Consider the following 57,671-nt stretch of genomic DNA (forward strand, 5'->3'; position numbering starts at 1 on the left):
GGGGCCGAGCCAGTTGATGACCCAGGATTACATGGTGTTCAAGAATACGGCCGATATCGAACGCCTTTTGGCCGGGCTGACCAAGGCAGGTGTGCCAGAGCTGCCGGCATTGGCAAAGGCAGGCATGAATCCGAAGGACCGGCTCACAGGGGCGGAAATAAGGTCTCTAATGTTCGGCCACGAAACGCGCGGAAAATTGGTAATGCCCACGTTCCTGCCGATGCAGCGCACAACCTCGGTCGACGGCGCCGTCAGCGAGACCGTTGGCCAGAGGAGCCGCTCAGGAACCTCCTGGGTGCAAGGCAATTTCCTGTGCAATGCCTTTCCCAGAGAGCTGACAAGCTGTGGAGCAATTTATCGCAATGTGTTCAGGACGCCAGGGCGCGACGACGAATACAAGGCCGTTTACCGCGGGCACCAGTTCGAGTTTTCGGTCGTCAAGTGAGTTCCCAAATGCCGCAAGGCCGTAAGTCTGCTTGCCGCGTAGACGCGACGTTGTTGGCATAACTGCAAACGGCGACAATTGGCGCACCCTCGACCTCCAGCGTATCGCCGACAATGTCTGCTTTCAGGAAGCGGCAAAGCTGACCCCTACGGCAGACATGCGGCGCACACCAGGCATTCAGTAGCTGACCGAAACCGCGCCTCGGTCGCCTCATCCCCTCCACATTGTAGAGTGGAGAACGGCCCGCATATGGTCTGCCAGGTCGAGCTCACCGCGCGCCTCGATCTCTAAAAGGTACCGAGCCTTCGCTAGGCGGTCCGCTTCCCCCACCGCAGGGTAGCCGCAGATGGCGAGCAGCGCCCTCTCCTCCTCCCGGCTGGCTCTATCGGACTCGCTGCTGCCACCGCCCATGTCATGCAAGGCTTCACCGAACGCAGCATAACCTACCTTGTGCGCCTCAATCAGCGCTCGCAGACTATCGGACGGTCCTCGGTCTCCACCTGCCGGCTCAGCACCGAGCGCCGTTGCCGCAACTGTCGAGGCGACTGCGCTGCCAGAGTGGAGGAGCAAGGCGCGGCGGTTGATCCGAGACGTGGCGAACTCTCCCATTTGCTTTGATGGCGATCAGGCCAGTGACGTAAAACCATCAGACCGTAACAAGACACTTTGCGCATTCGTGTCAGCATGGAGCGATCCCTGGCGGCGGCGCTAGCACGGCTGGACCGCCCGCAGCGCCGGCGGATGCCGGGCCCGACGAGCCCTCCGGTGGACGCGCCAGCCGACAAGCCTGCGCTCGGGCGCCATCCTACGGCCGACGCTGGCGACGTCGGCACTCGGGCAGCGGCGAAAGATCGCTGCGGCAGCCGTGCCGACGGCCCAGCGAGTCACCGCAAGGCAGGTCGACGAGGTGCTGACGTCGACTATGCGCCAGTTCGTTATCTGCCGACGACAGGCTATCTCAGCGGGTCGTCTCTGACCACGCCCCCCTTCCCGGCCCCACCCTCCTCAAGCGCTGACAGAGCCCTCGCACATTGCACTAAGCCACGGAAACAGCTGACAATTCGCGATTCTGGCAATGTGCAGTAGACATGCACACATTGCGAAACCACTATCTAACCCACTGGAAAACAACGGCCGAACCGAAGCACAATGTGCTCCCTTTTATCTTGCCATCGTCCGGTTGCTTGTACGTGTCCGGTCCCTCGCATAGATTGAGTAGTGCATTCGAGCGACATGTCGTGCTCCCTCGGAGCATGGAGGATCTCCGGCAGATTTGAGACACTTCAAGAACGCGGCGCGACAATCCTGGCGGGGTGTTCACGTCGAGGCGTGGCACCAGAGCTGCCTTCGGCGCACAAAATGTTGCCATCAGCATCGCATGACGAAGCACACATTCGACCGCTGGCTGAAGTACTTCGCGTGCAAAAATGTTGCCGTAAGCGCGCAGAATATCAGGCGGAATTGCGCCGCCAGAAGCGCCTGGAAGCCCTAGCCAAGCGGCAGAAAAAGCGCGCTCGACTGCGCTTTTCGGCGGCACGGATGTGCGCAACTGCGCGTCCAGGCGATCTGGGCGATGCATGCCGAAGCGATGAACTGCAGCGGCATGGGCGTTCGTAAATATGCCGCGGCGTTGCATCTTTCGCCGACAAGCTTGCGCAAATGGCGCGACCGTTGGATGACGCCGAGGTCGAAATCGACCCGCGAGCGATCTTCCCTGCGCCCGTTCCGTTAGCACTAGTGCTAACGGAACGGCGCCAGAATAGAGCTTGAAGGCCTCATCGAAGGATGATCCTGGCGCGCCCCGGCAGCCTGTGCGGTCACGGGCATGCTGTTCCGATGGCGCGCGCTGTTCAGCGGCGCAGAAGAACCGTGCGTAGCTTGCTTGTGTCTAGCTGAACGAGGGCACGCCAGCGGTACGTTTGCAAAGTGACGTCGTGCAGCCGCTGGACGGAAGGACGGCAGGGAAATCGCCTATCTTTCGGCTTTTTGCCCAGCGTAGAGGGCATGCGCGATCTATGAGGAACAACCGAGGCCATACACGCACGCGCAAGCCGTGTAACCTAGCGGCTCATCGCCATTAAAGTCTCGTCCATGCGATCAAACAGCAAATTCTCGGGCGGGTCGCCGGCGTCTGCGCCTTCCAGCATGGCGCATAAATCGTCTCTGCTGATCACCATGATGAACTTGCGATCCTCGCGCAAATGTCCAGCGCTGGCCTTGATCGCCTGCTCGGATGCGCCTGCCCGGGCGACGACGATCGCGACTGTTCGGAGCCCGGCTCGAAATAGATACTTGGAAGTGATCTCGATCGCATCTTGGCCGATCGGCGAGGCATAGTTCTTGGCTTCGAAAACCACATACCGTGTACCGAAATCCGACGCAAGAATAGCCCAGAAGGAATTATGGTCCGGTCGGATCCGTCCAACCAAATCCATCCGGTGGAGCCCGTCATCCGTACGCTGCTGCGAAACCAGTTTGTGCAGCTCCCGGCTGAAGAGGAAGCGGATTGCTTCGTGGCAGGCCCCCTCAAAAGCTTGCCATCCTGCATGTCCGGCAGCGGTTGCGCGAAGCTTCGCAGCGATGGACGCGCCTCTAAGCGAGTCTACTTGGCGCCTAAGAGAAACCGGGCCAGCACTTTCAATGACCGTTTCGCTGACGAGTTCTTCCAAACGATCAAGAAGCTCAGTATCGCGGGCAGCAAAGCGACGGAGGTCGCTCAGGTCCCAGAGATCGATGTTCGAACCAGCCGCCTGACGAAAGTCTTCGCGATCGCTCGCATGGATCTCGAGCGAGAGGATCAGCGCTCCGCGAGCATAATCGGTTTGCTCAAGCAGCGTCTTCATAAACGCGATAGCATCGCCGACCCGTGAACGCCAATCGCTGCGCCAGCGGAACATCTTGAACTCGACAGCGACCGGTCCGGCTGCATCCGAAGGGGTGAACGCGATGTCCGGGACGAAGCGCATCGCCTCCCATTCTTCCTGGTCGGCAGGCCCTTCGTCTGGCTTCATTATGTGCGCCCGCCCCGCACTTTGTTGCCCCAAGATTTTCGCCAATAGGTGTTGCCATTCCACTTCGAGATTCATCGTCTCGATGTGCAGCTCTTTCATTGCGCCCATGGAGTTCCTTTTTTCTGTCGCAGTGACCTCAAAACCACTCCATAACGTACTGGGACCACGCGCTGAATGATCCAACCTAGCGCAGGGTGCCCCAACACACTATGACCGGCAAAGGGCGAGCGTGTCGAAGTCGAGATGGACGCCGGCATCGCCCAGGGCAACCGCAATTGCATGCAGAACGGTCATCCGATCAAAGTCGCAATGCTTGGAAGTCTGTGGCATTCCTAGGCAATTGCAATCGCCCGCACCTCAGCAAGCAAGAGGGGCGAAAGGCCCAGCGCTTCAAGCGGCCGAGTTCGCAGCCACTTCAGCGCGCCAGCCTTATCAAGGTCTTTCCGAGCAGACATTTCGTTCAGCTTCATCGCGGTAACCCGTGATAATCCCAAAGAGATGAAGCTGATCATCGTTTTGTCAGATGCGCCGATCTCAAGATAGAGTGGTAAAGAGGGAATGCTGGATACCATGTCCACCAAGCCCGCGCTGTCGAGTGCGTAAACAAGAAGTGCGCTGTAGCATCCAAACAGACGGACAGCTTGGAAACGGATATCACCTTCGATTAAATCCAAAGTGCTTCTGATCGTTGTTCGAACCGGTTTCGAGGCATTTCGCGATATTTGCCCGTCAATGATCTGTGGGAGTGGGAAGCCAAGCATCCATCGTCGCGCAATCAGGGCATGGAACCGATGCAGGTTTTTCGAAGTGTCGATGCCGAGAATGATCTCGTGGCACAATTCCAGAATATCCGCGTAGGATTGGAACGTCTCACTCTCCCGAGGATGCGAAGGAATCAGGGTCCGTGCGACATCGGCACCTTGAGCTATTTTTGCGTTCAGCCGGTCGTAAAGTCGCTGCTGTTTGTGGGCGGAGATGTTCGGAGTCCGGCGGAGAACCGCTGCCGGTAAAGTGAGTTTCTTGCTAGCCGCTGCAAGCGCGGCTTCAACTAGGCCTGACTGGATGTCGTCTGGCAGAACGCCAGCCCGTTCAAATGTTTGACTAAGATGACCGCCTTTGAAATCGGTGTAGAGACGGACGAAGGTTGTCTCGAGATCCGTTTCATCGCTGCGGCTCGTTGTCGGTGCGCCAGAAATCACGGTCATTAACTGGTCGTGATGTTCGTTGAGGCTGCTTTCAATCGCCGGGGTAACAACCGAATCTTTGGGGCCGTCGAGCGGCTTCTTCTTCCATTTGTCATAGTCGATGAGGAAGATGTTGCCCTGAAACTCACGCTTGAGCCTGCCAGCGCGACCGGCAAGGTTCCAGAAATCAGTCGACTCCAACGCTCTGGTCCGACCTTTCTCCGGAGCGAACATGAAGATGTTCTTGGCAGGCAAATTAACACCCTGAAGCAGGGTGCTCGTGCAGACGAGATAGTCGACCTCGCCCGACGACACTGCCGCTTCAATTGCTCGTCGGAGCTGGGTCGGAATATTGGAATAGTGAAATGCTACGCCGTGTTTGACGCATTCGACCAAGGCATAGCTGGCGTGCACAGCTTCTTTCGCCAAGTCGGATAGAGCGAGGCGTGCTTCGGTCGGCTCGCGGTCGGACATCAGCTCAGCGAGTTGGAGCGCAACGCTTTCCGCTTCAGCCGCACCATTCGCGTAGATGATATTTGAATGCCCACGTCCAAGCACTGCCGGGATATGGACGAGCTTCTCTGTACGGCTCGCGACCGTTCGCCCTAGCTGCAGCGTTGCGACTTGTCGCAGCGCTCTCGATCCATCACCAGCGGTGTGGATCACAAGCTTGCCCTTGGTGGCCGACTCGACGGTCGTAACCAAGAAGTTCTGGGCAACGGTAGGCTCTACGGATGAGAACTCGACCACGTCGGTCAAGCCGAACAACCGGCCAAAAATATCTAGATTGCGGATCGCTGGGCTGGCGAAAAGGATTTGTGATGCCGGATTGCGGATCAGTAGATCGTCGATGACCCATTGCAGCAGCACGCCGCGTGATCCATCTGCGATCGAATGCGCCTCATCTACGATGATGACGCTGGCGCTGAAGTCGGGATGGGCGCCGAGTGCGAGTTGCACCCTCTCTTGAGTCATTACGTAGATGGCGCGTACAGCGAGGCTGGTTTCAGCATCGACCGGGACCGTCACGATGTCGGGAATATCTTGTTCCATTCCTCGAAACTGGATCGTCAGATCCTCGGCCACTTGGGCGATCAAGGCGCGGGTCGGGACGATGTAGACGACCGACTTTGGCTGCTCATTGTTGAAGAGCGCCGACAGATACCCCTGCAAGACAAAGGATTTTCCGGCGGATGTAGGTGCCGCCAGCGCGATGCGGCGGCTTTGCATGAGATTCAGCCACAGCCTCTGCTGGAAGTCAGTCAGCAGCACCGTTTGTCCGTTGATCGTCACCTCATGGGCATCAGCTGATGCGATTTCCTCTGCCGCAAGTACCAGCGGTAGCCTCACCCGCGCGGACGCCACGTCCGCGCGAGTGCCGATGGAAGGGAAGTTGCCGAGGCGCGTGAGCACCATGCGCAGGGCTTGGTCCAGAGGCACTTGGCCGGTTCCGAACAAGTCGTAGGCACATGTCGCTACTCGGAACGCGGCGCGCCGATGATCTGCCGTTTCTGAGCAAGCCAAGATGGCCGCAGAACGCATCAACCGCGTAGCGTCAGTGATGTCGGCGTGGCCATCTTCGATGCCGCCGATCTCTTTGGTTAGCCACGCGAGCTCAATGCGATGCGCTGCATCGTGGAAGCCTCTGTTATCCCAAATCTTGTCGGCCAGCTCTTGTATCACGGCAGCCAACCAATCCTAGCCTGAAAGAGATCGCGAAATTCCTGAACGGCTGGGAGTGGAAAGAAGAACAGCTCCACGTCCTGGGAGCCCAGTCCAGCCGTCTTGAGCGCGGTTGAGACCTTCGGTGCCACCGCTGCGAGTTCCTCTTTCGCCAGTGCTCGAAAGGCATCTTCGGCACCCTGGTCACCGGCAGCGCGCGCCTTTTGAAAGCCATCAAAATCAAAACCGATCAGGCAGGTGATAACATCCTTACGTTCGTTGTATTCTTCCTCATGGGGATCCAAGTATCGCAGCAGCGCTGCCTTTGCTTCGGTTCCTAGTCCTGTGAAATCGATGTTTCGCTGAACAAGCTGGAGTTCGTGACCTTGCTCGTCGGGCTCTAAGGATTTTGCGATCGATGCTGCGGCAGCAATGATAGCCGCACCGACATCGCCATACATTTTCGACTCGCCCCAATAGAGGAAGAGCCGCGCGGTCTCCGGACAATAGCGAACATGGACACCGTCCGCACCGTGTACAGGCATCTGCGGATTTGTCTTCAAGGTCATCTTCGCGATGAATTGCGGTGCTCCTAAAATCCACTCGGTCAGCAGATAGAGCAGCAGCTCGCCAGCTTCGCCATTTCGATTTGTCGCTTTGTGCGCCTTGATGAAAAGCTTGGCGGCGGCGTCATTGAGCTGGGTCGTTTTGATCAGAAAGTCTTCAAACGGCAGGGTCGATTGAAGCGCCCTTACCGCGTCGATTTCCTTCCGCGTTAACGTGAATGGTGTCAGGTGAAGCCAAGCCAACTCCACCAGTTCATGCACAGTGGCCTTGCCTTGTCGGAAGGCGGGGAAATGCAGGCGGAGGGTAACGCCTGCGCACTCGCACGCCACCTCGTGCTGTAGCTCCCTTATTCTCGGTCCTAGTTTCGAATAGTCACGGCAAAGCGCTGCTAGGACCGTGTCCAAGCCATGGCTTTCGGGTTGATCTATGCCCTGCTGGCCCAAATTTCCCCCAGTCGATCCCGTCCCACCGACAGGCTTAGCATTGGGAACTTCTAATATGAGTAGAAATCTGCCCCGATGTGCCAACTTGAATGGGAAAGAATACGAACCTTCCAAAACCGTGCGGATGCTTGCTACGAAAAACCGATTTCGACGAATTTCAGTACCGCATTCCCCCGACCTAAATAGCGGTTTCACTGTACCAACAGAAAAGCTAGCCCTGAGACTGATTCCTGGCTGAGGGGCTTTGCGCGATTAGCTAATCAGACCAGTGACGCTCGCTCAACTGCAGTGAATGACGAACAGGCTGTCATCCACTGCATCCTCGCTATTGACCATCGATCGCCTTCAGCTCGAATTTTTAATCGCATCCTAGGACAGATGCACTGTAAGGACCGAAACACTGTTCGCCCTCCGAAGAGGAGATTCTTTCTGTTGAGATCAGCCGATTGATCGAATGCATTCTCGAGTGCCGTACTTCCCGGTGATTAGCTGGGCAAAGGTAATCGAGGCACTTTGGCAGCAGTTCCACGAAAACGAGTAGACAAATGCCCCTAGTCTGCCTCTCTATCTTTGAGGTCGCCAAAACGGGGGAAACGGGATGCTTCCTAAGCTTGCATATCATGACAGGCACACGACGTTCGATATCCCGTCTAGCGACACTTTCGACAAGGCAGGCTACGGAAAGGATATCACGGCGCTCGAGGCACTCCCGGTCTGGACGGGAAGCCCGACCGGCCTCTCTCTTTGGAGTAATCAGAAGCAGGCCATAGCATTTGGCGCAGCGTATGCCCGGCTTCGGCAGCCGGGTGGACGCGCCGAAGCAGGGCTCATCAAGATGCCAACAGGCAGTGGCAAGTCTGGCGTCATCGCTGTAATGACGCGCTGTCTTCCCAATGTCCGCCGCGCTCTCGTGCTGACGCCGCGTGAGGGCCTAGTCCAGCAAATGTATGGTGATATCCGCCGGCGCTTCTGGGCTAATATGGGCGTTGCCGACGCCGCAGGTGATGATTGGACGGGACCGGGCGTCGATCCGGCATTGATCCGGGTCCTCCTTCCCAATGCTGGCCGCACCCAGCGGATTTGCCATGAGGCCGAGACATCTGAGCGTCTCATTCTGGTGGGCACCCTACAGGCTCTCGACAAGATAAGGATCGATCGGGATCGGCTTGCGCGAAAGGCGACTATCGGTCCGCTGGAGAAGAAACAGTCGTCCGACCTCCTCCGGCTCGACCAAATTCTCGCCCTGCTCACAACGTTCGATCTCGTCCTCGTCGACGAAGGGCACTATGAGCCCGCAGCATCTTGGAGCCGAAGTGTACGCTCGCTTTCGCGACCCACACTTCTGTTGAGTGCTACGCCGTTCCGCAACGATTATAAGCTCTTCTCGGTGAGGGGCGCTTACGCCTACAATTTCCCCTTCCCGAAGGCCGCCGACGCTAGGATCGTGCGCGAGGTACAATTTGCCGATGTCGCAACGCGCGATGGCAGTTTGCCGGCAATCGATTCCGCCCTCTACGATACAGACCAGGACTTGACCGCAGCGGACAAGACCGCGATCAGAACGTTCGCCGAGCAGCTGCTTGCGATCATGCCGTCGCTGCTCGCGGAAAAGCCCGCCGGATCCAAGATCATTGTACGGGCCGCATCCTGGAGCGCGCTCGCAGCACTCCAGCCTCTCCTGGCTGGAGACGAACAGTCCAACGCCGTGCTGATCCACGATCAGGTGCGCATGGACGAGAACCGCCAAGCTCATCCGGGACGCTTCGTGACCGTCAAGCAGGCCCAGGCCGCATCTGGCGGTGCGACCTTCTGGCTGCACCAGACAAAATTGCTCGAAGGCATCGACGATGCAACCTTCGTGGCGGTAGCCCTTCTCGATGATTTCACCAATGACCGACAGCTCGTCCAGCAGATCGGCCGCGTACTTCGCTCGACCGACGCTAAGCGCCGAGAGATTCAGACCGCGACGGTAATTGCGCGCAACTCGGATCAGCTTTCGCGGCTCAAGACAAGCTGGGACCAATATCTCGCCTTCGAAGCCGCTGGCGAAACCAGCCTCGCCAGCATCATCCCGGGTGAGGCCTACCTGCCCGAGAAGATCGTCCCGCAGATGCCCGAGCAGCAATATGTCGATGGGCGTTTCCGCGAACGACTGCCAGTTTTGGGATCGCTTGATCGCGACGATCTCCTCGTACCGCGCCGCGCCGCCATCTTTTCAATTGGCGCCGGGTTTCACGACAAGCTCGTCGAGACGGAGGCCTATGAAGGCATCCTCGCGCGAAATCGGTTCGTTGTTCGTCCGATCGCGCGTCTGCCCGAGAATGTCTGGGGATGGACCTTCTTCACGGTCGATGAAAGCCCCTATCTGAGCCGCCATTTCGTCACCGAATGGCAGTTCGGACTGACCCTCATGGTGCGGGTAAATAATCGCTTGTTCGTCTTCGACACGGATGGCGTGCCGTTTGATGCCGGTAAGATCGGCGTTGCGCGGCTCGACCGGGGAGAACTGGTCCGGCTATTCGGTCCGAGCAGCACAGCACAAAAGGTCCGGATCACCAAGCTCGCGACCGCGTCCTTGGAAATGGCCGATCGCGCGATCCGAACGATGACGACCAGTACAGCATCGTTTGAAGACACCTTCACTGACCTACTAGATGCCGTTCTGCTACCGACCAATGTCGCCGGCTACGTCAACAACACCGCGCGCTATCTGGGTCTCAGCCGCTCCAAGCTCACCGATGCTAGCGTCCGGCGGGTTAGCATCGACGATTATGTGCGCTGGGCGACCGCCATCGACAGCGAACTCACCACTGCCACCACTAGCAATCGGGTTTTCGAGCGATTTGCCCAGCTTGCCATTCCGGATCCGGATAAGGCCAAGGAGCCGACGAACATCCTACTCGATCTTCAGCCACTCGACGATTTCGGCGTTTTCATCGCCGACAAGGAAGGACAACCGTCAATGCCGAGGACACCCGCGGTGCTCGACCTGTGTGCCGACATCGTCGACGGCAAGTTCCAGGTGACCATGATCGATGGCCGCAAACTCGATTGCGCGATCAGTTATAACAGCAAGTCCGATCGCTACATGCTCGCCAGCGACGCCCTAAATGCCGAATTCGGCCAGGGGCTTTCGGCATCGGGCACCGTCATGACTCTCACCGAGCGGATCAACACCGACCAGGCCTTTCGCATTCTCACCGCCGAGACCGATAAGGTCTACATGCATGGTAACTGGGTAAAAGCCCGCGATCTGGTGATCGATAATCGGGTACCCGCGCTTGATGTCGCAGAGGCGATCCCCGCCCTCGAAAAGACCTTTGTCGAAAAAGGGGAGATAGCATGGGCGGTAGGCGACACCGCGAAATGGGAGAAGGAATCCATATTCGGGCTTACCAGCCGCTATATCGGCCTGGCTGGGCCTGGACCTGACGCTTACGCCGACGCGCTTCGCGAATTTCCGCTCATCCTGCTCGATGATGATGGACAAGAGCTTGCCGATTTCATCCTTGTTTCCAAGACTAAGGTAGTGCTCCTTCACGCCAAAGCCTTGGGCAAAGATGGAAGCGATAATAAGGCCTCTGTCACAGCGATCCAGGAGGTTGGACGACAGGTAGCCGCCTCACTTGGCTTCTTCATCACCTCGTCGCCGCAGATCGAGGATGATCGCTGGCAACGCGGCTATACCGCGAACAGTACGGCTATTCCGGTGCCAAAAGGCGGCAATATTCGCATCTTCAAAAATGCAGACGGCATCGCGGAGAATAAGATTGCACCCACGGTCCGCGCGGCGCTTCGTGATCGGCGGATCAACAAAGAGGTCTGGCTGGTCGCGGGGAGATTGCTCGATGTGGAGCGTGCTCGCAACCTCGCGCTGGCGAGCACGCTCTCCAACCGAACCCGGCAGCTAATCATGTATATCGACAGCCTGACGACGGTGTGCAGCCGCGCAAACGCGAGGCTGCGCATCTTCGCGCATTAGCTATCCCTGAGACGCTCGTTGCGAACTGAGCATCGGAGCGACAACATCTCGCCACCTCATTTGGATTGAAAAAAGGCGGCTGAGCTGCTCCAGCCAGTCGGCAAACACCTGCAAGCGGCGCAAGAGATTCTGCCGATACGGATAAAGCCCGCAGGACGCCACAAACTCGTGACGGAATTCGTTCACATACCCCCGTGGCACATCACCTGTCCGACACCTGGCACTGTCGAGAAAAGAAGCGCCGTCAACCCCTCCTATGTGGCCTCCATGGTATCCGTTTCTACGACACCTGATTCTGGCGTCTTTCGCCGCGCTGAATTGCGCAGCATGTATGTCCGTGCGGAAGCGTGAGGCACCGGGTCCGAACGCGTGAAACAAAGACCCGAAGCGAACCTCGACACCTCGACAGACTACCGCAATGATCAACTCAAGACGCGGCGACACGGCCTTGGTCGTGCTGCCGAAGGAGGCGGTAGTGGCAGACAGCAAATTCTTACGCCCGACGAGGTTGCTGAACGCTACCGCGGCAGTATTTCGGTTGGGACTCTTCGAAATTGGCGCGCGATGCGTATCGGCCCATCCTTCGTCAAAATTGGCAAGGCCGTGCTTTACCGCCTTGATGAGCTTGATGCATGGGACGAAAAGAATAGGGTGCAGTGCCGTGCATCCAAGGGGCCCGGCGACAACAAGGGTGATCAGGCGTGATGGTCACGTTCAGGCATGATCAACCGACCCCAATCTCCGGCCCCATTACTCGTCGTCTCGCCAATTATTGCTTACAAATCAATTCTTTAGAAATCTGACAGTCATGGTGCAAACCACCCCACTCGATACCCCACCCGCCGTGGTTCGCGTTACACGAAAAGCTGCCCTAGAGTTTTCCAATTATTTTGCCGGCAAGTGAGAATGCATCCAATAAATAAATCAGGTAGCTTATCTCGCCATCCGACTCAAAAGTACTCATCCGGTGAAGACCGCAGACGTGCTTATCGGGCGGCCATGAGCCCTGAGCACCGCGGTGCTGGGGTCAAGCTTTCGATGGTGAGACGCGATGATATTCTTCGAGGAGGAGTTCGACCTCCTCGATGCCTTCATCGGTGAAGGCCAAGGTCCCGTCGTCATCGTTGGCCCCGTAGACCCAGATGACGCCATCCTCGGGCTCGAGACCGAGGGTCAGGTCCCGGATGAGCGCTTCGCTGACGCCGAGGTCCCTGGCGACACGGTCGACGGTGGAGACGTGATGCACCTTATTGCGCTGCATGTTCAGGCCGCCGCTGGTTGGGCCAGCAGTTTTGCGGATCTCCAATTCCACGGCAGCAAATCATCGATCCGCTGTGCTGGGTGTGCCGCGATGCGCGCCAGGATATCGGCGAGCCAGGCCTGCGGGTCAATGTCATTCATCTTGGCGCTGACGATCAGGCTGTAGAGAACGGCAGCGCGCTGTCCGCCGCGATCGGAACCGCAGAACAGCCAGGACTTTCTGCCGAGAGCGATGCCGCGCAGGGCTCGCTCGGCTGCATTGTTCGACAGGCAAATCCGCCCATCGTCGAGGAACCGGGTGAAGGATGCCCAGCGACGCAGCATGTAGTTGAAGGCCTTGCTCAGATCGTGTCCGCGCGAGAGCTTGTCGCGCGTCTCGATCATCCAGCGCTCGAGTTCGGTGACCAGCGGCATGCTCCGCTCCTGGCGCACGGCGTGGCGCTGGCCTGGCGACAGGCCATTGATCGCGCGCTCGATGTCGAATAGGGCATCGATGCGCTTCACGGCTTCAACCGCGAGCGGATAGACCAGGTTGGGCTTCTCGCCGCGCGCCTTCTTGCGCGCCGCCGCTTCGATATCGGCCAGCTCGAACACTTTGCGCCGGCTGTGGGCCCAGCAGCATGGCTTCCAGAACAGGCACCGGCTGACGATCCGTCGCATAGAGATCGCCGTAACCGCCAAAGGCATCGGCCTGCAGAATGCCGCTCCAGCCGGCAAGATGCGCCGCGGGATGTTCGCCTCGACGATCGCGGGAATAATAGAACACCGCCGCCGGCGGATCGGCGCCGCCGAACGGTCGATCGTCGCGCACATAGGTCCATAATCGGCCGATATCGGTCTTGCCCTTGGCCAGGACCGGAACCGTCGTGTCGTCGCCGTGCAGACGCGAAGCGGCCAGCACATGGGCTTCGAGCTGCTTGAACAGCGGCATCAGCGCCGCGGCGCCGGCGCCGACCTGGTCGGCGAGCGTCGACAGGCTGAGCGGCACGCCTTCGCGGGCATAGCGTTCGGCCTGGCGGTTGAGCGGCTGATGCTGGCCGAACTTCTCGAACAGGATCATCGCCAGCAGGCCGGGACCGGCCCAGCCGCGTGGGGTGGCGTGGAACGGCGCCGGAGCCTGGCTGATCGCCTCGCAGTCGCGGCAGGTGAACTTCTCCCGCACGTGCTGGATCACCTTCCATTGCCGCGGCACCACCTCCAGAGTCTCGGTGATATCCTCACCCAGCTTGCGCAGCCGATCACCGCCGCAGCAGTGGCAAGCGGCCGGCGCCGGCTCGACCACGCGTTCGCGCGGCAGGTGCTCGGGAAATGGCTGGCGCGCCGGTCGTTTGCGCACATAAGGCGCCACCTCGGTGGTCCGGGCCGCGGCCTGTTCGGCGGCGATCTCGTCTTCCGTCGCCGCGCTCTCGAGTTCTCGAGTTCCTCGAAGGTGAGCTCCATCTGGTCGTGCAGGCGGGCGGAACGTTCAGAACTCTGACCATGCAGCGCCCGCTGCAGCTTCCGGATCGTCAGATCCTGATGTGCGATCAGCGCCGCATCATCCGATGCCTTGGCCCTGGCGACCGCCAGTTCGGCCTCGACCAGCGCAGCGCGCGCGGCCTCGTCTTCGGCTCTGGCCAGCGCCGCGGTCAGCGCTGCTCTCAGCGCGCCGATATCGTCCGGAACAGCATCCTGGGCGGTGGCAACCATGCCCTGGAATGAATCATAAAACGCGTCCGCTGACTCGCGGAAAATGGCGCAAACTCAAAGAAAAACTCAGCCCGCGCGCTCAGGGCGGAACGTGTGACGCGGGTTGCGCCAATCGATCCCGTCGAGCATGTAGGCGAGCTGCGCCGGTGATATGGAAACCGTGCCATCCGCCGGCGACGGCCATAGAAACCGGCCCTTCTCGAGCCGTTTTGCATATAGCGACATGCCGAGCCCATCATGCCAGATAATCTTGATCAGATTGCCACTGCGGCCGCGGAAGACATAAAGATCGCCGGCATGCGGATCTCGGCCCAACGTCTCCTGAACCTGCAGAGCCAGGCCTTGCATCCCGCGACGCATATCGGTCCGGCCGACCGCCAACCAGATCCGCACCTGGCTCGGAACCGGGATCATCAAACGCCCAGCGCCTTCACCATCGCCGCCGCCAGCGTCGGCGGCGTGGCCAGCGGAACCCGCAGCCGCGCCTTGCCGGCGATCGCCAGCTCGATCACCGCTGGAGGGGCCGCCGGCCTCGAAGCGGCGACAGGCACATCGGGAACCACGACAACTTCGGCAAAGTCCGTCTCGCGGGCTCTCATCGTGCGGCGCCACTTATAGATCAGGCTGGTCGCGACATCATACTGACGCGCCACCGCCGCCACCCTGGACCCGGGCGCGAATGCCGCGGCCAGTATCCGGCACTGATCCTCTTCGCTCCAACGACGACGCCGCTCCGGCCCGGTCAATAACGTCACATGGCTCATGCTGTGCTGCTAACTGCGCTCGTAAGGACGACCTTAAGAGCGCAGCCTCGCTATCGTGCCATGTTCGCGCAAGGCGGTTCTCGCCGGAGGCGTACACTCAAAAAATCATATATTTTTTGGTCTAGCACAACAGTCGGTCCGTCCCCGTACTCTGTTCCTCTCGACTCTGCTTTCGAATTTGCGCGTCTCTGACTGAAAGCATTTGTTCCAAGTCGCTGTCACTCAAAAAAACGAACAGTTTTCCTCCCTCGCGCATAGCACCAAACGCTGTAGACTCCGCGTGCTCGTTGGCTCCTTTGCGGCTTACCATGATGCAGATAGGCCGGAGAGCTGAGGTATTGACATAGCGCTCGGTCGAATGAACCTGCGCAGGAGTTATCTTGTCAGTGTAGTTTTTGCATTCAAATGCGATCAACCGCGCTCGAAAATCTCTAGTTAGAGTGTCCCAAAACATATCTCCAGGCTTCACTCTATAAACGACATCAAGTATGCTAAGATCGTCCTCCAATCGGCTCTGCGGTCGTGCGTCTAAAAGAAAGTCTCCAAACAGATAATCGATAATGTCGCTGCAAGTTTTTTCATATTCAGAGGCCCCAGCCTTTCCAGGTTGAATTGCTTTTAGACGCTCCGCCAAATATGATCCCTGCACATCACCTAGAGGTTTTGTGTCTGCACTGGGAAGATCCTGCAGCAATGCTGAGAAATTCGAAGCCAGACCTAAAGGCGAGTCGACCGCGGCTTCCCCGGGATGTTCCTCAAAGAACTCCCTTATCGCCTTTTCTCTAGCGCCGTTGGAGGCTTCGTCGACCAACTCGTTCCGACCCCAAACGTCAATACCGAACTCCGCCTCTATATGCGAGAGTTCTCCTTCTCCAGCACTGAGCTGACGATGAGCAGCTTTCTAAGCGGAGCTACTCTGGGGACTGCGTGAGCCTTCAAGCGGGATGCATGGTTGCGCAATGCCGCTAACGTCATAGTTTTGCCGGGGGAATAAAGGGTCGCGACGAAAACATCCGCTGACACGCTGCTCTTTCCGGAGAAGGCGACCATATCATGCACTGGCGCTGCATTGAAGGAAACTACGTATCCCCTACTTCGCCACACCCCGGCGCAAAGCTCGGCAAACGAAGATACAATGCGCCTGGACTTAACCATCAGTACGAGATTCCAACCCACTCAAGTCAGTTGCAATTAGGTCAAAAGATCCACCAACGGCGGGCGAACGAGAGAAGATTGTTGCCTAGTAACCTATCGCATGCCCGAATGTCCGTCCCTGGATGACGTCCACCTTGAGCAGCCACCAAAGGTGAGTGGCAGCTGCACGCCGCTCGGCCAGATAGCATGATGGATTTCGAGCTTAAAGGCCGAGCCGTCATGCTTTCGAACTCAAGAATGGAACCAAGCGCGTCCACGTGCAGCCCTCACTTAGGATAGACGGAATTGGCAAACTCGTAGTCGAGTTCATCAATGTCGGTGCCGCCCGCGATCGGGTCGCCGGATTTCGTGATTTCACCAGGGATTTCATAGCACATGATCGAGTTGCTGTCGGCGCGGGGTGTGCCGAGCAGCGAACCGTCCTCGATCGGCGTCAATACCTGCTGCTCGACCTCCTCCTTGCTCCAGCCCTGCGTCTCCCCGAAATATTGAATAGCACGATCGCGGTCGATCAGCTCGACAAGCTGTCGACGCATGTGCTCATGCGGGAAGCCGAGCGTGTGCCCGGTCTCGTGACGCACGACGCGCTTAAACTCGGATTCGCTGGTGGTTATGGTGAACGCTTCAAGGTTCATCGTCGGCTGATCCTTCTCGATATGAAGGATATCGGTACCGAGATACGACCAGTAGCCGCCTTGATCGCCGCCAGAGATGCGCGCGATCCGGACCTGCGCCTGGTTTTTCGTCTCAACGAACGAGACGTTTGCGGTCTTGGCCCAAGCATTCATGTGCAGGACGATGCGCGCGCGCAAGTCCGCCGGCGCGTCGTCAAGGAAGCCGACCGTGAGCCGAACCCCACCAGCAGGCCAGCGTCGCGGAACGAGAACCGACAACGTCGCGCGGTTTGCCGCTATTCCCGTTCGTACCAGTTCGTCGATGACTTGGTCAGGTAACCGCCGTGGTGTGCAGGTCAGTCGGATAGACATTGTCAGCTCCCTTTCTTGATTCCCAAATCACTGGGCCGGCGGCACCAAGACCGCCGCGCGAGCATCCTATTGTTGGACGTTGTCGGGCCCGGCAGGCTTCTCCGGCTTTGCCGGAGGCGTAGATGTAGTCTTGGCGGGCGGCGTTAGCTTGGGTTCTGTGCCCGGTAACGCATGTGTCGCGAGCGCCGCAATCGTGGCGAAGAGAATGGCGTCCGATCAACGAGGTAACGGCTGGTCCGATCTTCCCAAGGCTGTCGGCAAGCGCTGCGGTAGCCTTCAGGAGCTCGGTCATTTCGGGGACCGACGCGGGCGTCAGTCCTTTTGCTTTCTCGGCCATATCTTTAGCTTGGGTAACTGGCTTCGGAGAGAAGAACCCAAAGCTCTGTAAGGCATACAAAATGAAGCAAATGACGCTCATGGCAAGCGTGATCCGAATGACCACCCAAGCTGCGCCGTCCATAATTCAATCCCGTAATCGATTTCTCTGCCCGTTACCCAGTCCACTCGATATAAAGCCCCGCCGACACCTTGAACGCCGCGCCGACTACGTTTTGTGCGTCGTCCGTCCGCGCGATTTTCGCATGACGTACCTTGAGAGCAGCCAGCAACTTCGCCCGCGGAATGTCCGGCCATTGCTTCACCGGCTTGGTCGAGAACAACGCCGTCAATGGCTTGAGGATGATTTCCTCGACCAATCCCCTGGGCGTCGCGTTATGGCTGCCGTGATGTCCAACTTTAAGCAGGTCAACCTTTTCAAGAACCGCGCAGGATTTTTGATCGGCCATGATCGCTTGCCACGAACCCCATTGCGCGTCGCCCGGGAACAGCATGAAGTATCCATCCGCCTCCACGACGATGACCAGGCTGGTGTTGTTGATGGCCCTATCCAGGGCCGCCGCTGCCAGCACGCCGGAGGGCTCAACAAGCGACTTCTTGATTGCTGCCCTGTCCTCGAAGCGAAACGTTTGCCGGGCGCCTAACGGCACGTAATCTGGCTCGCTGATCTGGTAGCGCTGGGAAAACGGAGGACCGACGCGCCGCTTTGGAATGCGTGTCGGCCACTTCAGATATCCCGCACCCTCGGGCGGATCCATGCTTGCCAACGCCTTCGCGTCGCGCGTCGGGCCAAGCACATGGAAGGTAACGCCAGCCAGGCCAGTGACTGTCCGAGCTTCGCAGGTTGTATCCACATTCGGCAAGAATGACCGCCGGGGCGCGCCGGCGAAGCCGCTATGGAGCGTGGCCATCGCCTTCTCATTGGTCAACGCGTTCAGCGCGATGGCCTGGAGGGTGCGTGCCCGCGCCTGAGCGATCGTTTCTCGTGCTGGCGTGATTTCGAGCGGATTTTGGTTGCTAGGTGCGCCGGCAAGTGCCAACGCCAAAGCCGAATGGCGTTCGCGGATTTGGGTGGCGCGCGGATCCTGCGGATCCTCCGTCCAAGGCATCCAAACTTCGCCGACCTCGACGTTGGCCCAGCGCGGATCATCGAAACCCCAAACATGATCCTTATGCCGATGCGTGGCGATCACCAGGGCAAGGCGCTCTCCGGAAGTCTTGATGATGTCGGAAACAATGTTGTCGAGCTGAGCTTTCTTTTCGGTGATCGTCCCGCAATCGATCAGCACATATTTCGATCCCGCATCATCGTGAAACCCGAGCAAAAAGCAGTCACCGAAGCCGACCTCATACATTCGGATCGTGCATCGCATCACAGCGCATCCTCATGCAGCGCTCGAAGGCTCATCCGTGCTGCCATGCGGTTTTTATACTCGGACTGGTTGAGATAATTGGTTCGTGGATCAGCCTCATCGAGATCTTCGACGAAAGCACGCTGCTTGGCCACCCGAGCATCCGCACGGGCCGAAATCGCAGGGTCGAGTGTGTGCGCTGGCAAGGGCTTCGCTATAACATAGCGCACGGTCCCATCGACCCCGATGATGGCAGTGGTGCCTCCCCTCACCGGAACGCCTCCCCATTCAGGGTCGGAGGCGGTCGTCTTGTCAGTTTCGACGAACTGCGCGACGAGCTCGATCTGGAGCGCACCGGAGGGGGCGACTCGGAATACGGCGTTAAATGCGGATACATACACATCCGGGCGCCCTGTGAGCTGCAGCGCCTTCCTGTTTTGCTGCGCATAAGCGACCAGGGCGTCTCGCATCGTCTTCGAGGCGTCGCTGGCGCTTTCTTCATTCATATCATCGCTTATTGACGTAGGCCGCTCATCCGACCGTTTCGCAATCTTGGGGTCACTCGAGATCTTTGTGAAGCGAGCCGCTTCACGCCGCAGCAGTTCCGGCAAGAGTGAACTGAGGCTGTCGACGACTGGTGCCGTTCCGGGCTCGGCGGCAGGCCAGCGCAACGATTCCTCTGCGAGCGACGTCGCCCCATCGGGATAGATGCCGCGTCGCCGAAATCCTTCGATTAGTGCTGCGCGCTGCCCCCAGGCGTCGTCTGGGTCGAGTTCGAAATCTGCTGTCACCAGCGCTCGCAGATAGTCCCCGAAAGTTATGTCTACCGGCGGGAGATAGTCGAACGCCCGGATGCACATATTGAGCTGACGCTGCGCCGTCTGTGCAGCCTCGCTCGCGATCCTGGTGATGAGATCGGGATGGAGTTCGCCCGGCGGAAGCTTCCCACTGCCCCCTGTGGCGATGCGAACAAGGTCCGCAATGCGTGACCGGAAGGTGGTCAAGAACCCATCGAACACCGCCGCGACCAGGATAGCGCCCCGCTCGTGCGGCTCAGTCACATTGCCGTATCGGCGGGGGTCTGGCGTTGCCGTGTCTATCGCCGAGCGGAGAGCTTTGCCGGTGCCGGTTGCTTCGCCGAACTGTCTTGCCAGGTTAACCAGCAGCGAACCATCGACGATATCGCCTCCCCCAAGCCGAATTTCATCGATCAGTAGATCGCGGTAAGAGAAGTGCTGGAGAAGCGCCACGATGTCAGAAAAGCCCTCGTGAAACGCCAGAACGTCGACATTTGACGGTTCCAGAAAATAGCGGCGGAGCCGATCGACTATCGCATGCGTCATCTCGTGAACGATGATGTCGTGGCTGAGGCAGGTGAAAATTGTCTGATTGGGGATGTTGGGTCCAGGCTTAGCTGGGTCGGCAGAGAAGTAGCCGAACAGCACCGCGTGTAGATCGCGATCGTAAAAGGCATTTTCACCTTCGAAAGCGTGCGGAAGCAGACGCAGCTTATTCCGTACGTCGCTCTTTTTCAGCGAAACTCGGCGACCGAGCGCCCGATCGAAGTTGGTCAGGGTTCGCGAGGCGACCGCATAGACCATTTGCTGATGGAAGTGCGGATCTGCTTCCGAAGGCGCGAGGCCAGACTGCATTAGGATAGACGCATGGTCGAGATTGACGGCATCGTAAAACAAGTCATTCCCAGCGTCGTAGTCGACGACCTCTAGGCGGGCGCCGATCGGCCCAGCATCGAGCGGTTCATTCTCAATGCTGATGGTGGTGGTTCGAGCGGCTTTGTAACCGCGCGCTGGATCAGTCGCATAGATCCGCAATGGGCGCAGTGATGGCCGTGGAATGTCGAGCATTGCAAAATCCACCCACCCACCCGAGCGGAATCAAGATGCGACGATTCTATGTAAGACAAGACCTCACTTGAAGAGTAACGTAAAGCACGCCTCGTGGCTAGACTGTAAGTAAAATCGCTCGGACGATTCGACTCCTCTCGATGGCATCGCCAGCATTGTCTTCACTCGAAATTCTCCGATTCCGCCTCGGCCTAGCCTTTATTGATCGAACGATTCCCGGCGATCGCACTCTGCACCTCGTAGATCGCGCCATCCGAGCATACCCTGCTGAGAGTATAGAGCGGCGCAGCCTTTGCTCTTTCTGCAAGAACGGGATGCGTTCCTGGATCTAGCGACTGCTTCCGATTCTTCTGCTCCGAGGGACAAGCGTCAACGTCTCACCTCGGGAGGCAGTCTAGCCTCCGAGGCTGCTTCGGACACCAAGGGCAGACAAAACAAGCGAACCGCAAGGGGTAATGATGAATCGCGGATCGACTTCGCTTCAGTCCACCGGAATCGGTTGGTCCGGATCGAGAAGGTCCCCTCTCCCCGAACAGAAGTGGGCGAACAATGATTTCGCGGACGTCTGTTTCATTCATCGCGTCAAAGTCGGCCGGCATAATTTTTGGCCTCTAGCCAAAAGAAGGAAAACTACTCGCGTTGTTTCTATAAAGTACAATCGAAGGGCTGAGTTTACCACTGTTTGTCCGCTCGTATCAGGCCTTGATGTCGACGCGGTGCCGATTCTCTATGACGGCGATCCTCAATGGTACGGCAATCTCGTTTGCTAGGAGGATGGCTCCTTTCTTAGGACCAGCATCCCGCTGCACTTGGAATTTGCAAAGAAACGCAAAACGGCGCAGCCAACGCATTTTGCCCAGGTGGTCCGGTTGGCAAAGTACTCATGAAGCGCGGGTGCGAAGGGTTCCGCTACAAGTCCTTTCTGTTTGAAATGGTTCTGTCGCATCTGCAGGACAGTAGCGCGGATTTTTCAGACTACCCGCGGGCTCTGCAGCACTTCCTCACCTATATCGCCCGCAGCGATTTCCGCGAACGCATTGTTTTCGCCGACTACTACCGTCGAGCGTCGGAAATTTCACAGGACCGGTGCAGATCATCGACCCAGTCAATGCGCTGAACAATGTCAGCCGTCTCTATACCGCTCAGGAGGCCGACGCGATCGTCGACAGCGCCCTCGATGCCGGTGCCGCCGTTGACGCGGCGCTGGCCGCGCCGACGAAGCAGGAGACCGTATATTACTGGCAAAAATTTTTGGCCCTCTCTTCAGGTGTGAGGGCGCCCGTGTCGCAGAGCTTTAGGATTTCAGAATCAACCAGTTTCACGATCCCGCATGCGCGGCATGGCGGCGAAAGTCGCCAAAGACCTCAAGCGGCTACAGCGCCTGTATGGCTTTGCCCGGCGAAAGCCCCTGCCTTCGGGGGGAAGCAGCGGGCCAATGCAGAGCCGGAAAGGGATCAACTTCAGCAAGTGGCGCGACGGCAAAATCTAGCTTCCTTGCCGCACCGGAAGCCGCCGCCTAGGTCTGGCGCTATTTGGCCGTTGGCTGCGATTTGGCCTGCGCATCTGGCAGCGGCCGGAATGCTTTCGGAGGAACCCTCCGTCGCGAATAGAGAAGCGCACCTGCTACACAAAGGATCAGGGTAGCTATTTCAATTAACCCCATTTGCAGCAGGACGAATACGAAGCTGCAGAGGCCAACTGCGAGGAAAACAATTGCCATATTGAAGAGTTTATTCCACGCCTCGCTCATTGAAGTATACAAAACCTCTGCGCTGTGTTTTTCTTCCCAGAATTCGCGCGGCATCAATAGTCTATCATAGGCGTACATCGTGCTAAAAAACAGAACAATTGAAATTGTTGTAGATAATATCGCCACCAGAAACATGTATTTATATATAATTCCGCCGACTAACGGTATATCTATACCAAGGCAAAAATGACATCTAGTAGATTCTAAAACATCTTTCAGTTTAGCGCTATCGCCGACAAATGCGATCAAGGCAGCAAGAAGCCCAGCGAAGAAAGCGCCGAGCGTTTTTGCTACATCCATTTTTGCCTTAATCTTTTCTTTCAATTCGTTGACCGACTCTTGTTGGTTTTGGTCTAGTTTTCTGTGGATGAGCATCGGTTCCTCCGCTCAACTTGACAAACAAATCCATCTATCAATCTGCCGACATCCGCCCCGATGTCTGGGCTTGTTGAGCCGAGATTGTTACAAAAGGACGGGGCCGGCAAGAGCAAACCGTCGCGGTGAGCGTCGCCTGTCTTCGTACTCAAGGGGGAAGTCGCGCTGGATTTTGCGGAGGTGCTGACCGACCGGCCTTTCAAGTTGTTGGCACCTGCTTCCGCCGCAGATCGTCAAGCTCCCACTTCATATCCCGGCTGACATCGAGAGTGCCATAGACGGAGCCAAAGTCCTGCCCCAGCTCGGCGCACGCCGCCCATGCCGGCCATCAGCAATCAAGCCACTTTGCCGACCATGTCGCGCCTGTAGCGCTAGGCGTATAGGGCGCAAGCGTATCGCTCATGTCCCGAGGCTTTGGCCAGGACGCTTGGCATTTTGTGATTGATGCTCCGGGCAATCATGTAGGCATGGTTTTTGAGACTGGCCAGTTCGAACAGAAGCTGGCCCGAGACTCTGGAAAAGGATCAAAGTCCGTAAGCGAGCTTTGAGGTCGCGATCCGATTCTAGTAATCTGACCGAAGGCGGTAACGACTACTTGCCATAAGATAGTCAAACATCACGTCATCAGCAAAACAAGGCCACCGTCAGGCTCTAGCTGATCCCCCAGGTCGAAATCCCGCGCGAAATCAATTCCCCAACCCAAAGCCAATGTCAAAGCGAGTCCAGCGATCGCGATAGCAGCAAGCATCACGATTGCTACACAAGAGGCAACAGTTTCCGCAACTCGCAGTCCCAGCATGCGAAGAATGGAACGGCCATGTTTCGGTGGTAATATCTCCAACTGAGGTAGCGGCCATACCATCCGCCACCGGATGCATCCAACCTCGCCTTGCGACGGTCCCTAATTACCTTGTCGTTAACTGTCTCTGGCCAGCGCCCGCTCGCCCATTGAGTTGCAAAATTGTCGATGCCAATGCGGTTCACACCATAGCTGTAGCCGAAAAGGCTCACAAAATTGGCCAAATAGCTCTGCAGCTGGGTGGCCGTCCACGTTCCCCGCGGCAGAACCAGCTTGGCTTTGAAGTAGTGGTCGAGGAGTGACCGCTCATCGAGGACGCCGCGTGGCTCAGGTTGCTTCGGCCCATCCGGCCCGAATGCGGAGATTGCGGCAAAGCGGTTGAGACCGGTCCTGCGCGAGGTGACGTCAAACGCGCGCAAAGACCTGAAGGAGGCGACTACTTCCGAATTGACGCCGCCCTCGCGGCGTTATTCATTCGCCCAAGGCGCTGTCATCGACTTCTGGAGGGATGTGGAGTGAACGTGTCGGTGATCTGACTGGGTTTCGATTTCGGTTGTGTCTGGGACCACAGGCAAGTGTCGTGCTAACACGAGAGGGAGGTGAGAATGTCTGGAAATCTGGACGGCGCATCGGACGGAGTATCGGACGTGAGGAAGACGCCGATCGACGGCGAAAAGCTGGAAAATGTCGTAGGCTTTTGCATGTCGGGGGGCGGCTACCGCGCCATGCTGTTTCATGCCGGAGCAGTGTTCCGCCTGAACGAACTTGGGCTCTTGCCCAAGCTCAATCGCATCTCCAGCGTCTCAGGCGGCTCCATGACCGCCGCGGCCTTGGCTCTCGCCTATCCGAAGCTCGGTTTCGACGCCACCGGTTTCGCTGCCAACCTCACTCAGGAATTCCTCAAACCAATCCTCAAGCAAGCCGAGGATTCCATCGACATCGCCTCTGGCTTCGCAGGCCTCAATCCGTTTAGTTCGGCCTCCAACCAGGCTGCCAAGAGCTATCAGCGCAACTTGACCGGCAACGCTCGACTGGCGTCGCTGCCGCTCACGCCGACCTTCGTTTTTAACGCTACCAACCTGATGACCGGCAACACCATGCGATTCCGGCCCGACTATGTCGCCGATTACGCGATAGGCCAGTTCGATAACGTCGACGTGCCGCTGTCGCTGGTAGTCGCAGCATCGGCGTCGTTTCCGCCATTCCTGTCGCCGACCACCATTGATCTCAAGAGCGGAACGCTTAGGGTCGAAGCGCGTGGCGTGCTCGCCCGCCCACCTTTCACCGAGACGGCGGTGCTCACCGACGGCGGCGTCTATGACAATCTCGGTACAGAGACGGTGTGGAAGCGCTGCCGTACGGTTCTCCTTTCCAACGCAGGACGGCCGTTCGATAGTCAGCCTGACCCGAAGGAGAACTGGCTGCAGCAGTCGCTGCGCGTCGTCGACATTTCGATGGACCAGTCGGAGGACCTGCGCGAGCGAATCATGGTGCACGCCTATCAGGTCGGCGCGCGCAATGGCGCCATGTGGGGACTGACCACGGGGCTGCTAAAGGAGGAGGACCGACCGGCCTTGCTCACGCAATCGGAGGCTGAAGAGGCAAGCCGAGTGTCAACCCGACTGTGGAAGCTTCCGAAGAAAACGCAAGCGCTTCTGCTCAAGGCTGGCTATGCCCATGCGGCGTCGCGCATTCGCGCTTATTACGGGACGGAAAAGGGTGGACCAGCCGACATTCCCGACGGCCAATGGCCGACGCCATGATCGGTCATGACTCGTGTCCTCAGGAACGAAGACTTTGCTGCTCGCGAACCGAACCGTCACGACAGGGAAATAACGGCCGTGCAGTTGCGATTGGTTCGGGCACGCGCGAGCCTTTGGTTCATGTTGGCCACGGCAGCCGGCGGCCCTGTCAAGCCGCGAGGCTTGTAGTCGCGCCGCCATTACTTTCAGGCTTTGTTCCAAAGCCATAAGTAGGGCGTCCTCTGACGCCAGCCCTCCCTGCATAACGACTTCCAACAGTCCTTATGCCCGCGCAATACCTCCCCTTGCGGTGTGCCGCAGTGGCTTAGTTGAAGACCCTCGAAACTGCCCTAGTTCATAGCTCCTATGATATATGGGAGGTTCTGCGGATAGTCGTACGTCCGCCTTTCTTTTTTAAGAAGACTAGGTATACTTCCCATTATCTTTCATCACATACAAGATCTGGCTAGGCAACTGGCCAAGGTGTCTGACGACTTTTGTATTCAAGTTGATGCGATACGGGCTATGAGTCGTATCGAGTGTTTTGGGAGGGAGGATGGCAAAAGTGCACAGTGCGCTGGATCTGGGGCCGCACGATCTACGCGACCTGTACGCGTCGCGCCGCTTTCTGGACGAAGCAACACGGCGAAAGCTGGGGCTAGCGCGCTGTTTCGACGTCTATTTCAAAGATCCGCTGGTTGCGTCAAAGAACCCCGGACTCGATATCGATCACGAATTTTATGTGCCATGGGAGCCGGGAATTGGTGACGGGCCTACCAGCGCGCGCTTCGCTGTGGTTGATTACGACAGTACGACCAATAAGCTGGAGGAACCGGCGCTTTGGGACGACGACGCGAACATATTCCGCGATCCAGAGCGACGTACGATAGACGCGAAGATCAGGCAGTCACCTCAATTTCGCCAGGTCAGCACCTGGGCGATCGTGCAAAATACCCTAAATTACTTCGAAGGTCCAAGCGGGCTTGGCCGGAGCATCTCCTGGGCGTTCGAGGGCAACCGTTTGCTGGTCGTCCCGAATGCCGGTTATGGCGCCAACGCGTATTATGATCGCGAGAGCCACTCGTTGCAATTCTACTATTTCGATGACAGCAACGGCAAGCGCGTGCGCACGTGCTTGTCCAGTGATATAGTCAATCATGAATTTGCGCATGCTGTGCTGGACGGGATTCGGCCTCACTATCTCGAAGCGGTGTCGCCTCAAACCGGAGCTTTCCACGAATTCCTGGGTGACCTGACGGCGATCCTGATGTCGCTACGCAACACCTCCTTCCGGCAGGAGTTGGCTGACCGCACCGGCGGCCTGATCGACAGCAAATCCGGTGGTGAACTTCTTTCATCGGTCGCTGCCGAGTTTGGTCGGGCGGTGAGCGATCAGGACTATTTGCGCAGTGGCGCCAACCAGGACAAGCTGAGCAAGTACAAGGACGAGATGGAGGTGCACGCCCTCTCCATGGTGCTAACCGGCACCATGTTCGACATATTGATCAAATTCACGAAGCAATACCTCGAGCGCGAGAGAGCGGACGGCCAGAACCTCTCGCCCAAGCAGGCACTGGCCTTCACCGTGCCGCGCATGCAGGTTGTTGCCATCCAGTCGCTCGATCTCTTGCCTCCGGTCGAGGTGACCTTCAATGACTATGCGCGTGCGGTGCTGCGCAATCTGCTGATTGCCGATCCTACCGATCCAAAGGGTTATCGCAAGATGATCGCCGAGGCCTTCTTAAATCGGGAAATTCTGGCCCAAACGGAGGTGGACGAGTTACTGGAGCCTGCCGGACTCTATGATAGAATGCCGGGCGATATCCCACATGATCCGGCAATGATCGCAAGCTCTCGGGCCGAAGCCTATCGCTACCTCGATGACAATCGCGACAATCTTTATATCCCTCGCTCGGTCGACATAATCGTCGACGAAGTCTTCGCCGCCGAAAAGATGGTTGGCCGTGGACTCTTCCTGCCCAAGCAGGTGATCCTGCAATATCTCTGGTGCGAGGACATCGTGCTCGAGGGCGAGCGCTTCGGCCCCTATGACGGTAAGAGAACAAGCTTTCTATGCGGCGCAACCATGGTGCTCGACGAGAACGGCAGCATGCTCTCCTGGATGCGCAAACCCGGCAGTGAACCGTCGGCCAAGGCCGTGGCCGGTCAAGCAAAGAAGGACGCCGGAAAGAAACCGAATGGTGAAGAAGCGCGGGCGCTCGCTGATTGGGAGGCCGGCAAGGAGCGGCGAGTTGCCTATCTTGAGGCGCTGGCGCGGCGTATTGACGAAGGCATGGTAGGCCAGGAACTCGCCGGGCCGGAGGGCATGGTCGGCGCGCTGTCGCCGCCGCTCCTCGCGCGGGAGGCGGGTGGGCAAGTGCGTTTTGAGCTCTCCCCGCATTTCCACATTCACGATGACGATGATCGTAAGGAAGACAACGATCACGACGATTACGATGCCAGCCTGAGGGGTCTGCGATGGCGAACGAGCTCCTGATACGCGTCTACGACGTCGGTCTCGGCGACTGCATCTATGTTCGCATTCCCGGGAAGAGTGGCAAGAACGACGACGCTTTCCACATGCTTATCGACTGTGGCACCTGGAGTTCCGAGAAGCTGCTCGAGGTGGCGCTCAGGCAATTGGCAAGCGAACTTCCGACAGCCACCGATGGGAAGAAAAAGCGACTAGATCTCGTCGTCGTCACTCATGAGCATAAAGACCATATCGCAGGGTTCGATCCGGCACTGTGGAAAGCATTCTCTGTCGGCAATGTGTGGATGAATTGTGCGATGAACCCGAAACATCCACAAGCGGGCAAGACGCGCAAGATACGCAAGGTGGCGGAGAAAGCGATGGCGGGCCTCAGCGCGCTCGGTCCCGCGCTCAGTCCACGTCTCGCTGAACTTGTATCGGTCTTCGAGATCGGCAATGCCGGCGCCATCAACACGCTTCGTCATGCCCTGCTCACCGGTAACAACGAACCGACCTACGTGCATGCCGGCCAGACCCATAAGGACCTCGGGATCAAGCTGCACCCAGACGCAAAAATTCAAATTTTGGGCCCCGAGTTGGATTTCGACCGATTCTATCTTGGTGCAGTCGCCCAAGCCAACCTCAAGGGGGTAATTGGCTCCGCAGCCTTTGCAGCGAAGGACGAGATCGAAATCGCCAGCGCACCAGAGGTGGAACAGTTACCGGAACCGAAGAACATCAGCCCGGCTGCATTTCGAGCACTGCGAGCCCGCATGCAGTCCAATGCGCTCGCCTTTGCGGAACTTGATGGCAAGCTGAAGAACAATTCGAGCGTTGTGCTGCTGATCGAATGGAAGGGTAAGCGGTTGTTGTTCGTCGGCGACGCCGAATGGCACGGCGCTTTCAAAGACGGAAAAATGAACGGCTCCTGGAACGTGATGTGGAAAGAGCGGAACAAGCTGCTTGCCCAACCCGTCGACTTTCTGAAGGTCGGCCACCACGGCAGTGAAAATGCGACCCCTTGGGACATGGGGTCGGGTGAAAACACCGAGGAAGCAAGGATCCTCGAGGCGATCCTTCCTCTACCCAAGGCCGGCAAAAAACCTACCGCTCGTGCCGTGGTCTCGACCGAGCGCGGCAAATACCGCACCATTCCGCGAGGACAGATGTTGAAGGAAATCGCCCAGCGCGTTGATGGCGCCACAAAATATGCTGATGACCTGCGCGACTACAAGCCGAAGGATATTGCAGACTTTGAGGCGTATGAACGCGATTGGCTCAAGGAATTCCAGCCGCCGCGGACCGATTTCGAGCGCATTCGAAAGAACAAGGGCTACATAGACGTGACGTTTGATTAAAAGGATGTGCCAATGCCGCTTGGGTCTTGGGCGAAGGGAGTTCTGAGCATGCCGCAAGAGAAAGGGGACACGTTCAGTACCCTCAACGCTCAATTGGCAAACATCAAACAGGAAGACTTCGCGACGTTTTTCGACTTCCTGTATGGGGCAGTCGAAAAGCTAAAAACGGATCGAGAAAATTTCTATCGCTCACTTCGCACCAGAAATTCCTGGTGGATCAATACCTCACGGTGGACACTCGGCACGCTTGGTGCCGCCGCCCTGCTCCTGACGGCCCTTGCTGGAATTGCAGCTATTGCCGCACCACAGGAAGGTTGGTTCAAGGGGTGGCAGATCGAGGGCTTGTTCTGGGCGTTCGTCATTTATGCGGTCATGGGTGCGATTGCCCTATTCGAGCGTGGAACTGACCTCAGTGCCGCATACTTTCGCCATCTGACGATCACGATCGCGATCCGGAACTTGTGGAACGAGTTTCAGCTCACGATTCTCAAGGAATACCCGGCGCTGCTTGAAACTGCATCCGCGGACAAAAAGGCGGCGCGCGAGCGAGCGATCGAGTTGGCGCGGGCCTTGTGCAAGGACATCGACACACTGGTTTCGACCGAACAGACGGAGTGGCGCACCGAGTTCATGGATTCTCTAAAGGAACTGGAGACTGCCGCAAAGGATGGCATAGGTGCCGTCAAGACCGATCTCCAAGCCGCCATGGACAAGGTAACGAAGGCCGCCGAAGAAGCGACGAAGGCCGCCGAACAGGCGAAGGCTGCCCTGTTGCCGGGAGATCTCAACGTGACCGTGACCGGCAGCTTTGACGGAAACCTCGTCGTGCTGGTCGATCAAGCGAAGCGGCACGACAAGCCGGTTATGAAGAAGTTTGCCATACGGGGCATTGTACCTGGGACGCGCGAAATCGAGGTGAAGGCCAAGAAAGGCGCCCAGGACATCAATCTGTCGGAAGTGGTGGAGGTGAAGCCCGGACTTCAGAACTACACGGTTGCCCTGGCATAGTGCTCCATAGTCATACGATTGCCCTGTGTGGTTGAGTGCTACATCGCGGTCTTTCTGGTTCAATGGCTAAACGCTGGACGATAGATTTCGCATCGAAACGGATTTTTCGTTCAGCGTGTGATTGATGATAAGGCTGCGACTGACGATCAACAGGGAGCTACTTCGGCACTAGTAATAAATATCGTTGGATAGAATAGGTCGCGATGGGGAGGATGGGATGGCGAAACCGGTGATCGACGAAGATAAGTTTGTCGGTGCTGACAAGGGCATTATCCTACCCACGCGCAACCTGAATGACGGCGGCAATCGCCTGCGATTGAGGAGCTTCGACCGCGGGGACCCGCCGGAATACAAACCCAACGGCGTCCCGCGCGGTGTCAAGTTCAACGGCAACGTGTTGGCGGTCTCGGCCAGCGGCAAGATGCCGCCGATCAAGGTGATCTGCGACATCGAGGGCTTCACCCCGAACGGCGCGAAGCCTATCCACTGGCGCCTCCAGACATTGCACGTCCTTGGGCGCTTCAAGAATGTCGGAAACTACCACTACGCGTCGCGCATCGTGCCGCTCGAGGCCGAATGGACCGGCTCGTCGGAGAGCGCGGAGTTCACACTGTTTGCTGCCGGTGCCGTCCCGCCCGGTCTGATCTATGACAATCTGGATGATCGCGTCGCGGGTGGCCACGCCATACTGACCGTTGCTGCTAAGCCGGGCGACGTGTGGCTGCAGGATTTTGTGCATCTGCGGATCACGGGCACCAACCCAACCGAAGCTGATATCCGGGCAGAGGTGAAGAAGATTGTGGCCGGCCGAAATGCAGCGCCGCTGGAGGCAATGCTCAATGCCGTCTTCGCTTGGGAAGCCAATATGGAGCAATTCAGCAAGAGCCGACAGACCCAGGCGAAGTTCGGCGAAGACGGCTTCAAGAAGCTGTTTGACTGGCCCGACGACCCGCCCGACTACCCGGTGGCGGCGTTCGATTTTGGTGTTGGCATCTCGCAGTTCACCAACCCCGCCAAGCTCAAGACCTGGTTTGCCTGGGATTGGCGGGCCAATATTGCGGCCGGCGCCAACATCTTCTTCGACAAGCTCAAGGCGACGCAAACCAAGGGCATCACTTGGGACAAATGGGCTCTTGCGGCGTGGCGCAGCTATAATGGTTCGGGCGAAGCGGCGGTGGCCTATGCCAAGCGACTTGCCGGATCACCCGATGGCAAGACCATCCCATCGACCGCCGTTCCGAAGCTTGGGGGCAACGCGCTTGCGCCGATCGCCTTTTCCGAGCCCCCAAGTCCCAAATGGCCAGTAACCAAGGCCGTCGCCACGCAGCTGGCAGGCTCCGCACTGCTGGCAACCTGGAGCACCGCCGCGAGCAAGATGATCGGCGATGCGGCAAGCCGGCTGGCCGGCGATCGCGAGACGCTGGCGTGGATGTGGCCGCGTGTGGTCGAAAACATCCATGCTCAGGACGATCACGCGACAACGGGCGTCATCCCGGGACTATCCGGATCAGACCTGTCAGCTGCCGTTGCCGGACTCGACAAAGCGGGCATCAATGAACTGACCGATGCGTCGTTTGCCCATGCCTGGGCCAATCTTGCTCCCGTCGCATCGCTCACGGCGCTCGCTGCAGCGGCGCCCGATTCTTTGACGGCGGAGTGGATGAGCCTTTCCGAATTCGTGCGTCGAAACGTCGGGGAAGGACGGATTTCGGACTGGGCGCACATGCGCACCATGATTTTCAATGCCTTTGGCGCGCCCAGCAATCGCCAGAAGGCTATCCAGCGCATCAATGCGTACTATGCTGCCTTCGTGACCGGACAATTGCGGCCGGGCGGGGCATCGATGACTGTTCACGCCCAGATGGCTGCGCGGATGCAAGCCACGCAGTCGCTGCTCGACGCAAAAGGCGCCGCTGCCCAGCTTGGCGCGGTGGCCAGCATCGGTGGCTTCAACATTCGGCCGAACGCCAATGATGCTAGCAAGCCCAGCCTCCACAGTTTTGGCATCGCCATCGATCTCGATCCCCACTTCAATCCCAACATGGCGATGAAGCCGGACGAACGTGCACGCTGGATCGATCTCGTCAAGTTCCTCACAGGTGTCGAGCCCTATGGCGCCGAGAGCGTCCGGCTCAAGACGGCGCGCAGCTACGATGCGTCGCTGTCCGACGTGAAAACTCTCCGCAAGGCTAGCGCTGATTACGTCGCCGCCAACAAGACACTTACCAGCCTGACCGCAGCCGTCCGCAGCGGTTTCCAAACGGAGCTTGCACTGGCGATCTCGACCGCCGATGCCGGCAAGGTTCTGGCCCTTGCCGCACCACCGCATCCCGATCTCGGTGGCCTGAAGGCCAAGCTCACTGCTCTCTTGGTGCCAACGACAAAGCGCGCCGCGATGGCCAATCGGCTGGTCTACGCGATAAGCGTTTTCACCATGGCGCAGAAGTCCAACCTCAAGGCGGCAATCACCGGCACGGCGGCGACGACGGCCAAGTATGGCTTCATCAACCTTCCCGTCGAAGTGATCTGTGGCCTCGCCGCCAGCGACGGCGGCGGTCTGCGATGGCTGGGCACATCGACGGGCACCAAGGACTACATGCATTTTGAGTTTCGTGACGATGAACAGCCGCCGCGGTTCTGAAATCACACCAGCGCAGCCAATTAAGCAGGAGACCGACGCAGCATTGGGGGTTGGGTTGACTGCTTTGATTGCCGGGCTTGTGCTGACGCTTTTTTCTAAGGAGGGGCCATCGGTTCTTGGTTGGTTGGACACATAAACTACCGGATCATCATGATGCGCTACGCCTTAGGCTTACCCTTTCACTTTTGGCACTACTATCGGGACCTTCGCGAATGGATTTGAGGGCGTCGGGTATTTTATTTTTGTGCAGGAAGCTGGCCCGGTCGCACGAGAGGGTCTGCTCCGCCGGGTGGGGGACGGCTGATCTCGTAGGCATATTCGTGGGGATGGCCGGCGCTGACATTTGCGCAACGTACAGGTTCAGATTTTCCTACTGTTGCCCGCAGCAAGACTGCAAAAAATTGCCGCTGTTCCACGTCATGGTCCTCGGTCGCTGGCAGCGCCCTACCCCTAGATGCGGCCGACTATTCCCGCCGAGTTACGATTATGCGTCCAGCGAACGCCCCTCAATCTAATCGAGGGTAGCTTACAGTCCGCTCGAAACAGAACCAGAGTTTGATGGAACAGCACCTGCGCGACATTGCTCAGCGTGTTGAAGCTAAATTTAGAAACGCAAATTTCAAGGCTACAGATAAGGCAGGACAGAGCTCCCATCGCCGATTTCATCGCCGCACAGTTAATCGTCTGTCAGTGCTGAATCTGTGACCAAGGTGCCGGCGACTGCGAATCCTTCCGCCATGCAACTATTTGCGTGCAAGGTTTGTCGAATTTTAGCGTCACAGACGCTTGCGATGCTTGTGTTTGTAAAAGGTTGCGTCTTTACTGTCGCGGTACAAGGACCTTCGATGTCTGCAACCCAACCGAATTTCAGGCGCGGTGAATCGGTAAGGTTTCGTTTTGCGCGATTGATCGCCGCTTGGCTGGTTACGACAGCCATCGTCTATGGCTGCGCGAAAAAGGCTGATGAGGCCACCGATCCCAGTCACCAGGGCGGCGTTACGCCGCCCGGCCAAGGCGGCGCCACGCAACCTAACCAAGACGGCGTCACGCTGCCCGGCCGAGGCGGCGTCAAGCAACCTAACCAGGACGGTGTCTCGGTACCTAGCCCGGGCGGCACTCCGCCCGCTTCCGTCGATCCTAAGTCATCGACGCCAGCAGAGGCAGTTACGACGGCGCACCCGCCGGTGGAAATGAGTTATTGGCCGCTCTCGGTCGTCTTGGGCGGTCTGATCTGTGTCGGGGCCTGGAATGAACCGCGCTACAGAGGCACCTATCTCGGGGTGATCTTCGGTGGCCTCGGGGAAATAGTGCTCTTCCGTCACGTAGAAGCACTATATCTGGCAGCAGTCTTGCTGGGCGCGGTGCTCCTGGCAGGCATTGCCCTGACGTGGAACCGGAGGGTTTCCCCCCCCGCTGTGTCCGTGATCGCCGCGCCGCGCCCGGTCAATATTGCCGATGAATTCAAGGCGCTGCTTCCCGATCAGCGTGCCGCGCCGGAGGCCAACGCTCTCCCTGCAGAAAAGCCGCGTACAGGACTTGTCGCTTTCTTCGTGACGGCGGCCGTCCTGCTCATCGTGGACATTCTGGTGGTGCCGCAGTGGCTGGGGTAACGGCCACGCCCGGGCCGGCGAAGCCGACTATCCCTTCCGGCGGGGTGCGGCGTCGCCTCGATACCGCATTCGTGCTGGCTGCCATCGCACGCCTGCGGACGCGCGGCGTTCTTGTCTCGCCCAGCGATGGACTGGCATGCCTCGCGCTGTTGCGCCAAAAGCTGGACTGGACGGACGAGGAAATCGCCACTGCCTTCGAGTCTGTCGTTGCCCGCCGGCCCGGCGAAATCGGGATTGTGAACGACGTAATCGGCGATCTTTTGCTCAACCATGCCGCCGAGCCCAGGCCTGTCTTCGAAAAGGTTGAACCGGTCGGGAAACGGGCAATAGATAGTCGCGTTGAGGGTCCGCCGCCGAAACCGTGGTGGAAACGCGTGCTCGATCATGCCCAGTCTGGCGCAGACAAGGGCTTGCGGGCGCTGAGCGCCTCATGGCAGCGGCTGCCACGACCCGGACCGCGGCTGATCAGGACTGCGACGTACGCGGGCCTTGTGGTGGCCGCGCTGCTTATCGCGAAATACCTATGGCGGTACGTACCGGCGTACCTATTGCGGTACGTACCGGCGCCTGTCATCCAGCAGGTTGTCAAAATTGTCGATCCCAACACGGTGTTTGCCGCCATCGACGGTGTCGATGCCGCCCTTTCGGCCGTTTCTCTAACCGGACTCGCCTTGCTCCTATGGCGGGCGGTCATCCTGCGGCGCCCGCCGCCGGAGCCGGCCCCACCTCCTTCTTCTGAGGACGAATGGGAGCCGATAGCGCCGACCCCGGATGGCACAATTTTCCGTATCGGTTCGCTGGGCGGCGCGCCGTCCGCCTTCCTGCCCGAGACCATAGGGATAGAAATCGCCGAGATGCTGGGCTATCGGATTGGCGATCCCGATCCTCAGCGCATCGATGTGCGCCGCACCATTGCGGGACATATGCGTGGCGGCGACCCAGCGCTGTTCGTTCCTGCACGTCGGCGCGAATTGCCGACCATCCTTCTGCTTACCGACAGCAGCGCCGGTGCAGCGCACTGGAACACGCTCTCAAAAGAGTTCGAAAAGATACTGCATGCGCGTGGCGTCACAGTCGAGCGCATCGTCTTTCCGAGCGGCGGCTTCTTCGCGACGAAGTCCGGCCTCTCCGTGCAGCGCCCAGAGGCGCTCGACGTGGAGCGCCTTGTCGGGCAGCCGGGCTGGACGGTGACGTTCGTCTTCTCCGAGGCACACCGGCTTGGGCGAAGCGACATCCTGTTCTTCCGCCGCCTGACGGAGAACGGCCCCCTGATCTTCCTGGACATGCGCGACCGCCGCCTTTGGGACCGGCGCCACGCCGCTCTGCAGGCAGCCGGTGTAAGGCTGGTCGAGGCAACAGCAGAGGGACTGCGCTATGCGATGGCGGAGGTCTTCGCGCCCGACCGCGTTCGTGCTGCTCTATCAGAACCGGCTATGACGGGTGCACCACCGAGTTTCGATGTGTTTGACACGCTCGGCAACGAAGGAAGGCTCTGGGCCAGCGACTGTGCGCTGGTTGAACCGATCTCCTTCGCACTGGCGGAGCGGCTGCGCGCCCGCTATCCCGACCTCAAAACGTCGAGCCCGTCACTGGCCTTCTCTCGGCTCGCGGCGCTGCCTGGATCGTGGACCGGGCCGGACGGCCTGAATTTCGAGCCGCCAACGCGGAGGCTTCTGTTGAGCCTGTTTGCTTCGCGCGACGACAATGACCGGGGCATGACGATGGCCATCATTGACGCCGCTTTCGCGGAAGCGTCCCCAGAAAAAGGTTCGTCGGCAAAACTGGTCCATACTTATGCGAAAACTCTCGCCCATGTTTTTGCCGACAACATCGACGCGGCGATTGAACAGATCGTGAGAATTGAAGCGGGTGGCACGCTCTATCAGGCGCCAATCCGCGACTTTGTTGACCGTCTGCGGCCCCCTTCGCAAGACGTCGAAAGCCAACAGAGCCTGATCAAGCTGCCATACGAGCCGCAAAGTGCCGCCGTCAGGTGTCGTCTTCGGTCGACTCCGCCTGAGGGGTCCAGTACTGCGTTGTCCCGACCGCCAACGCGCGCCGACCGCTATCTGCAGGGTGGACTGGAGATTGCGCCGGCGCGCTGGTCGCTCGGCCTGCCGTCCTCGCGCGCGCGGCTGACCAACGCCGATGGGAGGCCCGTTACCTTCGACCAACGTCCATCCTGGGGCGCGTTCTTCTTCGGGGGACGACACCTGTTGTTGGCTGGCGTCAGCGACCAACTGGTCGTGTTCGACACGTTTCTTGGCCGAATGTTTCCGATCGACCTGTCGACACTTTCGTCCGAGACCGCGGCGATCGCAACCGGCTGGAATGCGCCGGTCGCCGTGATCGGTGCGCGCAGTGCCTGCCAGGTGATACGGCTGGAATCCGGGTTAGGCATGCTCCCAGCGACGCTGCGGGCGGAACCTTTGAAGATTGAAACGGAATACGGCCGCGGCGCGGGTTCGGGACGTCCCATCCTTGCCGTCGATCCAAGCGGACGATTTGCTTTCGTCGGCGAGTCCGGCCAGCCGGATCTGCTGCGCTGTCCGCTCGGCGACGGCGAACGCCAATCCCTGTGGCGGTTTTCAGACCCGGTGACGGCCGTGACGACAGCCGACACTTCGGTGCTGGTCGGGCTTGCAAACGGTATAGTCTACAGGGAATCGGTCGAGACCATCGAGAACAGTTCGAGCGAGCCCGCATTCTCGATCGAAGGATCGCCGAATGCTCTCGCGCTGGCCCGGATTAAAGATGAGCGGGACGCTGATGCGGACATTTCAAGGGAGTTGCTGGTTGCATCGACGGAGAGCGGAATGCTGGTCTGCCACGATCGACAGGGCCAGCTTTCCAGCATGCGCGCCAGCGCTTCCGTACGCCGTGTCGTGGCATTTGCGGCCCGCGAGGCCGTGGCGATACGAGGTGGTGGCGGGCAGCCGCCGCTTGTAACCGGACTCTCCGTGGCAGTGCTGGGCAATGAGGGCTCGTTCGACATTGTCGGCATGCCGATTTCCGCAACAGGCAGGGATGGGCAAGCTGCCTTCACTGCCATGTCTTTGCTCAATCGGCCGGTGCAAGCGTCAGACCCTGTCAGGCGTGCGCTGGCTGTCGCCGGACAGAGCAGCCGCGTGGCGATCCTGGTCAACGAGACGGGCGGAAAGCCGCGGATTGAGGTAAGACCACTCGACTATATGCTGCCGGCCCTGTCGAGCGCTGTCGGGAGGTTAACCTCCGGCACTGAAACCGATGTCTCCGAGCCAGCGGATATTGCCTCCGCGCAGAACGTCTCGGCGGAACCGGTGGAGCGCGAGACCGTGTCGTTGGCGGCATCGTCGCCGCCCGACGAGCAGGCCGATGGTCTCGAGGCGGCACGATGATCAACCCGAACCTCTACCGGCTTTACCTCAGGCCCGGAAGCGGCGCCAAGCTGACGCTCGAGGTCAGCAGGGACAAGACAAACTGGCGAGACACCGGCCTCTCGATGGACACGATTCAGCGCGGTGGCGCGACGACGATCGGCGCGCTGCTGCAGAATTTCGTTCAATTGGACAAAGTCACCGACATCGAGCCCCTTCTGCCCTACCGGAAGCAGCTAGCGATCGGCCGGCAGCTCAATGTTGCGTTGTTCGGGCCGCAAGCGCCGCGGTTCATTCACCCCCACCCGCATCTTGTGCCCATCGTCACAGACGACGGAAGCGATGCCGCCGACAATTTCTTCGACCTGTTCCTGCGTTTGCCATGGGCGTTGCTTACCGACGAGGACGACGCCGATGCGGCCTTTCTGGCGTTGGACCGCGTCACCCCATCCAGTGTCACCATCGACGCGTCGCCAAAAAGGGATGGCCAGCCGCGTTTTTCCGAGGTGAAGTTGCCGCCTTGGCCGAAAATCCTGATCGTGTGTCCTTTGCGTTCGGCAAATCCGACCAGAGGCAAAGATCATCTCGAGGACCTGGATGGCATCCTGAAGCCTTACTACGGTGAGCGTTGGAACCGGATACGGCCAGTCCATACCTATTCGGGTTTCGTGCGGTGCCTGAATGACGACACGGACGGTTTTATACCGCACATCATCTACTACTATGGGCATGCCAAAGCCGAGGAAGCTGACACGCTCTTCGAATTCGATCCCGAACCGGATGGCACCAGCGGCGTTCACCCGCTCGATGACCTGATCAATCCTCTGAAGAGCATCTACGAGCGGACGGATTTCCCTCCCGTCATTTGGATCAATGCCTGCCAGGGTGGCTCCGCGAAACGCAACAATGTTGTACGTAGGCTGGCGCCATTTTCGTCCGTCATCATCGCCACGCGCCAGGTGGCGGTGGTTGAGGACAGCATGGCGCTTGGATTGCGCGCTCTGCCGCTAATAGCGAAAGACATGCTGGCGCCCCCTATCGCGCTCTACAAAGCCATTTTCGAGATGGCCAAGCTCCGGCCGCAGGACGCAGTGATGGCTGCGCGCTGGGCAACGACGATCGTTGCCATGCAATACGATCTTTGGTCGGCATTGGGTCTGGAAAGCCGTGACGTGATCGACGCGGAGTCCGTCGGCGATGTCCCGATGCGGCTCGACCGCGCCGTACCACTTGATCAGATTGAGCGCTACTTCAACCAGGTTCTTAGACAACCAACAACGGCTCCCCACGTCATTCTGTGGCACGGGCTCCCCGAAGACGGCACCGAGGTCTTCGCACAGCGCTTCGTCGACATGGTGTCCGAGCGGCTCGCGGACTGGTCCGCCGTGAACTACTCGGTCGAACTGCAGTTGTCGGCTTTGCCCAAGGCCGATGCGGAAATTCATTTCCGCGACTGCGTCTACAGAGCCTTATGCAGAGTCGACGAGAAATCGCAACTTGGCGTCGTGCGTGATGAAAACGTCAAGGCTGCGGTCGACAATCTGAGCAATGGACAGCCCACGCTTCTGACATTCACGCACGGGCCATTCAACGCATCCCATATCGAGGCGTTGGGAGACTATCTGGATTTCTGGCGTACGCTATTTACAAATTTGGAGCTGGACCCCAAAAAAACTCGCATCGTTCTCGGCCTGCGCTTTGTGCGCGAAGACGCGGCCAGTTCGCTTGCGGAAGGCAGCGGTTTCGAACAAGTCGCGCTGGCGGAGGTGCCGAGCGACGAAATCACGCAACACATCGAGCGTTTCTCCAAGTTGTATGGCTTCAACAAAACCACCGCCGACAAGGCGACAATCGACTTGATGCGCGACAATGGAAGGCGATTCCGACCACTCCACCTGGCGCTGGAAAAGAAGCTGCGGTTAAGCGTGTGGGAGGATCGTTTGGACAAAGCGGGAGATGACGCATGAATGACCTCGACCTTGTCGGCCCCCTCTATTCAAGGGCGCGGGAAATTGAGCAGTTGGCCGAGCCGGCCCAGGCTGCGGCGCGCAAGCAGTATGCCCAAAGCGCCGCGCAGGCGTTGCTTAAGCGCTCGCAGCGCAACGCGCCCTTCGTCAAGCGCCACGAGCAATTCGCATCAAGCTACGTGGCTTCCAAGGATTTGCTCATGGCAGTCAATGTCGCCCTCACGCTCGGGCGTCCGCTGCTCCTCACAGGCGAACCCGGCAGTGGGAAGACGCTGGCTGCCTACTGGCTGGCCTATGTTCTCGATCTCGGCAAGGTTCTGGTCTTCAACGTCAAATCGGAGTCACGCGGGCAGGACCTTCTCTATTCCTTCGATGCCGTCTCCTGGTTCCGAGAATCGCAGACAGAGGCGTTGAAAGCTTCCGGCAAGAGCGTGCCGAAGAGCAAGTACATCAAGGCAGGCCCGTTGGGCACAGCGTTTGGCTGGACGGCGACACCCGAGCGCGTGAGCGTCGTGCTCATCGACGAAATCGACAAGGCGCCCCGCGATTTTCCGAACGACCTGCTGAACGAACTCGACCAGATGAGCTTCACCGTGGCCGAGGAGGAAAATCGGGAAGTCAGCTGCGCAAGCGACAAGCGGCCTGTCGTCATCATCACCTCCAATCGGGAACGGCGGCTGCCGGATCCGTTTCTGCGGCGTTGCGTGCTACACGAGATCAAGCTGACCGAAGAGACCGTCGCCGATATTCTTAGATCCCGTCTCGGCGAGATCCGCAGCCGCAGTGACCCGCCTCCGCTCGTCGATCCGGAAAACACACTAATCACCGCGGCCCTGCCGGTATGGACCGCGCTGAAGTTAACGCCTGGCCTGTCACGAGCCTACACGGTGGATGAGTTCTGGCGCTGGCTGGCGATCGCGGTGCTCAATCTCGACGATGCCGCAGCTTTGGAGGTGGCGAAGGCCCTTCAAGAGCGCAAGCTGGACCATGTCGCGCTACGTACGAAAACCCTTCTGTTGGGGGACGACCTCGCCGCCGTTCAGCGCAAATTGAATGAGGGGGTTAAGCGTGACGCTCCTTGAGACCCCATCGGTAGGCGGGAACCTCTCGCCGGCAAGCGCGTCGACCGCGGCTGCGCCGTCACAGGTCAGAGACCGGCAACAGGCATTCGTCGAACCCTGGCGGACGTTGACGCGCACCGACTGGTTTTTCGTGTTCTGCGCCTGGCTGACCGCCGCATGGGCTTTCTACATCTGCATCGATACCTTCGGCGGGAATGAGGCGCTGGGCTTCGACTTCTTGCCTGTCGTGGCGGGGATGTCGGTCGTTGTGGCAGGTTGGCGCACGGCAGCGGTCCATAGGACTGTGGACGCCACACTGGACGGCCTGCTGAAGGGCGCGGGTCTCGATGTCGGTAGCGACATGGCAGTGTTCAGAGCAGCGCTGGATCGGCGCGTGCGACGGTGGTCACTGGCAACCGGAACTGCGATCGCCGCATGCTTTGGCGTCTACCTCGCCTGGGCATCCTCCAGGTTCGACACTGCCGGATTGGGTTTTTCAATTCTACTCTTCGCGGTCTGTCTCGGCACGGGGTTCCAGATAGGCCGGATGCTCGGCTGGTGGCTCGGCTACGGGCAGATGCTGACTGTCATGCGGGAAACCGGAATCGCCATAGGCAGCATCGACACGACGCAGGCACGGAGCGCGCTCGCGCGCCTGGAGGGGCTGCTATTCTATATTTTTTGGCTGACGGCCGGAATGTGCCACTGGTTCGTACCATGGTTTGTCTTCTGGTTTTTGGGGTTCGACGATGGCCGAGACTATCGTACCTACTATTCTTGGTTGTTCATTCCCCTTTGGATCGTGTCCTACGGTCTGTATTTATTCGCGGCGCGTTCGCCCATTCTGGCCTTTCGCGCGCGGCTGAGCGAATTGCAGGGCGGGCCTGACGGACTAGCCGGCCGCGAGCGGCAGCTGAAGGATGCACGCGAAGATCTTGCGCGCCTGACGTCGGGGGGCGCTGGCGCGCACTCCAACGAAGAACGCGAACTCAAGGAACTGGTGGGTGAATTCGAGGCGCGCAACGCTCCACCCAGATTGCCGCGAGCCTGGCACCTCAATGTTCTGGCCATCTGGATTGCACTGTTGCTGGCTGCCGGCATCGGCGGAACATTACTCGGGATCGGTTCGCCTTAGACGGCAACTTTTGCAAAGACTAACCGGTCAGCCACTTGCCCTGCGGCTTGGACAAAATCGGAGGACCGTCTGATGTTCCGGATTCACATGCTGCCCGCCGCCGATGGCGATTGCTTCCTGGTCGAGACCGGCAGCGCGCCGCACCGGATCCTTATCGATGGCGGTCGCAAGGCGACGGCGGGCGCGATCTTGCCCTATCTGAAATCGGTCCTTTCCCCGCGCCGCGCCCCGCTCATAGATCTGATGGTGCTAACCCATATCGACAGCGACCACATCGGCGGCCTGCTAGAACTTGTGCCGCAAATGACGAAGGCCGATATCGGTGAAATCTGGTTCAACGGCCTGCGTCACGCGCGCATCGCGCGTGGCGATCCACCGCCCCCCATACCTGCGCCGGTCAGAAAAGCCTTGCCGGTGCTAAGCTTTCAGCAGGCAAATGAATTCGACAGGGTGGTGTCTACATGCGGCTGGCGTTGGAATGCATCTTTTGCCGATACAGTCGTCGCGGTTGCCGCAGAAGGAGCGCTTCCAGTCGTTCCGCTGCCTGATGGCGGCAAGGTCACGCTGCTAGGCCCGCCACGCGCAAAGCTCGGCGCTTTCGCCGACGAGTGGGAATTCTGGTATCGCAAATTATCGGCCGTGCCGGTGCTTGGAGGCCTGAACAAGGCGCCAATCTTAACGGTCGGCCAGGTGCCGGTAATGGCGGCGACGTGCGACGAAGCCGACACGGCCGCGCCGAACGGAACCAGCATAACCTTCGTCATCGAGCATGGTCAAAAGCTAGCTCTGTTTTGCGCCGACGCGCACCCCGGCGATCTCACAAACGCCCTGACCCGTTTTGGCGGGCCGCAGAGGCAATCTTTCGACGCGATCAAGGTCACGCACCACGGCAGTGCCGCCAACAACACGTCAATGCTGGTCAACCTGCTCGAAAGTCCCTTGTGGCTCGTTTCGACAAACGGGGCAGGCCATGGTCACCCCAACGCCCCGGCGATGGCACGCATCGTGCTTTCACCTGCTCTCGGAGAACGCCGCATTCTGTTCAACTACACCAGCGATTTCAACAGACCGTGGGCCGATCAGACAATTCAGGAGGCCTTTCATTACAAGGCAGAATTTCCGGCGGTTGAACAAGCCGCAACGGTTGTCGACCTGATATGACCATTGGTTTCCGCAGGGTCCCGCCGGGGCAGCCGACGCAATCCGGACGGTCTGTGCCCTTGTCGCGGCAACCATGTGGATAATCGATCCCGTCGCCTTCAGCATAGGCCCATTGGCGGTCCGCTGGTACGGTCTGCTGTTTGCCGGCGGTATCGTGGTAACCTGGCTGCTGATGCGCGCGCTCGCCGCCCGGAAGAGCCAGACGATCAGTGTCGGCCACATCGACGCGGTGATGTTCTGGATCACCATCGGAGTGACGTCGGGCGGCCGCGTCGGTGATCTGGTGTTCTATGAATTTGACCGGTTGGCGGAAGACCCGTCCCTTGTCTTCGATTTCAGCCAGGGCGGCATGGCCTTCTTTGGCGGCTTGCTCGGCGTCGCGGCAGCCATTGTCCTTTACGCCCGCTGGCAGGGCTTGCCGCCGCTTCAACTGGCCGACATTGCGGCCGCTGCGACGCCGGCGGGCCTTGGGCTAGGGCGGATCGGCAATTTTTTGAACGGAGAATTATTCGGGCCGGAAACCGTGCTGCCTTGGGGCCTGGCTCTAACGCCATTTGGCCATCCGCGACATCCCACACAACTTTATGAGGCGGGGCTGGAAGGCGTGCTGCTTTTCGCACTTGTCTATCCCGCTGCGTTCTGGGGCAAGGCGCTCACTTTTCCGGGGCGCACTGCCGGTCTTTTTATGAGCCTCTATGCCCTGTTCCGTATAGGGGCTGAATTTCTCCGCAGCGAACCGGATCCATTCCGGTCCGCAGGATACGCGTTCTCGATGTCCCAACTGCTCTGCATCCCTATGCTGCTACTCGGCATTTCGTTATGGCGGCGGTCACTCTTCCATCGTTGAGACGTGCCATCATCCAGTTCGAACTCGTCTAGTTGCGTGCATCGAAATGTGCGTCAGAACCCCCTCGGTGAGCAGCTGAGCAGCCGGCCATCGCGACCATAGACCGCGTCTTTGTCCGGGCGGCGAACCTTCGGGATCGTGCATCGTGCTTGGGAATTATCTGGAGGACTGCACCTGTCTGGCAAAAGGCAGATCGCGGATCCTCGCAGGATAGGATGGAGTAGCCGACGGGTGCCTTGGGGCCCGTTGAACAGCTGCGCTGACCGCAGGAACGAAAATAGAAGAGAAGGTGATGTACACAGGTCGAGAGCTTTGCGCGCGGCGCGATTGCCTTCAGATTCTTTGGATCCATCCCGCCAGCGCGCCCACAATCTTCTCCGGGAAGATGATATCGGGACGTGCGCGCCCGGCGGCACTTTCGAAACCAGGGTGGTCGGGCTGAAGCGCGGACCCTGGCAATCAACTGAGCTAACGGGATAAGCCTTGTCCCGTGTGAGTGTGTGAGTGGAATCGATGCTTTGAACAGGCATCCGGTCACTATTTGAGATCGACGGCGCCGTCCCATCCTTCCTCGCCGAATAGCTGGATCGTATCCGACCCGTCGCCGAAAATCGAGTATCCGACGCCGTTTGAATTCCACTCCTGGTCGCCCTTGACACACCCGACGAAGCCGACGCTATCATTCGTGCCTTTCGGATACCATTCGACAACTTTCCAGGTACACGACTCCCCCCTGCCGTGAAAGACGATCCTGAGCTTCGTGTCCCCGGGTTTTCCGTTAGGAAACTCGAAAGACGAGAGAGGGCGGCCGGAAGCTGTTGCAATCTTGCGAATCTCCTCGCGTCGATCCTTAAAGAAAGCCACTGCAGCTGCCCTGGACATTTTTCCGAACGATCCGTCCACCTTGCCTTTATAGTATCCCCATTGCGAAAGGAGTGACTGGAACTCGCTCTTCACGGAGGAAGACGCGCCTTTCGCGAGTCCATCGGGAATAACTCGGTCGCTTGGCAACGCCTGAAGGGCGCTCCATGATCCCCTGGCCCGGGCAAGCTCCTGGAGGGACACATCTTCCTTGGCCTTCCCTAGCGTAGTACCTGCGTCGATGAGCCCCTTCAGGACGACGCCGTTGTCCGCGAGGACAGCCGCCACCAGAGGGGTTATGCCATCTCCGTCAGGTTCGTTGGCCAAGTAACGGACCCCGGCCGGGTCGATCCCCAGAGCGTGCAAGTAGGGGTTGGAAGCGGGTTTCGACTTGGCGTGCGCGGCCATCACGACTGCGGCCGACCTCCCGTTCCCGTCCTTGACGTTCAGCAGTAGCAGTGTTGACTTGTTTGCCCAGGTGATCACGGCATCCGCTGCGGAATCCGACAACGCATCATCCTTCCGTGCATAGGCGGCGTGGAGGGCGGAGACACCGCCGGGACCGACTGCGAATGGATCGGCATCGGCCGCCATCAAGACATCGACCGAAGAGCGATTGCCGAACGCCGCCGCGTAAACGAGAGCTGGATAACCTTCCGCATTCTTTTGGTTGGGGTCGGCTCCGGCGGACAAGGCGGCCCGAACCTTGTTCTCGTCCTTCGCCTTGATCGCTGCGAACAGGTCAATTGCCGGACTGAAGGCGGTGGCCCCCCCGAGCCGGACAGCAAGGTCGAGTTGCCCGATCGCGGCGGCGACATCGGCGGGCTTCGTTCCGTCGTCCCCCTTTATGCCGACATCCGCTTTGGCGGCCAGCAGGAGATTCGTGACCTCCTCATTTCCAGCGATGACAGCGAGCGTGAGTATAGGCACGCCGCGGATCTTCACATTTGGATCGGCATTTGCGTCCAACAGTGTCCTTTCCATCTCCACGTTTCCTGAGACGACGGCCACGGCCAGCGGAGTGAAGTCCGCATTCGGCGATCCCTCTGCTTTGGCTCCGAGCTTCAGCAGCAGGCGGACAGCCTCCAGATCGCCTGATTGCGTCGCCTCCAGGATGGGAGTCACGCCTTTGTCGTCAGCTGACCCCGGGTCGGCTCCGGATGCCACCAGGCTTCGCAACGTCTCCAATTCTCCTTTCCTCGCGGATGACCGCAATCGGTCCGATGGGCCGAGAACTTTTCCGCCCAGAAGCGTTTTCATCTCGACCGAGCCGACCTTGTTCGCGTATGTGGCGGGGGTGCCCCGGGAGGTGGCCGCTTGCGGATCGGCGCCCCCTGCCAGCAGTGCAGAAGCGGCGTCAAGGCTGTCACCTCCTATCGCGATGATGAGGGCGTTGGTGCCGAAGGAGTTGGATTGGTCGGCCGGAACGCCCAGTCCGGTGAGCCGCTTGACGATGTCCGCTTGGTTCAGGTTGGCGAAATAGGATAATACGTCCCCGGCTAGCGGTCCCGGCAAGGCTTTAATCCGATCGTCCGTGACGTTCCCTTTCTGCAGGCCTTCGACAAGCTTCGCCAGTTCGCTGTCCGGCTTTCTCGGCGAAGAGCCGTCGACGACACCGTTCGACGCGGCGGTCCCTTCTACCGCGAAAGCAGCCGTTCCAAAACAAAGGCAGACGGCCAAAGCCAAGGCTGCGGCGGCTGCTGCTCCGCGTGACTGCGAGATCTTCGACATGCGCCAGCCGCGAGGACAAATTTTCTCGTTCATCTGCACCCCGTGTCGTACGCCCTCTGGTTTTCATTGATCCCCATCCGGATCAACTGGCCTTGCCCTGCCGCGTCGTATTGCGGCAAAATGCTGTAGTAATACTGGATTTGCTGCCGCAGCTGGCTGCATTGCAGGGCAGAGTATCTAGTTCCACCGGATTGCCGGGCCGACTGCTGCGGCGCCGGGCGGGCCGACTGCTGCGGCGCCGGGCGGCTCATCGCCTTCCGGTACTCCCGCTGTACTTCGGCGAGGGCCTCTTCGTAGGCTTTACCGCGACCGACGTACATTCCTTGGTGCTCGCGGTACGCCTCCAGCTCGTCGTCCGCCATAGTGTCGCGAACAGAAAGGCCCGACGCGGGTGCCGTTCCTGCGAAACGCGCATTGTCGGCCTGACGCGCATCCGAAACGAGACGGCCGAGGCCCGAGTCTTCGTTGAACGCAGACATCTCGGCCTGCCAGGCGGACGTGGCGGCCTTGTTGATGCTGAGCAACTCGCTAAGCGCCGACTTGACCATGAACGACCGCAACGGCCCCCATTGCTCAAGGCTGGCTACGCCGCCGACCACTTGCTTCAGGTACCCTCCTGCGCCACCGCGTCCCGAAAAGTCATGGAGCATCCCGCCGATCTCCCACGTCTTTCCCACGGTACCGGCGAGCGCCGCCATCCCTGGCGGGACGTCCCGCAGCGTCTCCAAGGTCTTCAAGCCGTTCTTAGCCGAGGCGTCCGCGACCTTTCCGCCAAAGTCCGTAGTGTATTTCCCGGCAGAGCCTAGGCGCCGCACGTCGGCATCTCGGTTTTCCGCCGCCTGGTTGGCCTGATATGCGTAGACCTGCCTCATGCAGCGCAAACGGGCCGCGTTCCCTTCGGATAATACTTCCGACGCCTCGTCGTGCAATCGCCCGGCCTGCTCATAGAGGGAATTCGATTCCGAACTTGTTCCCGACTGTTTGACGATTTCCCATGCCGAATCGCCTGCGGCCCTTGCGCGGGCCACGACCTGTTGAAAGATTGAGCGATACTGGTCATAGAGCGCATTGCACTCGCTCACCGAAGTCGGAGCGATCGGGTCAGGCGGGAACTGGTATGCTTGGGCACGCGCAACTCCGCAAGCGAGCAATGCCACGACAACGAAAACGGACTTGGATTTCCCGTTCATGTCCGCACCTAAACGACGGCCCATTACATGCTCAAATCGGACATGACGCAAGCCCGGCGTGGTCTTCGGCGACGGCTTAGCCGCGCTTAGGCTGGACCCTCCGACAGGGCCGTCTGGGTTCGACTACTTCTCATTGATTTGGTCAAAGGTGGCCGGTTCGACCTTGGCAAATATGCGGTGCCAGTAACGCGCTGGAAAATATGGGCCACTGCCGAAGATAGATACCGCTCCGACGATGCACCTATCGAGTCGTTTGGCGACTACGGCACGCCATCGCGGTCTGCACGTACTGCGAGGTTGTCACGCGGGCAGAAGAACCATGGATGCACTATGTACCCGTCACTTTCGCGCCAGGCTGCGACTATGACCGTAAGATCCCTGTTCGAGGAAAGGTCGGCGGCCAGCCAACACGGCCGACTGAGTAGCGCGCCCAAATCGATGGGCGCGCTACCTTGGTCGGACACAGACATCTCCACGAATGGCGAATGCGAATGCTCGAGCGAGTTGGCGCAGCCCGTCTATATCAGGAAAGCCGCCGGCTAGGCCAGGATTAACCCGGTACCAATTGGCTTCATCCTGCCAATCAGCATCGGAGTCCGTCTCAAATAGAATCGGCAGCGTATAGCCGAGTTTCCGTTTTTGCGCGCACTGCCTGCATGACGAAGTTGTCACGGTGGCGGACGATGTCAACCACACTGTACCCATCACAGTCGCGCCTGAACCTCGGCTGGATCCTACGAATCTGCAGTCGCTATGCAGGCGGCATCACAATGCCAAGACGTTGCAAGACAGTCGGACGTGACAGAAATCTATATGCCGTTTACGGGTTGAGTGGATGGTCCCCAAGGTCGACCAACGGATCAGTTTCGTCTGGAACGCCCTTGGTCGTATCGACCGTCGCGATCTTGCAGTACATCATGCCAAATAACCTGTTTCGGATGAGTATTGGACCGGCGATCTGAGTGATTTGAAGGCAAACCGAAATGTCGGTGTTGTTCGATACTTGCCAGAAGAAGGCAGGCCGCAGAAGCGTCTTAGGGTCATGGCCCGCAGCAGGATCAAAGAACGGCAATTTTAGGTTGAACGACGTAATATCATGACTTGGACCAGAAGCAACTATTTTACAGATTGCTCTGTCTATTACATCATTTCGGTAGGTGCCATTCAATGATGAGTAATAGACCATAGCTTCGCAATCGAAAATATCGTCAGTGTCCACGTCTACGACTACCTGTGAGGTTCTAACAGTGATACGCGTTAAGACACCACCCACGACATTGCTCGTAACGTTTTGATATGAAGACCCCGACAGGTCGGGTAGTAGTTGGTACTTGGCACCATATGCTGTAGACGTAACGAATACTGCCAACAAACTGGCAAACATACAGGCTATTTTCTGCAGCATCGATTGTTTCCTTCTCTGGGGAAACTCTAATATACCTGCTCGGACAACTGTGTGCAACTTGGCTGCCTCCTCGCGCCACGCAAAGACAATGCGTCTTAGCGGTCAGACACCAAATACCGTGAGAGCGGTCTCGGGTCGTGCGGGGGGCTCGAAATTTGCGCTTGGGACTCCGGGACCGCCCAAGCTAGTTCGCTCCCGACTCTATCAAATTGGAATATCCTGAAATGTCGCATCATCAGCGTGGCCGAAAGGCTACGCCAACCGCCCTATTAGATTCCCTCGCCACTGCACCGAAACCACCAACGACAATGTCCAGGGAAGCCAAGGCGGAATGGCGCCGCGTCGTTCCGATCCTCATAGAGCGACGGGTCCTACGCGCCAACTGCTCTTCGATGCTGGCGCGCCATTCGGATAGCCACGCGAAACTTCAGAGCGACGGGTCCTACGCGCCAACTGCTCTTCGATGCCGGCGCGCCATTCGGATAGCCACGCGAAACTTCACACGAACAACCCCGTCTCAGCCGTTTAAACTAGCGAATGAGAACGCCCCTACTCCGCAGGACGGATCGGCGGCGTGCGTCCGCGGTGGCCATTGCGGTGTCGCTTATGCGATCCAGAGCGAGTGCCGCGCATCCCGGCTCTGCAATTGGCGCGTGCTGCCGGCATTGTCGGTGCACAGAGAATATGGTTTCTAGTTCGCTTCCCCTAGCACCCTTCCCGATCTTCGGAATTCACCGCGCGCGGTCACCCGGCAATCGGGAGCGCCGTTAGATCCTCGAATACGCGTCGCAATTCAGGGCTGGGAGCGATGCAAGCGGTTCGATAACTGTCTAAGAACGGCAGGCAGACTGGACACCCGCGGCGGACAATGAGGTTCACGGATATCCCGGCGAACATCCGCATCGGAGCGGTCATTATCGACGCCAGAAGAGCGTTCCAAACGGGCTGTCGGCGGCTCTGTCGTGGGAACGAAAAAAGAAGGGAAGCAGAACTTTCCTGTGCGATTTTTGCACACAACATCTCGTAACTAATTGATTATATTTCGACATCTGTCCCATCCATCATAGGTGCCACGGCAACTTTGTGGCGTAACATATTCATTTTACTAGTTTCTCTGTCTCAGTCCGTCCGATACTCCGTTCGAATGACAGAGCAATTTAGCAAGAGATACAACACCTAACTAACCCGATATACGATTTTGCCGCCGCAACTGAAAGCAAATTGGCATGTCACAATGTCACTGTACGCACCAGTTAGATGCCTGCCGTGGAACGATGCACCGCCGGCGGCATACCAGTCAGCCAAGGCGAAGCGTGTTGCGGGCGATCTGCCACCCGGATTCGACATGCCGCCGCGCCGCCGCCGCCTCGTCCGGCTTGCGCGACCGGATTGCATCCATGATTTCGGTCATTTCGGTGATCGCCGGCTTTCAGGACCCGACTTCCGGCGATGTCTTGCTGGAAGGAAAATCACTGCTTGCAGTGCCTTCGCACAAGCACAACATCGGCATGGTCTTCCAACGCTACACGCTGTTCCGCATCTGACGGTGGCCGAAACCGTCGCTTTTCCGCTGCGGGTTCGCCGCCGGCCGGACACCGAGGTGAAGAAAAAGGTCGCCGACATGCTGGCCCTGGTGCGGCTCGAAAGCTTTGCCGGGCGCTTACCCGGTGCGCTGTCGGGCGGCCAGCAGCAACGCGTCGCGCTGGCCCGGGCGCTGGCCTACGATCGTCCGATCCTTTTGATGGACGAGCCATTGTCGGCGCTCGACAAGAAGCTGCGAGGAAATCCAGGGCGAAATCCGCCGCATCCATCGCCAGACCGGCGTCACTATTCTCTACGTCACCCACGATCAGGAAGAGGCGCTGCATCTGTCGGACCGAATCGCCCTGTTCAAGGATGGCCGCATCGAGCAGACCGGCACCGGCGAGGATCTCTATCTCAGGCCGGCGACCGATTCCGTTGCCGGCTTCACCGGCAATTCCAATTTCCTTGCTGCCGAACATCTCGGCACCACCAACGGCACGACAACGATCCGCATGACAGACTGTTGGGTCATATCCGGAGTCAGGGCCAACGGCACGTTCGGCAAAGGCCAGAAGACCAGGCCTGATGATCCGGCCCGAAGCCTTTAGCATGGAGCGGAGCCCGGCGAGCGCGGAACTGAATGTCGAGATCGTCGACATCGCATTTTACGGCTAGCGCCGGCGGATCGTCGCGCGCATCGCCGCTGGGCAGGAGGTTGACATCAGGCCGACCTCCGCCGCCATGCAATCGCAGGATGTGTCGCCCTGCACCCGGCAGGTCTTTTTCGATCCGGCTGCTGCATTCCTGTTTCCGGCCTGACTAAGCCGCGGTGGATCGCCGCCCTTCAACGCTTCGCAGCGATGGAGGCGTGCTTAGGATAAGTTGTGGTTCGGTCCATCATCAGCTTCGGTCGGCAAGCGCGTAACGTGTTCGACACTACCGGCTGCTGATTGGATGGCGGGGGTAGCTCGTGTATCCATTGACAGTCGTCATGCTCGGTTGGAAGATGAAGAAGGTCAGCGGCGATAGCCATACGGGAAGGCAATGGTCCAACCGCCAGATACCGGACACCATCCTGGCAGCGTCGTCGCGGTCATCGTCATTTGTTTGATCATCGTTGCTTTGTTCTTCATAGGCTTCAGATACTCAAGGCCGGGCCAGGGTACTCTCGTTATTCCTGGCGGTACGCAGCAGCAACCGTGAATCCGCCCCTTGGCGCGCGCTGATGCGGAGCCGTTCTCGTGCTGCCAAAAGTAGCCGGCGGGACTGGGGGACGCAGCAGAATGGTCCGGCGCGTCGCAGCCGGTCTTTTTGCTCCCGCCGCGGCATTCCTTTCCCACCTAAAGAACCAAGCCTGGCCGGCGTGGTGTCGACCATGCTGGGAGATGACGAGCCCTCATCCACCAGGCACTAGACGGCCCTGATCAGCCGGAGCAAAGAAAGCGCTTCGAAAAAGGTCCCTTTGCGAAAGGCGAGATAGGTCGGCTCTTCGACACCATGGAACCGGCGCTTGAAGGCCGCCTGCCCCTGCAGGTTGAAGCGGGTGCGATTGACCCACGGCGATTCATAGGCACGCTGGAAGGCGCGCCGCCAGAAATCGCTTTCGGCAAACCCGCTAGGTCCGATTTCGACAAGCGGCGACAGGCCGAGGGTGACCACGGAAACACCTTCGTCGCGAAAGCGGTCGACCGCGAATTTGGTCAGGCCGATCTCGGCATGCGCCGAGGCATCGATGTGCTTGCGCTTGAACGACGTGGTGTAGCCGATGACCTTGCCGTCGCTGAACAGCGGATCGAAATCCAGCAAGGCCACGAGCTCTCCATCCGGACCGTGCAGGACGAAACGGCGCATATCGACGCCAAGGTGATCGGCAAAAGGCCTGTTGAGAAACCTCATCTCCCAGCGCTTGACGATGCGGTCGGCCCGCCAATTCTGGGAGAGCCTGGCAATCTCGTCGAGGAAGACGGTCCCATTGTCCTCCGCGAAGGAAAACCCCTTCCTCAAGAGCCAGCGTTCGGAATAACGCACTGTCTCATTGCGCTTTCCGGAAAAGTCGTGGCCGGGCAGGACAAGCCTGGTGTCGACGCCGAGGCGGTTGACCTGATAGCCAAGTCCGGCAAGCACGTGCGCCGTCTGTTCGCCGATCTGCACGAACCACGGGCTGCCGGCAACCTCGATGAAACGTTCGATATAGTCGCGCCGATCGGCCGGGGCAGCCATTGGATCACCGAGCGCGAAGTGATGTCGCGTTTTGGTTCCGTAAGCGATGTAGCCCTGGGCATCGCCGAAGTAGTGAAGCCCCTTCTGCACGGCGGTCGAATAGGCAAGGGAAAAATCACCATGGCGACGGACCAGCAACAGGCGCTCGACATGGTTCAGCCGCAGCCGCGGTATTTTACGCCCGCGGTTTTCCAGGAAACGATCGAGGCGTCTTCGCAGTGACGACATGGTCGACTTTCGCGTGCCGGCTAGGCCGATGAAAGAGCTGACGGACCCCAAACCGATCATATTGCCGCGAGCTGATCCTTATCTCAGCGCGTCATGCTTCCCCAGCCGGAACCGCCAGATTCCTAGGCGCAATCTGCCCCGGTCCCGCCCCGAGGCGGCACCACGCGTTGTTGCCGACGCCGATGCCACTTCGGAAGCGCCCAGGTCACCTGCCAAACACGATGCTCTTATCGAACTGCGCTCTGAGAAGATTCTGCCTGATCGGAAGCCAGGAACTCGTCGCGTTCTGCTATCCACAAGTCGGCATAGTCGACATTCTGCCACTCGGCAAACCACGGGCCGCCGCTCGTATAGTGGACCGCCTTAGGTGTGCCGACAGCAGGCTTTTCGTTCCAGCCTTCGAGCCAATTCCACTCTACCGGCAATGAACCCAAATCTTTGTCGGCAACCCACTGCATTCGGTGAAGATAGGCGCCACTTTCCTGATTCACGACCTCTGGCGTGAGCGATTTGACCGAAGGATGCGCGCAATTGAACAGCATCAGCGACGACCAGTTTTTCCGAGGATAGGATGTCTGGACCACGCCATCCATCTTGGTTGTGGCCTTCGGCGTATAGTCATGCTGGACGCAATAGACCGCCTTGTCCGAGTCCGTATATTTCAGCAGGCCTGCGACGTCACCAAGCCACAGGAAATCGCAATCACAAAACAGGGCCCAGCCCGTGTAGTCGGCGAGAAAAGGCGTGAGGAAGCGCGTGTAAGTGAACTCCGTCGAGGCGAGTGGATCTTTTTCCCGCCAATACAGCCGGCGGGCACGCATCTCGTCTTGTTTGATCGGAATGACGGAGACAGGCGCCGACGCATGTTTGAGCAGCGAGTGTCGCGCGACGTCGTACGCGATCGGCTCACGGCTGTCCCATCCGATAAATACCCTAAACGCATCAGTCATATTCACTACCCTGGCTTTCGATTTTATCGGTCGTACACTAACTAGTTGGCGATGGCTCGGCAACAATTGCGGTCAACCGAGCCGGTTTCTCACAGATTTGTCCTGGCCTCAGCCTTGCTTTTTTGGGTGGACCCGGCCTCGCATTCCCAATGCGACACGCGCCCATTTCTGATAGGTGTAGCTGGCCGAATACGCGGCCACCATCGCACCAATGGAACCGTCCAGAAATCCCAGCCGGAAAATATAGCTGCGCACATAGGCCCAGACGGAACGCAAAACTGCCTTGCCTATCGAGCTTTTTTTGCCCTCGGCAAGCAGCTGCGCGGCGGATGCTTCTGCGTACCGGCCGATCTTGTCGTGGGCATCTGCCAGGTCGGTGATCGAGTCGTGCTCGATCGGCTGGGACAATCGCCCGACCTTTCCGTTCAACACTACTTTCTCGTGCACGGTGTCGTCGCTGAAGCGCCCGGAGCGGCGACGGAAGAGCCTGAGCACTAGATCGGGCGACCAGCCACTATGGCGGACAATGTGCCCGCAAAAGCGCGATCTTCTCGGTATTTCGAAGCCGTCATAGGCTTTTGGGTCGGCGATTACGGCCCTGATTTCCGTGCCGAGCGGCGCCTCCACCCACTCATCGGCATCCAGCGAGAGGATCCAATCGCCCCTTGCCGCGGCCAGCGCACGGTTTTTTTGCGCGCCGAAACCGGGCCAATCAAGGGTCATCAAAACCTTGGCCCCCAAGTCACCGGCAATCTCCCTGGTGCTGTCGCTGCTGTCATTGTCGAGAACGATGATTTCGTCTGCAAAATCCACCGAGCGAAGGCAGCGCGCGATGGACGCCTCCTCGTTGCGGGTGATGATAATGACCGAGAGCGCCGGCACGGTCAGAAGGTTCCGGCATCAAAGCTGCCACTGTCATTCGAATGCATCTGCAGCATCGGCTCCCGGCCCGTTAGCACATTGAGGGTACTAATCTAATTCAACAAAGTCGAAAATCATTTCAGATCAAGGCTTTCATACAGCGCCATCATTCGCTTGATCATGACATTGAAATCATAGTGTTCGGCCGCCACTCTCACCCGGGCTCCGGTTTCAGGTCGTGACGCCAACTGCAGCGCGTGGGCGAGCGCTGCTGCGAGGTCACGTTCGCTGGCCGCATCGCAAACGAGCGTCGGCTCGAACCGCTCGACAAGCTCGCGCGCTCCACAGCCGGTGCTTACCACGGCGGGCAAGCCGCTGGCCATCGCTTCGATGACCACTGTGCCGAAAGGATCATAGATGGAAGGCAGCACGGCAATATCGGCCGCGCCGTACCACGGCAGCATGTCTTTCTGCGGCCCCAGCATCTTGAGCCGTGCGCCGAGACCGAGCCTGTTACCGGCCTGCCTGAAGGCGTTGGCGCGCGAATCATGGCCGATGACCCACAATTCCGGCTCGCCATCGAGCCTGGCGACAGCCTTCATCAGTGCAAGCAGTCCTTTTCGCGCAAAGCCCGAGCCGACAAACAGGACGACCGGCCTGTTTTCGTCGACGTCGAGCTGCGCGCGGACCGCGGCCCGATGCTGTTGGCGCAGTTGCGGATTGAAGCGGTCGAGATCCACCCCGTTGGGAATATGGTGCACATTTTCGGCCGGATAATCATAGTGACGGACAATGTCCTCGGCGACCATCTTCGAAATCGCTATGACAGCTTTGAGCCGTGGACTGGCATAGGTTGCGCGCTCGAGGCGCAGCGTCTGGCGGTGAAAGGGGCTCAGCGCCATTGCCGCCCTGCCGAGCCGCGTCTCGAAACGCCGCCGTTCGGCAAGATAGGCGGCATGAACGCCCTCCCCGGCCCGGAAAACATCGCAGCACGGGAGGCGATCGTTGCTCTGCACCAGCGCCGGTGGCATCTCGGCGATCTTGCGGCAGGCGGCTTGAGCAAAGGACGCCGCCCGCAGCGAACGCGGAAAGCGGCGGCCGGCGCAATGGATGAATTCTACGCCTTCATAGCGCGGCCAGTCACCCGAGAGCACGGCCACCGGCCGCTGACGCGCGGCAAATGCGGCCATGATGTTTTCCAGCATGATCTCGCCGCCCCCAAAGGGCGCATAACGCTGGCGCACGAACAGGATCGGCCTGTCGAATTGATTTTCGATGCCACGAATGCCGGCATGCATTGGGTCAGGGCTCCGGCCTTGTTGCCATCTGACGATGTCTATAGAGGCCAGCGCGCATCGGCAACAGTTGGAAGGCTCACTCGCGGAACTCAGAACAGGCCTGTGTCCATTGTCCGCGACTGCTTGCGATTTGCCTGACGGTGCTGCATGTAGAAATTAACTGCAAACAGCGGATCAGCGCCAGCCGGGTAGTGACCGCTATGAGGGGGAAGCGACGGCTTGAGCAAAGCAACCTGGCCCGCCATTGTCCGCCGGACGATTACCGACACCGCCATATATCGGCTGAGACGCACCTTCGGAAGGCGGGCAGAAGTGTCATCGCTACGGCCGATAACGCCCCTTAAAGCGAATGACCTGCCTTTGATCCTCGTCATCCGCAACGAGGCGGACAGGCTGCGCCCGTTCCTGAAGCACTATCGCGAGCTCGGCGTCACCAGATTCGCCGTCCTCGATGATCGCTCAACCGACGGAACAGCTGAGCTTCTGGCCGAGCAGCCAGATGTCGATCTATTCAGCTCGCCGCTCACCTATTCTCAGTCGGACCTGGGAAACCTTTGGCGGCAGCGTCTTGTGCAGATTTATGGTCAGCCTCGCTGGTATCTGACCGTCGATGCGGACGAATATCTTGTCTATGACGGCATGGATCAGAATCCGCTCGGCGCGATGGCCGCCTGGCTCAAGCGGCGCGGAATGACACGCCTGCTGGCGCCGATGATCGACATGTATCCGAGCGGAAACATCTGGGACGTACCCTTCGATCCCATCGTGCCGCCATGGCAGGTTGCGGACCATTTCGACGGCAGCGGCTATGAGGTGACGAGGAGCCCCCGGCATCTCAAGATCACAGGCGGCCCGAGGACCCGGCTTTTCGCCAGGCAGCACAAGTTGACCAAGTTTCCTCTGATATATGTTGATCGCCAGACGATTTTTACGTCGATTCACGCACCGCTGCCCTACTGGCGAAACTATATAAAGGGATTGGCCGGCCTGCTTCATTTCAAGTTCTTCGCCGATTTCAACGACAAGGCGCAGGTCGCGGTGGCGGAAGGTCAGTATTGGAACGGTGCTTCCAAATATCGCCAGTATCATGAGGTATCGAGCGGTAAAGCCGCTCTCAGCGCGATGAGCGAACAGTCAATGCTGTACGAAGGCGCTCACAGCCTATTCCAAACGGGTTTGATCGACAAAATTGATTGGTAGACGGCACTCCGGCAGATGCCGAACCAACATCATGCATAACCGAACGCTTTCATGAGCTGGGCACCTCGTCCTTGTACCAGGTCCTGTAACTCGGCGTTTCCAAGTTCGGAGCGCCATCTCCCGCTCCCGTCATAGATTGGCTGATTGACCTGGTGGTTCCGGAGCACCTCGTGTGGCGTCTCGACGCTGGCGTCGGTCGGCTTGAACCATTGCTGCGGG

37 protein-coding genes and 4 pseudogenes (1 of these 41 running past the window's edge) are annotated in these 57,671 nt (G+C 59.0%); 19 read left to right on the plus strand and 22 right to left on the minus strand.

The annotated features are described in order from the left end of the window. A pseudogene (locus NKJ84_RS16030) lies at positions 1 to 445 on the plus strand (adenylate/guanylate cyclase domain-containing protein); the annotation flags it as partial. Positions 446 to 2,505: 2,060 nt separating this feature from the next. Here NKJ84_RS16030 and NKJ84_RS16035 read toward each other — a convergent pair. The 3 genes from NKJ84_RS16035 to NKJ84_RS16045 all read right to left on the minus strand — a co-directional run bounded on the left by NKJ84_RS16035 (position 2,506) and on the right by NKJ84_RS16045 (position 7,507). Beyond that, positions 2,506 to 3,564: a hypothetical protein gene (locus NKJ84_RS16035; RefSeq protein WP_352507254.1), complete on the minus strand. Its 1,059-nt coding sequence runs from the start codon at positions 3,562 to 3,564 to the stop codon at positions 2,506 to 2,508. 224 nt (positions 3,565 to 3,788) lie between these two features. Beyond that, on the minus strand, positions 3,789 to 6,323 hold the full coding sequence (locus NKJ84_RS16040; protein WP_352507320.1) for a DEAD/DEAH box helicase: 2,535 nt from the start codon (positions 6,321 to 6,323) through the stop codon (positions 3,789 to 3,791). Continuing rightward, positions 6,320 to 7,507 carry a HamA C-terminal domain-containing protein gene (locus tag NKJ84_RS16045; protein ID WP_502904023.1) on the minus strand — a complete coding sequence of 396 codons (1,188 nt, stop codon included), beginning with the start codon at positions 7,505 to 7,507 and terminating at the stop codon, positions 6,320 to 6,322. Before NKJ84_RS16045 ends, NKJ84_RS16040 begins: the two co-directional genes overlap by 4 nt. Before the next feature lie 403 nt (positions 7,508 to 7,910). Between NKJ84_RS16045 and NKJ84_RS16050 the strand changes: the two genes are divergently transcribed. After that, positions 7,911 to 11,294, plus strand: a complete 3,384-nt coding sequence (locus NKJ84_RS16050; protein WP_352507257.1) for a DEAD/DEAH box helicase — start codon at positions 7,911 to 7,913, stop codon at positions 11,292 to 11,294. A gap of 489 nt (positions 11,295 to 11,783) precedes the next feature. After that, positions 11,784 to 11,999, plus strand: coding sequence for a helix-turn-helix domain-containing protein (locus tag NKJ84_RS16055; RefSeq protein ID WP_352507321.1), 216 nt, complete (start codon positions 11,784 to 11,786; stop codon positions 11,997 to 11,999). A 322-nt stretch (positions 12,000 to 12,321) separates the two neighbouring features. Here the strand turns inward: NKJ84_RS16055 and NKJ84_RS16060 are convergent, their stop codons facing one another. Both NKJ84_RS16060 and tnpC read right to left on the minus strand, forming a co-directional pair. Further along, positions 12,322 to 12,555, minus strand: coding sequence for a hypothetical protein (locus NKJ84_RS16060; RefSeq protein WP_352507258.1), 234 nt, complete (start codon positions 12,553 to 12,555; stop codon positions 12,322 to 12,324). A 2-nt stretch (positions 12,556 to 12,557) separates the two neighbouring features. Beyond that, a pseudogene (gene tnpC / locus NKJ84_RS16065) lies at positions 12,558 to 14,138 on the minus strand (IS66 family transposase). Here tnpC and NKJ84_RS16070 point away from each other — a divergent pair. Next, the gene (locus NKJ84_RS16070; protein ID WP_352507323.1) at positions 14,034 to 14,255 is read left to right on the plus strand and encodes a hypothetical protein; all 222 of its coding nucleotides are present in this window, start codon (positions 14,034 to 14,036) and stop codon (positions 14,253 to 14,255) included. The pseudogene tnpC and the gene NKJ84_RS16070 sit on opposite strands and share 105 nt — an antisense overlap. A 54-nt stretch (positions 14,256 to 14,309) precedes the next feature. Here NKJ84_RS16070 and tnpB read toward each other — a convergent pair whose 3' ends face one another. The 8 genes from tnpB to NKJ84_RS16110 form a co-directional block, all read right to left on the minus strand. Continuing rightward, a complete protein-coding gene (gene tnpB, locus NKJ84_RS16075; protein WP_040988572.1) occupies positions 14,310 to 14,657 on the minus strand; it encodes an IS66 family insertion sequence element accessory protein TnpB in 348 nt (115 codons plus the stop codon). Further along, positions 14,657 to 15,007 carry an IS66-like element accessory protein TnpA gene (gene tnpA / locus NKJ84_RS16080; protein ID WP_352507260.1) on the minus strand — a complete coding sequence of 117 codons (351 nt, stop codon included), beginning with the start codon at positions 15,005 to 15,007 and terminating at the stop codon, positions 14,657 to 14,659. The genes tnpB and tnpA overlap by 1 nt, the downstream gene beginning before the upstream one ends. Before the next feature lie 121 nt (positions 15,008 to 15,128). Further along, positions 15,129 to 15,818, minus strand: coding sequence for a hypothetical protein (locus tag NKJ84_RS16085; protein ID WP_352507262.1), 690 nt, complete (start codon positions 15,816 to 15,818; stop codon positions 15,129 to 15,131). 610 nt (positions 15,819 to 16,428) lie between these two features. After that, positions 16,429 to 17,148: a M12 family metallopeptidase gene (locus NKJ84_RS16090; RefSeq protein ID WP_352507264.1), complete on the minus strand. Its 720-nt coding sequence runs from the start codon at positions 17,146 to 17,148 to the stop codon at positions 16,429 to 16,431. Further along, the gene (locus NKJ84_RS16095) at positions 17,108 to 17,608 is read right to left on the minus strand and encodes a hypothetical protein (protein ID WP_352507265.1); all 501 of its coding nucleotides are present in this window, start codon (positions 17,606 to 17,608) and stop codon (positions 17,108 to 17,110) included. The genes NKJ84_RS16090 and NKJ84_RS16095 overlap by 41 nt, the downstream gene beginning before the upstream one ends. A 31-nt stretch (positions 17,609 to 17,639) precedes the next feature. Next, positions 17,640 to 18,839, minus strand: a complete 1,200-nt coding sequence (locus tag NKJ84_RS16100) for an MBL fold metallo-hydrolase (RefSeq protein ID WP_352507267.1) — start codon at positions 18,837 to 18,839, stop codon at positions 17,640 to 17,642. A gap of 17 nt (positions 18,840 to 18,856) precedes the next feature. Beyond that, entirely contained in the window at positions 18,857 to 20,701 is a 1,845-nt protein-coding gene (locus NKJ84_RS16105) for a gluzincin family metallopeptidase (RefSeq protein WP_352507269.1), read from the minus strand. 1,528 nt (positions 20,702 to 22,229) lie between these two features. Continuing rightward, positions 22,230 to 22,826, minus strand: coding sequence for a hypothetical protein (locus NKJ84_RS16110; protein ID WP_352507270.1), 597 nt, complete (start codon positions 22,824 to 22,826; stop codon positions 22,230 to 22,232). 1,404 nt (positions 22,827 to 24,230) lie between these two features. Between NKJ84_RS16110 and NKJ84_RS16115 the strand changes: the two genes are divergently transcribed. From NKJ84_RS16115 to lgt, 12 genes are all read left to right on the plus strand, one after another. After that, complete coding sequence (locus tag NKJ84_RS16115; RefSeq protein ID WP_352507272.1) at positions 24,231 to 25,388, plus strand: patatin-like phospholipase family protein; 1,158 nt, start codon at positions 24,231 to 24,233, stop codon at positions 25,386 to 25,388. Between the two features lie 535 nt (positions 25,389 to 25,923). Further along, positions 25,924 to 27,864, plus strand: a complete 1,941-nt coding sequence (locus NKJ84_RS16120) for a gluzincin family metallopeptidase (protein WP_352507273.1) — start codon at positions 25,924 to 25,926, stop codon at positions 27,862 to 27,864. Next, positions 27,846 to 29,198: an MBL fold metallo-hydrolase gene (locus NKJ84_RS16125; RefSeq protein ID WP_352507274.1), complete on the plus strand. Its 1,353-nt coding sequence runs from the start codon at positions 27,846 to 27,848 to the stop codon at positions 29,196 to 29,198. The genes NKJ84_RS16120 and NKJ84_RS16125 overlap by 19 nt, the downstream gene beginning before the upstream one ends. Positions 29,199 to 29,246: 48 nt before the next feature. After that, positions 29,247 to 30,206, plus strand: coding sequence for an SLATT domain-containing protein (locus tag NKJ84_RS16130; RefSeq protein WP_352507275.1), 960 nt, complete (start codon positions 29,247 to 29,249; stop codon positions 30,204 to 30,206). 217 nt (positions 30,207 to 30,423) lie between these two features. Continuing rightward, the gene (locus tag NKJ84_RS16135; RefSeq protein WP_352507276.1) at positions 30,424 to 32,847 is read left to right on the plus strand and encodes a M15 family metallopeptidase domain-containing protein; all 2,424 of its coding nucleotides are present in this window, start codon (positions 30,424 to 30,426) and stop codon (positions 32,845 to 32,847) included. A gap of 845 nt (positions 32,848 to 33,692) precedes the next feature. After that, complete coding sequence (locus NKJ84_RS16140) at positions 33,693 to 34,457, plus strand: hypothetical protein (protein ID WP_352507277.1); 765 nt, start codon at positions 33,693 to 33,695, stop codon at positions 34,455 to 34,457. Then, positions 34,445 to 37,834: a hypothetical protein gene (locus tag NKJ84_RS16145; RefSeq protein ID WP_352507278.1), complete on the plus strand. Its 3,390-nt coding sequence runs from the start codon at positions 34,445 to 34,447 to the stop codon at positions 37,832 to 37,834. The genes NKJ84_RS16140 and NKJ84_RS16145 overlap by 13 nt, the downstream gene beginning before the upstream one ends. After that, positions 37,831 to 39,780 carry a hypothetical protein gene (locus NKJ84_RS16150; protein WP_352507279.1) on the plus strand — a complete coding sequence of 650 codons (1,950 nt, stop codon included), beginning with the start codon at positions 37,831 to 37,833 and terminating at the stop codon, positions 39,778 to 39,780. Before NKJ84_RS16145 ends, NKJ84_RS16150 begins: the two co-directional genes overlap by 4 nt. Then, a complete protein-coding gene (locus NKJ84_RS16155) occupies positions 39,777 to 40,862 on the plus strand; it encodes an AAA family ATPase (RefSeq protein ID WP_352507280.1) in 1,086 nt (361 codons plus the stop codon). The genes NKJ84_RS16150 and NKJ84_RS16155 overlap by 4 nt, the downstream gene beginning before the upstream one ends. 106 nt (positions 40,863 to 40,968) lie before the next feature. Beyond that, the gene (locus NKJ84_RS16160; protein WP_352507281.1) at positions 40,969 to 41,976 is read left to right on the plus strand and encodes a hypothetical protein; all 1,008 of its coding nucleotides are present in this window, start codon (positions 40,969 to 40,971) and stop codon (positions 41,974 to 41,976) included. 72 nt (positions 41,977 to 42,048) lie between these two features. Then, complete coding sequence (locus NKJ84_RS16165; RefSeq protein ID WP_352507282.1) at positions 42,049 to 43,137, plus strand: ComEC/Rec2 family competence protein; 1,089 nt, start codon at positions 42,049 to 42,051, stop codon at positions 43,135 to 43,137. Between the two features lie 73 nt (positions 43,138 to 43,210). Continuing rightward, positions 43,211 to 43,984 carry a prolipoprotein diacylglyceryl transferase gene (gene lgt / locus NKJ84_RS16170; protein WP_352507283.1) on the plus strand — a complete coding sequence of 258 codons (774 nt, stop codon included), beginning with the start codon at positions 43,211 to 43,213 and terminating at the stop codon, positions 43,982 to 43,984. 537 nt (positions 43,985 to 44,521) lie between these two features. Here lgt and NKJ84_RS16175 read toward each other — a convergent pair. The 3 genes and pseudogenes from NKJ84_RS16175 to NKJ84_RS16185 all read right to left on the minus strand — a co-directional run. After that, positions 44,522 to 46,609: an ankyrin repeat domain-containing protein gene (locus NKJ84_RS16175; RefSeq protein ID WP_352507284.1), complete on the minus strand. Its 2,088-nt coding sequence runs from the start codon at positions 46,607 to 46,609 to the stop codon at positions 44,522 to 44,524. Continuing rightward, a complete protein-coding gene (locus NKJ84_RS16180) occupies positions 46,606 to 47,766 on the minus strand; it encodes a hypothetical protein (protein WP_352507285.1) in 1,161 nt (386 codons plus the stop codon). Before NKJ84_RS16180 ends, NKJ84_RS16175 begins: the two co-directional genes overlap by 4 nt. A gap of 263 nt (positions 47,767 to 48,029) precedes the next feature. Next, positions 48,030 to 48,384, minus strand: a pseudogene (locus tag NKJ84_RS16185) (terminase large subunit); the annotation flags it as partial. Between the two features lie 34 nt (positions 48,385 to 48,418). On the opposite strand from NKJ84_RS16185, the gene NKJ84_RS16190 reads away from it, so the two are divergent. Next, positions 48,419 to 48,568 carry an HNH endonuclease gene (locus NKJ84_RS16190; protein ID WP_352507322.1) on the plus strand — a complete coding sequence of 50 codons (150 nt, stop codon included), beginning with the start codon at positions 48,419 to 48,421 and terminating at the stop codon, positions 48,566 to 48,568. A gap of 18 nt (positions 48,569 to 48,586) precedes the next feature. On the opposite strand, the gene NKJ84_RS16195 is transcribed toward NKJ84_RS16190, so the two are convergent. Further along, entirely contained in the window at positions 48,587 to 49,171 is a 585-nt protein-coding gene (locus NKJ84_RS16195) for a hypothetical protein (protein ID WP_352507286.1), read from the minus strand. Positions 49,172 to 50,589: 1,418 nt separating this feature from the next. Between NKJ84_RS16195 and NKJ84_RS16205 the strand changes: the two are divergent. Then, a pseudogene (locus NKJ84_RS16205) lies at positions 50,590 to 51,514 on the plus strand (ABC transporter ATP-binding protein); the annotation flags it as partial. Between the two features lie 591 nt (positions 51,515 to 52,105). Here the strand turns inward: NKJ84_RS16205 and NKJ84_RS16210 are convergent. The 4 genes from NKJ84_RS16210 to NKJ84_RS16225 all read right to left on the minus strand — a co-directional run bounded on the left by NKJ84_RS16210 (position 52,106) and on the right by NKJ84_RS16225 (position 56,252). After that, a complete protein-coding gene (locus tag NKJ84_RS16210) occupies positions 52,106 to 53,143 on the minus strand; it encodes a phosphatidylglycerol lysyltransferase domain-containing protein (protein ID WP_352507287.1) in 1,038 nt (345 codons plus the stop codon). A gap of 227 nt (positions 53,144 to 53,370) precedes the next feature. Next, positions 53,371 to 54,093 (minus strand): glycosyltransferase, encoded by a 723-nt coding sequence (locus tag NKJ84_RS16215; RefSeq protein WP_254817270.1) that lies wholly within the window; start codon positions 54,091 to 54,093, stop codon positions 53,371 to 53,373. A gap of 108 nt (positions 54,094 to 54,201) precedes the next feature. Beyond that, the gene (locus NKJ84_RS16220; RefSeq protein WP_352507288.1) at positions 54,202 to 54,975 is read right to left on the minus strand and encodes a glycosyltransferase family 2 protein; all 774 of its coding nucleotides are present in this window, start codon (positions 54,973 to 54,975) and stop codon (positions 54,202 to 54,204) included. 113 nt (positions 54,976 to 55,088) lie between these two features. Continuing rightward, on the minus strand, positions 55,089 to 56,252 hold the full coding sequence (locus NKJ84_RS16225; protein WP_352507289.1) for a glycosyltransferase family 4 protein: 1,164 nt from the start codon (positions 56,250 to 56,252) through the stop codon (positions 55,089 to 55,091). Between the two features lie 219 nt (positions 56,253 to 56,471). On the opposite strand from NKJ84_RS16225, the gene NKJ84_RS16230 reads away from it, so the two are divergent. Beyond that, complete coding sequence (locus NKJ84_RS16230) at positions 56,472 to 57,452, plus strand: glycosyltransferase family 2 protein (RefSeq protein WP_352507290.1); 981 nt, start codon at positions 56,472 to 56,474, stop codon at positions 57,450 to 57,452. Between the two features lie 29 nt (positions 57,453 to 57,481). Here NKJ84_RS16230 and NKJ84_RS16235 read toward each other — a convergent pair whose 3' ends face one another. Then, a protein-coding gene (locus tag NKJ84_RS16235; protein ID WP_352507291.1) for a sulfotransferase family protein crosses the window boundary here: on the minus strand, positions 57,482 to 57,671 show its 3' portion. Its footprint extends 500 nt past the window's final position; 190 of the gene's 690 nt are visible here — the last part of the coding sequence; the start codon falls outside the window, past its right edge; the stop codon is at positions 57,482 to 57,484.

It is taken from the genome of Mesorhizobium sp. M0048 (assembly GCF_040323405.1).
Taxonomy (GTDB): domain Bacteria; phylum Pseudomonadota; class Alphaproteobacteria; order Rhizobiales; family Rhizobiaceae; genus Mesorhizobium.

Bases quoted from the DNA above. Each gene is read 5' to 3' on its own strand.
- NKJ84_RS16210 (WP_352507287.1), bottom strand. From the start codon at position 53,143: ATGTCGTCACTGCGAAGACGCCTCGATCGTTTCCTGGAAAACCGCGGG.
- NKJ84_RS16140 (WP_352507277.1), top strand. From the start codon at position 33,693: ATGTCTGCAACCCAACCGAATTTCAGGCGCGGTGAATCGGTAAGGTTT.
- NKJ84_RS16050 (WP_352507257.1), top strand. From the start codon at position 7,911: ATGCTTCCTAAGCTTGCATATCATGACAGGCACACGACGTTCGATATC.
- NKJ84_RS16115 (WP_352507272.1), top strand. From the start codon at position 24,231: ATGTCTGGAAATCTGGACGGCGCATCGGACGGAGTATCGGACGTGAGG.
- lgt (WP_352507283.1), top strand. From the start codon at position 43,211: ATGTGGATAATCGATCCCGTCGCCTTCAGCATAGGCCCATTGGCGGTC.
- NKJ84_RS16070 (WP_352507323.1), top strand. From the start codon at position 14,034: ATGCAGCGCCCGCTGCAGCTTCCGGATCGTCAGATCCTGATGTGCGAT.
- NKJ84_RS16175 (WP_352507284.1), bottom strand. From the start codon at position 46,609: ATGAACGAGAAAATTTGTCCTCGCGGCTGGCGCATGTCGAAGATCTCG.
- NKJ84_RS16135 (WP_352507276.1), top strand. From the start codon at position 30,424: ATGGCGAAACCGGTGATCGACGAAGATAAGTTTGTCGGTGCTGACAAG.
- NKJ84_RS16100 (WP_352507267.1), bottom strand. From the start codon at position 18,839: ATGTATGAGGTCGGCTTCGGTGACTGCTTTTTGCTCGGGTTTCACGAT.
- tnpA (WP_352507260.1), bottom strand. From the start codon at position 15,007: ATGAGCCATGTGACGTTATTGACCGGGCCGGAGCGGCGTCGTCGTTGG.
- NKJ84_RS16180 (WP_352507285.1), bottom strand. From the start codon at position 47,766: ATGAACGGGAAATCCAAGTCCGTTTTCGTTGTCGTGGCATTGCTCGCT.
- tnpB (WP_040988572.1), bottom strand. From the start codon at position 14,657: ATGATCCCGGTTCCGAGCCAGGTGCGGATCTGGTTGGCGGTCGGCCGG.
- NKJ84_RS16035 (WP_352507254.1), bottom strand. From the start codon at position 3,564: ATGGGCGCAATGAAAGAGCTGCACATCGAGACGATGAATCTCGAAGTG.
- NKJ84_RS16120 (WP_352507273.1), top strand. From the start codon at position 25,924: ATGGCAAAAGTGCACAGTGCGCTGGATCTGGGGCCGCACGATCTACGC.
- NKJ84_RS16195 (WP_352507286.1), bottom strand. From the start codon at position 49,171: ATGCTGCAGAAAATAGCCTGTATGTTTGCCAGTTTGTTGGCAGTATTC.
- NKJ84_RS16225 (WP_352507289.1), bottom strand. From the start codon at position 56,252: ATGCATGCCGGCATTCGTGGCATCGAAAATCAATTCGACAGGCCGATC.
- NKJ84_RS16110 (WP_352507270.1), bottom strand. From the start codon at position 22,826: ATGCTCATCCACAGAAAACTAGACCAAAACCAACAAGAGTCGGTCAAC.
- NKJ84_RS16095 (WP_352507265.1), bottom strand. From the start codon at position 17,608: ATGGACGGCGCAGCTTGGGTGGTCATTCGGATCACGCTTGCCATGAGC.
- NKJ84_RS16125 (WP_352507274.1), top strand. From the start codon at position 27,846: ATGGCGAACGAGCTCCTGATACGCGTCTACGACGTCGGTCTCGGCGAC.
- NKJ84_RS16130 (WP_352507275.1), top strand. From the start codon at position 29,247: ATGCCGCAAGAGAAAGGGGACACGTTCAGTACCCTCAACGCTCAATTG.
- NKJ84_RS16060 (WP_352507258.1), bottom strand. From the start codon at position 12,555: ATGCAGCGCAATAAGGTGCATCACGTCTCCACCGTCGACCGTGTCGCC.
- NKJ84_RS16150 (WP_352507279.1), top strand. From the start codon at position 37,831: ATGATCAACCCGAACCTCTACCGGCTTTACCTCAGGCCCGGAAGCGGC.
- NKJ84_RS16165 (WP_352507282.1), top strand. From the start codon at position 42,049: ATGTTCCGGATTCACATGCTGCCCGCCGCCGATGGCGATTGCTTCCTG.
- NKJ84_RS16215 (WP_254817270.1), bottom strand. From the start codon at position 54,093: ATGACTGATGCGTTTAGGGTATTTATCGGATGGGACAGCCGTGAGCCG.
- NKJ84_RS16090 (WP_352507264.1), bottom strand. From the start codon at position 17,148: ATGTCTATCCGACTGACCTGCACACCACGGCGGTTACCTGACCAAGTC.
- NKJ84_RS16155 (WP_352507280.1), top strand. From the start codon at position 39,777: ATGAATGACCTCGACCTTGTCGGCCCCCTCTATTCAAGGGCGCGGGAA.
- NKJ84_RS16105 (WP_352507269.1), bottom strand. From the start codon at position 20,701: ATGCTCGACATTCCACGGCCATCACTGCGCCCATTGCGGATCTATGCG.